Annotated in this window: 50 protein-coding genes (2 of these 50 cut by a window edge); 34 read left to right on the top strand and 16 right to left on the bottom strand. The window is 64.2% G+C overall.

Annotation, left to right across the window (positions count from 1 at the left end; all coding sequences use genetic code 11):
- A protein-coding gene (locus AC4D2Q_RS11520) for an SGNH/GDSL hydrolase family protein (RefSeq protein WP_490946580.1) crosses the window boundary here: on the bottom strand, window positions 1–114 show its beginning. 513 nt of this gene lie to the left of the window's left edge; 114 of the gene's 627 nt are visible here — the first part of the coding sequence; its start codon is at window positions 112–114; the stop codon falls past the left edge of the window.
- A gap of 265 nt (window positions 115–379) precedes the next feature.
- Here AC4D2Q_RS11520 and AC4D2Q_RS11515 point away from each other — a divergent pair, with 265 nt between their 5' ends.
- The 7 genes from AC4D2Q_RS11515 to AC4D2Q_RS11485 all read left to right on the top strand — a co-directional run bounded on the left by AC4D2Q_RS11515 (window position 380) and on the right by AC4D2Q_RS11485 (window position 9,697).
- Window positions 380–2,062, top strand: a complete 1,683-nt coding sequence (locus tag AC4D2Q_RS11515) for an ABC transporter substrate-binding protein (protein WP_490946579.1) — start codon at window positions 380–382, stop codon at window positions 2,060–2,062.
- A 51-nt stretch (window positions 2,063–2,113) separates the two neighbouring features.
- Window positions 2,114–3,103: an ABC transporter permease gene (locus AC4D2Q_RS11510; protein WP_490946578.1), complete on the top strand. Its 990-nt coding sequence runs from the start codon at window positions 2,114–2,116 to the stop codon at window positions 3,101–3,103.
- A 145-nt stretch (window positions 3,104–3,248) separates the two neighbouring features.
- Window positions 3,249–4,097 carry an ABC transporter permease gene (locus AC4D2Q_RS11505; RefSeq protein ID WP_490946577.1) on the top strand — a complete coding sequence of 283 codons (849 nt, stop codon included), beginning with the start codon at window positions 3,249–3,251 and terminating at the stop codon, window positions 4,095–4,097.
- Window positions 4,094–4,969 carry an ABC transporter ATP-binding protein gene (locus tag AC4D2Q_RS11500; RefSeq protein WP_490946576.1) on the top strand — a complete coding sequence of 292 codons (876 nt, stop codon included), beginning with the start codon at window positions 4,094–4,096 and terminating at the stop codon, window positions 4,967–4,969. Before AC4D2Q_RS11505 ends, AC4D2Q_RS11500 begins: the two co-directional genes overlap by 4 nt.
- Entirely contained in the window at window positions 4,966–5,856 is an 891-nt protein-coding gene (locus AC4D2Q_RS11495; protein ID WP_490946575.1) for an ABC transporter ATP-binding protein, read from the top strand. Before AC4D2Q_RS11500 ends, AC4D2Q_RS11495 begins: the two co-directional genes overlap by 4 nt.
- A gap of 182 nt (window positions 5,857–6,038) precedes the next feature.
- A complete protein-coding gene (locus AC4D2Q_RS11490; RefSeq protein WP_490946574.1) occupies window positions 6,039–8,783 on the top strand; it encodes a glycoside hydrolase family 2 protein in 2,745 nt (914 codons plus the stop codon).
- Window positions 8,780–9,697 carry an ROK family protein gene (locus AC4D2Q_RS11485; protein ID WP_490946573.1) on the top strand — a complete coding sequence of 306 codons (918 nt, stop codon included), beginning with the start codon at window positions 8,780–8,782 and terminating at the stop codon, window positions 9,695–9,697. Before AC4D2Q_RS11490 ends, AC4D2Q_RS11485 begins: the two co-directional genes overlap by 4 nt.
- A gap of 108 nt (window positions 9,698–9,805) precedes the next feature.
- On the opposite strand, the gene AC4D2Q_RS11480 is transcribed toward AC4D2Q_RS11485, so the two are convergent.
- Complete coding sequence (locus tag AC4D2Q_RS11480) at window positions 9,806–10,810, bottom strand: aldo/keto reductase family protein (RefSeq protein ID WP_490946572.1); 1,005 nt, start codon at window positions 10,808–10,810, stop codon at window positions 9,806–9,808.
- A 201-nt stretch (window positions 10,811–11,011) separates the two neighbouring features.
- Between AC4D2Q_RS11480 and AC4D2Q_RS11475 the strand changes: the two genes are divergently transcribed.
- A complete protein-coding gene (locus tag AC4D2Q_RS11475; RefSeq protein ID WP_490946571.1) occupies window positions 11,012–11,293 on the top strand; it encodes a hypothetical protein in 282 nt (93 codons plus the stop codon).
- A 2-nt stretch (window positions 11,294–11,295) separates the two neighbouring features.
- On the opposite strand, the gene AC4D2Q_RS11470 is transcribed toward AC4D2Q_RS11475, so the two are convergent.
- Window positions 11,296–12,906, bottom strand: a complete 1,611-nt coding sequence (locus tag AC4D2Q_RS11470; protein ID WP_490946570.1) for a fatty acyl-CoA synthetase — start codon at window positions 12,904–12,906, stop codon at window positions 11,296–11,298.
- A 164-nt stretch (window positions 12,907–13,070) separates the two neighbouring features.
- Here AC4D2Q_RS11470 and AC4D2Q_RS11465 point away from each other — a divergent pair, with 164 nt between their 5' ends.
- Entirely contained in the window at window positions 13,071–13,841 is a 771-nt protein-coding gene (locus tag AC4D2Q_RS11465; protein ID WP_490946569.1) for an enoyl-CoA hydratase/isomerase family protein, read from the top strand.
- 126 nt (window positions 13,842–13,967) lie between these two features.
- Here AC4D2Q_RS11465 and AC4D2Q_RS11460 read toward each other — a convergent pair whose 3' ends face one another.
- Together AC4D2Q_RS11460 and AC4D2Q_RS11455 are read right to left on the bottom strand one after the other, a co-directional pair.
- A complete protein-coding gene (locus tag AC4D2Q_RS11460; RefSeq protein ID WP_400928864.1) occupies window positions 13,968–14,195 on the bottom strand; it encodes a sulfurtransferase TusA family protein in 228 nt (75 codons plus the stop codon).
- Window positions 14,196–14,299: 104 nt separating this feature from the next.
- Complete coding sequence (locus tag AC4D2Q_RS11455) at window positions 14,300–15,388, bottom strand: YeeE/YedE family protein (RefSeq protein ID WP_490946568.1); 1,089 nt, start codon at window positions 15,386–15,388, stop codon at window positions 14,300–14,302.
- Window positions 15,389–15,710: 322 nt separating this feature from the next.
- Between AC4D2Q_RS11455 and AC4D2Q_RS11450 the strand changes: the two genes are divergently transcribed.
- The 9 genes from AC4D2Q_RS11450 to AC4D2Q_RS11410 all read left to right on the top strand — a co-directional run bounded on the left by AC4D2Q_RS11450 (window position 15,711) and on the right by AC4D2Q_RS11410 (window position 25,943).
- Window positions 15,711–16,847 carry an acyl-CoA dehydrogenase family protein gene (locus AC4D2Q_RS11450; protein WP_490946567.1) on the top strand — a complete coding sequence of 379 codons (1,137 nt, stop codon included), beginning with the start codon at window positions 15,711–15,713 and terminating at the stop codon, window positions 16,845–16,847.
- A gap of 1 nt (window position 16,848) precedes the next feature.
- Window positions 16,849–17,943: an enoyl-CoA hydratase/isomerase family protein gene (locus tag AC4D2Q_RS11445; RefSeq protein ID WP_490946566.1), complete on the top strand. Its 1,095-nt coding sequence runs from the start codon at window positions 16,849–16,851 to the stop codon at window positions 17,941–17,943.
- Window positions 17,940–18,947, top strand: a complete 1,008-nt coding sequence (mmsB, locus tag AC4D2Q_RS11440; RefSeq protein ID WP_490946565.1) for a 3-hydroxyisobutyrate dehydrogenase — start codon at window positions 17,940–17,942, stop codon at window positions 18,945–18,947. Before AC4D2Q_RS11445 ends, mmsB begins: the two co-directional genes overlap by 4 nt.
- Window positions 18,944–19,720 carry an enoyl-CoA hydratase gene (locus tag AC4D2Q_RS11435; protein WP_490925583.1) on the top strand — a complete coding sequence of 259 codons (777 nt, stop codon included), beginning with the start codon at window positions 18,944–18,946 and terminating at the stop codon, window positions 19,718–19,720. The genes mmsB and AC4D2Q_RS11435 overlap by 4 nt, the downstream gene beginning before the upstream one ends.
- Window positions 19,721–19,783: 63 nt before the next feature.
- Window positions 19,784–21,307 carry an aldehyde dehydrogenase family protein gene (locus AC4D2Q_RS11430; RefSeq protein WP_490946564.1) on the top strand — a complete coding sequence of 508 codons (1,524 nt, stop codon included), beginning with the start codon at window positions 19,784–19,786 and terminating at the stop codon, window positions 21,305–21,307.
- 25 nt (window positions 21,308–21,332) lie between these two features.
- Window positions 21,333–22,202, top strand: a complete 870-nt coding sequence (locus tag AC4D2Q_RS11425; protein WP_490946563.1) for an enoyl-CoA hydratase/isomerase family protein — start codon at window positions 21,333–21,335, stop codon at window positions 22,200–22,202.
- Entirely contained in the window at window positions 22,199–23,926 is a 1,728-nt protein-coding gene (locus AC4D2Q_RS11420) for an AMP-binding protein (RefSeq protein WP_490946562.1), read from the top strand. The genes AC4D2Q_RS11425 and AC4D2Q_RS11420 overlap by 4 nt, the downstream gene beginning before the upstream one ends.
- Entirely contained in the window at window positions 23,923–24,462 is a 540-nt protein-coding gene (locus tag AC4D2Q_RS11415) for a MarR family winged helix-turn-helix transcriptional regulator (RefSeq protein WP_490946561.1), read from the top strand. Before AC4D2Q_RS11420 ends, AC4D2Q_RS11415 begins: the two co-directional genes overlap by 4 nt.
- Window positions 24,463–24,524: 62 nt before the next feature.
- Window positions 24,525–25,943 carry a cryptochrome/photolyase family protein gene (locus tag AC4D2Q_RS11410; RefSeq protein WP_490946560.1) on the top strand — a complete coding sequence of 473 codons (1,419 nt, stop codon included), beginning with the start codon at window positions 24,525–24,527 and terminating at the stop codon, window positions 25,941–25,943.
- A 45-nt stretch (window positions 25,944–25,988) separates the two neighbouring features.
- On the opposite strand, the gene AC4D2Q_RS11405 is transcribed toward AC4D2Q_RS11410, so the two are convergent.
- A complete protein-coding gene (locus tag AC4D2Q_RS11405) occupies window positions 25,989–26,543 on the bottom strand; it encodes a hypothetical protein (RefSeq protein WP_490946559.1) in 555 nt (184 codons plus the stop codon).
- A 184-nt stretch (window positions 26,544–26,727) separates the two neighbouring features.
- On the opposite strand from AC4D2Q_RS11405, the gene AC4D2Q_RS11400 reads away from it, so the two are divergent.
- Window positions 26,728–27,459 (top strand): class I SAM-dependent methyltransferase, encoded by a 732-nt coding sequence (locus tag AC4D2Q_RS11400; RefSeq protein WP_490946558.1) that lies wholly within the window; start codon window positions 26,728–26,730, stop codon window positions 27,457–27,459.
- A 167-nt stretch (window positions 27,460–27,626) separates the two neighbouring features.
- Here AC4D2Q_RS11400 and AC4D2Q_RS11395 read toward each other — a convergent pair whose 3' ends face one another.
- From AC4D2Q_RS11395 to AC4D2Q_RS11385, 3 genes are all read right to left on the bottom strand, one after another.
- The gene (locus AC4D2Q_RS11395) at window positions 27,627–27,938 is read right to left on the bottom strand and encodes a putative quinol monooxygenase (protein WP_490946557.1); all 312 of its coding nucleotides are present in this window, start codon (window positions 27,936–27,938) and stop codon (window positions 27,627–27,629) included.
- Window positions 27,935–28,600 carry an SDR family oxidoreductase gene (locus tag AC4D2Q_RS11390; RefSeq protein ID WP_490946556.1) on the bottom strand — a complete coding sequence of 222 codons (666 nt, stop codon included), beginning with the start codon at window positions 28,598–28,600 and terminating at the stop codon, window positions 27,935–27,937. The genes AC4D2Q_RS11395 and AC4D2Q_RS11390 overlap by 4 nt, the downstream gene beginning before the upstream one ends.
- A 156-nt stretch (window positions 28,601–28,756) precedes the next feature.
- Window positions 28,757–29,650 carry an arginase family protein gene (locus AC4D2Q_RS11385; protein ID WP_490946555.1) on the bottom strand — a complete coding sequence of 298 codons (894 nt, stop codon included), beginning with the start codon at window positions 29,648–29,650 and terminating at the stop codon, window positions 28,757–28,759.
- Window positions 29,651–29,754: 104 nt separating this feature from the next.
- On the opposite strand from AC4D2Q_RS11385, the gene AC4D2Q_RS11380 reads away from it, so the two are divergent.
- From AC4D2Q_RS11380 to AC4D2Q_RS11360, 5 genes are all read left to right on the top strand, one after another.
- Window positions 29,755–31,392 (top strand): ABC-F family ATP-binding cassette domain-containing protein, encoded by a 1,638-nt coding sequence (locus AC4D2Q_RS11380; protein ID WP_490946554.1) that lies wholly within the window; start codon window positions 29,755–29,757, stop codon window positions 31,390–31,392.
- A 202-nt stretch (window positions 31,393–31,594) separates the two neighbouring features.
- On the top strand, window positions 31,595–31,816 hold the full coding sequence (locus AC4D2Q_RS11375; RefSeq protein WP_490946553.1) for a hypothetical protein: 222 nt from the start codon (window positions 31,595–31,597) through the stop codon (window positions 31,814–31,816).
- A 130-nt stretch (window positions 31,817–31,946) separates the two neighbouring features.
- Window positions 31,947–33,464 (top strand): carboxylesterase/lipase family protein, encoded by a 1,518-nt coding sequence (locus AC4D2Q_RS11370; RefSeq protein WP_490946552.1) that lies wholly within the window; start codon window positions 31,947–31,949, stop codon window positions 33,462–33,464.
- Between the two features lie 98 nt (window positions 33,465–33,562).
- Window positions 33,563–34,963, top strand: a complete 1,401-nt coding sequence (gene lpdA / locus AC4D2Q_RS11365; protein WP_490946551.1) for a dihydrolipoyl dehydrogenase — start codon at window positions 33,563–33,565, stop codon at window positions 34,961–34,963.
- Between the two features lie 88 nt (window positions 34,964–35,051).
- A complete protein-coding gene (locus AC4D2Q_RS11360; RefSeq protein WP_490946550.1) occupies window positions 35,052–36,821 on the top strand; it encodes a DUF4389 domain-containing protein in 1,770 nt (589 codons plus the stop codon).
- Here AC4D2Q_RS11360 and AC4D2Q_RS11355 read toward each other — a convergent pair.
- Window positions 36,818–37,177: a VOC family protein gene (locus AC4D2Q_RS11355; protein WP_490925566.1), complete on the bottom strand. Its 360-nt coding sequence runs from the start codon at window positions 37,175–37,177 to the stop codon at window positions 36,818–36,820. The two genes, AC4D2Q_RS11360 and AC4D2Q_RS11355, sit on opposite strands and share 4 nt — an antisense overlap.
- 284 nt (window positions 37,178–37,461) lie before the next feature.
- Between AC4D2Q_RS11355 and AC4D2Q_RS11350 the strand changes: the two genes are divergently transcribed.
- Both AC4D2Q_RS11350 and AC4D2Q_RS11345 read left to right on the top strand, forming a co-directional pair.
- The gene (locus AC4D2Q_RS11350; protein WP_490946549.1) at window positions 37,462–37,896 is read left to right on the top strand and encodes an acyl-CoA thioesterase; all 435 of its coding nucleotides are present in this window, start codon (window positions 37,462–37,464) and stop codon (window positions 37,894–37,896) included.
- A 214-nt stretch (window positions 37,897–38,110) separates the two neighbouring features.
- Complete coding sequence (locus AC4D2Q_RS11345) at window positions 38,111–39,160, top strand: SDR family NAD(P)-dependent oxidoreductase (protein ID WP_490925564.1); 1,050 nt, start codon at window positions 38,111–38,113, stop codon at window positions 39,158–39,160.
- A 21-nt stretch (window positions 39,161–39,181) separates the two neighbouring features.
- Here AC4D2Q_RS11345 and AC4D2Q_RS11340 read toward each other — a convergent pair whose 3' ends face one another.
- Window positions 39,182–41,545 (bottom strand): glycoside hydrolase family 3 C-terminal domain-containing protein, encoded by a 2,364-nt coding sequence (locus AC4D2Q_RS11340; RefSeq protein WP_490946548.1) that lies wholly within the window; start codon window positions 41,543–41,545, stop codon window positions 39,182–39,184.
- A gap of 150 nt (window positions 41,546–41,695) precedes the next feature.
- Here AC4D2Q_RS11340 and AC4D2Q_RS11335 point away from each other — a divergent pair, with 150 nt between their 5' ends.
- On the top strand, window positions 41,696–43,354 hold the full coding sequence (locus tag AC4D2Q_RS11335; protein ID WP_490946547.1) for an ABC1 kinase family protein: 1,659 nt from the start codon (window positions 41,696–41,698) through the stop codon (window positions 43,352–43,354).
- Between the two features lie 93 nt (window positions 43,355–43,447).
- Here AC4D2Q_RS11335 and glsA read toward each other — a convergent pair whose 3' ends face one another.
- From glsA to gad, 3 genes are read right to left on the bottom strand one after another with little or no spacing between them, the layout of a single operon-like run.
- A complete protein-coding gene (gene glsA, locus AC4D2Q_RS11330) occupies window positions 43,448–44,398 on the bottom strand; it encodes a glutaminase A (protein WP_490925561.1) in 951 nt (316 codons plus the stop codon).
- On the bottom strand, window positions 44,395–46,161 hold the full coding sequence (gene gadC, locus AC4D2Q_RS11325) for a glutamine/gamma-aminobutyrate antiporter GadC (RefSeq protein ID WP_490925560.1): 1,767 nt from the start codon (window positions 46,159–46,161) through the stop codon (window positions 44,395–44,397). Before gadC ends, glsA begins: the two co-directional genes overlap by 4 nt.
- Window positions 46,162–46,179: 18 nt before the next feature.
- Window positions 46,180–47,562, bottom strand: a complete 1,383-nt coding sequence (gad, locus tag AC4D2Q_RS11320; RefSeq protein WP_490925559.1) for a glutamate decarboxylase — start codon at window positions 47,560–47,562, stop codon at window positions 46,180–46,182.
- Window positions 47,563–47,871: 309 nt separating this feature from the next.
- On the opposite strand from gad, the gene AC4D2Q_RS11315 reads away from it, so the two are divergent.
- The 4 genes from AC4D2Q_RS11315 to AC4D2Q_RS11300 all read left to right on the top strand — a co-directional run bounded on the left by AC4D2Q_RS11315 (window position 47,872) and on the right by AC4D2Q_RS11300 (window position 52,061).
- Entirely contained in the window at window positions 47,872–48,282 is a 411-nt protein-coding gene (locus tag AC4D2Q_RS11315) for an Hsp20/alpha crystallin family protein (protein ID WP_490946546.1), read from the top strand.
- 51 nt (window positions 48,283–48,333) lie between these two features.
- On the top strand, window positions 48,334–50,349 hold the full coding sequence (locus AC4D2Q_RS11310; protein ID WP_490946545.1) for an MFS transporter: 2,016 nt from the start codon (window positions 48,334–48,336) through the stop codon (window positions 50,347–50,349).
- Between the two features lie 249 nt (window positions 50,350–50,598).
- A complete protein-coding gene (locus AC4D2Q_RS11305) occupies window positions 50,599–51,822 on the top strand; it encodes an inorganic phosphate transporter (RefSeq protein WP_490926017.1) in 1,224 nt (407 codons plus the stop codon).
- The gene (locus tag AC4D2Q_RS11300; RefSeq protein ID WP_490946544.1) at window positions 51,819–52,061 is read left to right on the top strand and encodes a hypothetical protein; all 243 of its coding nucleotides are present in this window, start codon (window positions 51,819–51,821) and stop codon (window positions 52,059–52,061) included. Before AC4D2Q_RS11305 ends, AC4D2Q_RS11300 begins: the two co-directional genes overlap by 4 nt.
- 94 nt (window positions 52,062–52,155) lie before the next feature.
- Here the strand turns inward: AC4D2Q_RS11300 and AC4D2Q_RS11295 are convergent, their stop codons facing one another.
- Window positions 52,156–53,244 carry an alkene reductase gene (locus AC4D2Q_RS11295; protein WP_490946543.1) on the bottom strand — a complete coding sequence of 363 codons (1,089 nt, stop codon included), beginning with the start codon at window positions 53,242–53,244 and terminating at the stop codon, window positions 52,156–52,158.
- A gap of 132 nt (window positions 53,245–53,376) precedes the next feature.
- On the opposite strand from AC4D2Q_RS11295, the gene AC4D2Q_RS11290 reads away from it, so the two are divergent.
- Both AC4D2Q_RS11290 and AC4D2Q_RS11285 read left to right on the top strand, forming a co-directional pair.
- Complete coding sequence (locus AC4D2Q_RS11290; RefSeq protein ID WP_490946541.1) at window positions 53,377–53,919, top strand: dihydrofolate reductase family protein; 543 nt, start codon at window positions 53,377–53,379, stop codon at window positions 53,917–53,919.
- Window positions 53,920–54,438: 519 nt separating this feature from the next.
- Complete coding sequence (locus tag AC4D2Q_RS11285; RefSeq protein WP_490946540.1) at window positions 54,439–55,776, top strand: HNH endonuclease; 1,338 nt, start codon at window positions 54,439–54,441, stop codon at window positions 55,774–55,776.
- A 109-nt stretch (window positions 55,777–55,885) separates the two neighbouring features.
- Here AC4D2Q_RS11285 and AC4D2Q_RS11280 read toward each other — a convergent pair whose 3' ends face one another.
- Entirely contained in the window at window positions 55,886–56,374 is a 489-nt protein-coding gene (locus AC4D2Q_RS11280) for a PaaI family thioesterase (protein ID WP_490925553.1), read from the bottom strand.
- A 178-nt stretch (window positions 56,375–56,552) separates the two neighbouring features.
- On the opposite strand from AC4D2Q_RS11280, the gene polA reads away from it, so the two are divergent.
- On the top strand, window positions 56,553–57,209 hold the 5' end (the start) of the coding sequence (gene polA / locus AC4D2Q_RS11275) for a DNA polymerase I (protein WP_490946596.1). 1,977 nt of this gene lie beyond the right edge of the window; only the first 657 of its 2,634 coding nucleotides appear in the window; it begins with the start codon at window positions 56,553–56,555; its stop codon lies beyond the right edge, outside the window.

The raw sequence follows: 57,209 nt of genomic DNA, 5'->3' as shown, positions 1-57,209 counted from the left end.
GACATACCCGTCGCCCAGGCCGCCGACGCCGTCAGTGCGCCACCCGCAGTCAGTGACGCTGTCGCCGGTGAAGACAATTCGCTGCTGGGAAGTTCGGGGCAAAGCGTGGTCCATGGTTTCTCCCGGGTTATGGATGTGGCTGGAAAATGACGCTGCACGCGGTTCAGATCCAGTCGCAGACGAGCTTTAAGACGAACACTTATCAAAGCCGTCAAAGTTACTCCGGATACTACTTCGATGGGCTGTCCGACAGGAAATATTTTTCTTGGGGGACTTACTTGACCAACTTACTTTAGTCGGTAACAATTCCAGTGTGAGCCCGACCACACTGGAGGGGCGGAGTATCGGCCACCAAGGACGGTGGGCCGGAGGGGAATCAATGATGATCCGTTACACCAAGAAGCAGCGCTTCCTTACCTTGGCCGCAGTGGGAACACTATCTCTTGCCGCCTGTTCGACTGGGGGCAGCGGAAACACGCAGGCAGCCGATGAGAAAACAACCCTGGTCGCTTACACGGGTCAGGCTGGCGACTACCAAAGTAACTACAACCCATATTCACCGTCACAAATCGGCGGGATCGGAACCATCTTCGAACCGCTGTTTTTTTACAACCAGCTCCGCGCCGGTGAGCCCGAGCCATTGCTCGGAACGGAATACTCCTGGAACGACGACGGCACTGTTCTGTCCGTCACCACTCGCGAGGGCGTGACGTGGAGCGACGGCGAACCTTTTACAGCCAAGGACGTCGCCTTCACCCTGAACATGCTGAAGGAACATCCGGCCGTCAACCAGATCGGATTCGACGCCGATGTTGAGCTTGTGGATGATACGCATCTGGTGCTGACATTCCCGGTCGTATCCTTCGTCGAAGGACCGGAGGTCTTGGGCGTACCGATTGTCCCGGAGCATCTCTGGGCCGATCTGGATCCGGCAACAGACACGCAGCCAAACCCGGTTGGCACCGGTCCCTTCATGTTGAAGGAATTCAAGCCACAGGCTTTCACCTTTTCGGCCAATCCGGATTATTGGGGTGGTGAAGCAGCAGTCAAGAACATCCGCTTCCTATCCCTCTCTGGTAACCAAGCTGGGGCGCAGGGTTTGAGCGCCGGCTCCATCGACTGGCAGACCGGCCCGGTACCGAACATGGACGACATCGAGGGAAAATACCCGGGCTATAAGGGCATCACTTACCACATGAATCAGATGGCTTTGTTTACTTGTTCCAACGCCGAACTCGGATGTGAAGGCCCGCAGACCGACCCCGCAGTACGCAAAGCCCTTTATTACGCAATGGACCGCGAGCAGCTCAATGCCCTCGCCTTTCAAAACACAGCTTCGGAGGTTTCACCAGGTTTCGCACTGACAGACCGAGATAAAGAGATCCTGTCGAAAGATCTAGAAGAGCCTGTCGCCCCCATGAAGCCGAACGTTGAAACGGCAAGCTCGCTGCTGGAGGGCGCGGGATACGTGAAGGGGAGCGATGGCATTTATGCCAAGGACGGGGTTCGCCTTGCGATGAGCGTGCGGGTACCGACCGGGTGGACCGACTACATTACGGCCCTGGATCTGATTGCTGAGCAGGCACGGGCCGCCGGCATTGAAATCACATCGCAGCAGTCGTCCTGGAATGAATGGAGCGAGGTGAGGGGCAACGGCAAGTTCCAGTTACTCATCGATGCGCTGAACCAGGGTGCCTCGCCTGACCCCTATTACATGTATGCAAACCACTTTGCAACCGCCAACACGGAACCAGTAGGAACACCGGCAACGCCCAACTATTCGCGGTTCAGCAATCCGGAGGTTGATGCGGCGCTGGAGTCACTTCGGTCACTTAACCCGGAGGATTCAGCGGCGCGCCAGCCTTACTACGATGCCATCCAGGGCGCCGTGGTCGAGGATATGCCCTACATCCCAATCCTGACCGGCGGCACGACCAGCGAATACAACGCCGAGAAGTTTGAAGGCTGGCCAACCGACGAAGATATGTACGCCATTCCGGCCGTGTGGGCCTCTCCGGACAATGCCCGCATTTTCTACAAGCTCAAGCCCGCAGGCGAGTGACGCGGAGATGAACGGGACCGAGGAGAACTTCGTTCCGATGGAGTCTAAAAAATGAATTATTTTGTTCGAAAACTAGGCTTCTATGCGGTGGCACTGTGGGCTGCGCTGACCCTGAATTTTCTCATTCCGCGCTTCATGCCAGGCAATCCGGTGGACACCTTGCTGGCCAAGCTTCAGCAGCGCGGCGGTTCGGTCACACCGGAAGTGCGCCGTTCCTACGAGCTTCTCCTCGGTGCCGATTCCGAAGAACCTATTTGGAACCAATATTTTAGCTATCTGGCGAATATGCTCAAAGGAGACATGGGAATCTCCGTCAGCTCTTTTCCGGCGAGTGTTTCAGATGTCATCGGGCAATCACTTCCATGGACCATAATGCTGGTGGGCCTGGCTACCCTGATTTCGTTTGTGGTCGGTGTGGGCATGGGCATTTTCGCCGGCTGGAAACCGGGCACCTGGGTGGACGCCCTCGTCCCGGCTACCACGCTGCTGGCCGCCGTCCCGTACTTCTGGCTGGCCCTGATCCTCGTGTTCCTTATTGCCTCAACGCTCCAGTGGCTGCCGCTGCAGGGAGGGTATGACGTCATCCTGACTCCAGGGTGGGACCCGGCCTTTATTTTTTCAGCCATTGAATACGGCATTCTTCCGGCCCTGACGATCGTCATTTCCTCCATTGGAGGTTGGCTCCTGGGCATGCGGAACATGATGGTATCCACACTCTCCGAGGATTACGTTCTTACCGCCGAAGCGAAGGGGCTGAAGAGCTCCCGGGTCATCATGCGCTATGCCGCCCGAAACGCAGTTCTTCCCTCGGTCGCCGGCTTCGCCATTTCTCTGGGGTTCGTCGTGTCCGGATCAATTCTGACTGAGTTGGTGTTCTCCTACCCGGGAATTGGTACCAGTCTGCTCAAGGCGGTCCAGAACAACGACTTCGCCTTGATGCAGGGCATCTTCCTCGTCATCACCCTCACTGTCCTGGGGGCAAACCTTCTTATCGACTTGTTGTACGGGGTCATCGATCCCCGTACGCGGGTACGCAGCTGAGATCCGGAGCCCACCAATGACAAATCTGAGCCAGGAAACAGTCCCATCTGTCGCAGCGTCGGACCCGGTCACGAACAGGCCCAAGCGGGCAGGTTTGCGCCTCATGCTGCCGACTCTTACCCCATCCCTTGCTATCGGCGGCGCTATGACTCTGGCGATTGTTCTCTTTGGAATAATCGCCCCGTTCTTCGGGCAGGACCCGCGGGCCGTGAGCAACATTGGTTTGACCGCACCGAGTTCCGATCACCTGCTCGGGACTACCCAGACGGGCCAGGACGTTCTTGCCCAGCTTGCCCATTCCACGTGGGGCTCCCTCCAGATCGGTCTCATCGTGGGAGTCCTGGCGACAGCACTTTCGGCTTTCTTCGGTATCCTCGGTGCCTACATCGGCGGCGCCACGGATGAAGCATTTTCCCTATTCTCCAACGTTGTCCTCGTCATTCCCGGGTTGCCACTCATTATCGTGATTGCCGCTTTTGTTCCGCCGGAAGCGCGGGGACTCTGGACGGTAGCCATTGTGCTGGCCGTTACGGGCTGGGCTGCATCCTCCCGCGTCTTACGGGCACAGACGCTGTCCATTCGTAATCGCGATTATGTTGCCGCGGCCCGAGTTGCCGGCGAGCGGTCCTGGCGGGTCATCGGCGTGGAGATCCTGCCGAATCTGCTCCCGGTCATGGCCTCACAATTCGTCTTCGCCGTGATCTTTGCGATTCTCAGCGAGGCGGGGCTTTCCTTCATTGGACTGGGAGCATCGGGGACTTCCACGCTCGGAACCATGCTGTTCTACGCCCAGAACGGCTTTGCCCTTCAGCTTGGTGCATGGTGGTGGTTTGCTCCGCCCGGGCTGATCATAGCCCTTTTCGGCTGCGGCCTTTCCCTGATCAATTTCAGCATCGATGAAGTAATTAATCCGAAGCTCCGCAACGTGCGCGTTCACCGCAAGCAACAGCGAAAAGCAGCTAAAAACGCAAGGAAAGCAGGTAAGCACGCATGAGCAGCGACATAGACGTCGCCAGGCCGGTCCTGACGATCATCGACCTAAGTGTTGTGTACGAAGTGGAAAACCCGGTTGTGGCGGTCAAAAATGTTTCTCTGACTCTAAACGCCGGAGAGATTCTGGGCCTGGCCGGTGAGTCTGGATGCGGCAAAACCACCCTTGCCTATGCAGTGAATCGGCTGCACCGTCCGCCGGCCCGGATTTCGGGCGGAAGCGTCACATTCCATGACGCGGACGGTACGGACATCAATGTTCTGGGTCTGAGCGACAAGGAGCTGCGCGTTTTTCGGTGGTCCAAGCTTTCGATGGTTTTCCAAGGTGCCATGAATGCACTTAACCCGGTGGTGGCAATCCGTCATCAGCTTGAGGATGTTTTCACGACACACCGCAAGGGTCTTTCACGGGAAGAGAAGCGCAGGCTCGCCAGTGAGGCCCTTGAACTGGTAGGGGTGGACCCCTCCCGGCTCAACAGTTATCCGCATGAGCTGTCCGGAGGCATGCGGCAGCGGGTGATGATCGCGATGGCACTGCTCCTGCAGCCGCAGCTGATGATCATGGATGAACCGACCACAGCCCTCGACGTCGTCGTGCAGCGGGACATCCTCCGCGAGATCGTGCGCCTGCGAGACAGCTTGAACTTCGCCGTCATCTTCATCACCCACGATCTGCCCCTGCTTTTCGAAATCAGCGACCGCATTGCGATCATGCGCGAAGGTGAGATTGTCGAACTCGGCACGGCGCAGCAGATCAAGGACAATCCCGTCCACCCTTATACCCAGAAGCTCCGTGAATCCTTCCCCAGCCTCACGGGCGACCGGGGAGACTTTATCCGCACAGGTGAGAGCGCAAACGCCCGGGAGGCGATGTGACACTGGTTCAGCTCAGGAACGTAACCAAGGAGTTCACGATCCGAAAAGGCCTGCAACGGTCTACTCTTACGGCGGTTGACGATGTTTCCTTCGACCTGCTTCCCGGTCGAACCGTTGCACTGGTGGGCGAATCCGGGTCCGGAAAGTCTACGATCGCAAGAATGCTGATGCGGCTGGAGACGCCCACATCCGGCTCCATCGATCTGGAGCTCGGCGACGGCACTCCTGTTCTGGGCTCCATGTACCGGCGCCACGTGCAGATGGTGTTTCAGGATCCATTTGCCTCGCTGAACCCGTTCCACACCATCGAACACCATATCGCCCGCCCGCTGCGGATCCATGGCCGGACCAAAAGCTCCCGGGACACCTATGAGAGGGTGCTGGAGATGCTTGAGCGGGTCAACCTTGTTCCCGCGGACAATTTCGCCAAACGGCGCCCACACGAGCTATCCGGAGGGCAGCGTCAACGCGTAGCCATAGCGCGGGCGCTTGCACCTGGAGCTCAGGTCCTGGTGGCTGATGAGCCGGTTTCCATGCTTGACGTTTCCATTCGGCTGGGGGTCCTGAACCTCCTGGCGCGGCTACAGCGCGAGGAAAATTTGGCCGTTCTCTACATCACGCATGACTTAGCCACGGCGCGCCACTTTTCAGACGAGATCATCGTGCTTCTCCACGGCCGGATTGTAGAGCGCGGCCCGGCAGATGAAGTCATTCTTAGCCCTAGGCATCCCTACACACAGTTGCTAAAAGCTTCGGCTCCTGACCCGGACGGTCTCGGAGTCTTGGCTGTCGGCGGAGTGGAGCGGAAGGACATCACCAATCAGCGGTCCTTTGACCACTACACAGGGGAATGGTCCAGCACACCTTTTCATGAATCCGTTCACTGACACCGGCAAGCTGACCAGGCGGCACAAGAAAAGCCTGGGAGACGTTCCCCTGTTGCGCTGACCCAACGAATACGGGCGGCAATATCTGAAATCCGGCGACGTGCTGGATGAGAAAGCGCTGTTCAACTTTGTTGGTTTCCAAATACCCCAAGACCCCACTTACTTTTGGAGCATACGAGACCATGACACCAGCAAGCACGCAGCAGCAACTGGACCTCACCGGCCAGTGGAGCCTCACCTGGCAGGGCGGCCCCGACGAGTCGCCGGATTACGCCCGTTCAGGGAAACCGCTGTCCGCCACTGTTCCGGGACAGGTTCACACGGACCTGATGGCGGCAGGACTGCTGCAGGATCCCGACGCCGGCTTCGGAGAACTCGAGCAATACTGGATCGGGCATTCCACATGGACCTATTCCCGGACCTTTATCTGGAACAGCACAGACCGGAGCGGCACACAACGGAACAGCACAGACCCGAAAACACCCGGCGTCCGCACCGAGCTCGTCGCCGACGGACTGGACACCATCGCCGTCGTCCGCCTGAACGGACAGGAAGTCGCCCGAACCGCTGACCAGCACGTGGCCTGGCGCTGGGATGTCGGCCACCTCCTAGTGGAGGGGGAGAACGTCCTGGACATTACCTTCGGGTCCGCCTGGGACGCGGCGCACGAGTGCGAGAGCGTTGTGGGCGAACTCCCGCGGCCCTATGCCGAACCGTATCCCTACCTCCGCAAGAGCGCCTGCAACTTTGGCTGGGATTGGGGACCGCACTACATCACCGCCGGAATCTGGCAGCCCATCCGCCTGGAAACCTGGTCTGCGGCACGGATCGATTCGATTCGCCCCAGCGTCACGTTGAAGGGGACTGAAACGGCCGCCGTTCACGTCACCGTCGGCGTCGAACTCGCCGAAGCGGCAGAGGGGCTGACCCTGGCTGCAGTGCTGACCGACCCGGAGGGCAACGAAGCCGCCCGCACCAGCGTGCCGCTGACGGCAACCGGTGACACCTCATTCGACCTCTCGGTTCCCGAGCCCCGGCTGTGGTGGCCCGCCGGGCTGGGCGGCCAGCCGCTGTATACGCTCACGGTTGAGGCGGCGCACGACGGCGAAGCGCTGGCTTCCAGCCGGCGCCGGCTGGGGCTGCGGACGGTCAGCATCGATGAAAGCCCTGATGAAGCGGGCACGGGCTGGGCCATCGTGGTCAATGGCCGCCGGATCAGGGTCCGCGGCTACAACTGGATTCCCGAGGATCCGTTTATTGCCGAAGTCACTGCGGACCGGCTCGGCCAGCGGCTGGACCAGGCGGTCGACGGCGGGGCCAACCTGCTGCGCGTCTGGGGCGGCGGATACTTCTCCACCGAAGCGTTCATGGACGGCTGCGACGAACGCGGCCTCATGGTGTGGCATGACTTTCTCTTTGCCTGCAGCGCCTATGACGAGTCACCTGACATGATCGACAGCGTCACCCGGGAAGCCGAGCAGGCCGTGGCCCGGCTGTCCGCCCATCCAAGCCTGGTCCTCTGGTGCGGAGGCAACGAATGCGTGTGGGGCGACTTCGACTGGGGCTGGCGTGAGGTCCTGCAGGGCCGCCCCTGGGGTGCGAAGTTCTACACCGAGATCCTTCCGGAGATCATCAACCGGGTGGATCCCGGCCTGCCCTATCTGCCCAACAGCCCGTGGTCCGGTTCCCTGGAGGTGCACCCCAACAATCCCGAAAGCGGTCCGGTGCATATCTGGACCGTCTGGAACGACGTCGACTACGTCCACTACCGGGACGTGAACCCGGCTTTTGTCTCCGAAATGGGCTGGTGCGCGCCGCCGGCCTGGAGCACCCTGCGCGCAGCCGTCACGGAGGGCGACCTGGTGCCCGATAACCCGCAGGTTGCCCATCACATGCGGGCGGACAGGGGAATGGAAAAGCTGGCCCGCGGTTTGGCGCCCTATTTCGGCACGCCGGAGACGGCGGAGGACTGGCACTACCTGACCCAGGTGGTCCAGGCCCGCAGCCAAAGCGCCGGCGCGGAATGGCTGCGCTCCCGCGAACGCTGTGCCGGTGTGGTGATCTGGCAGCTCAACGACTGCTGGCCGGTGCTCAGCTGGTCCGCAGTCGACAACGCCGGCATTGAAAAACCCGTCTGGTTTGGACTGCGCCGCTCCTTCGCCCCGCAGCTGCTGACCATCGTTCCGCGGATTCCCGGCGGCACGGAGGATCCCACCGGAACGGGCGGGCTGGAACTTGTTGCCGTCAACGACGGATGGGCCCCCTGGTCCACCGAGGTGCGGGTACGGCGGCTGCGCACGGACGGCACCGAGGTGTCGACCGTTTCTCTGCGGCTGGACACGCCGCCTGATGCGACGTCCCGCCTGGTGCTCGACGACGAACTCGCGTCAGCGGTCCACGGCACCGAAGAGTTCCTGGTCGCCGACTACACGGTGCCCGGCCACGGGCCGGATGACGGGCCAAGTGCCGGGCCCACTGCTGAGCGGCGGGCGTTGTGGAACTTTGTTCCCGATGCTGTGATTGATGCTGCTGCGCCCCGCTTCGAGTCGTCGGTGAAGCTGTCCGGCGGCAATCTCCTGGTGACCGTTTCCGCCCGGACCCTCCTGCGGGATGTCTGCCTCTTTGCCGACCGCCTGGCTGATGAGCTTGAGGTGCCGGCATCCCTGCTGCAGGTGGATGACATGATGCAAACCGTCCTGCCGGGTGAGAGCATCACCTTCACGGTTTCCCGCCGCGACGGTGCGGCACTGTCTGCGGCACCGGTGTCTGCCGGTTCCTGGCCTGTGCTGCGCTGCATCGGAGATTCTGCAGCCACTAATTCGGCCGGCGATGATGGTGCTCTCGCAGATGCGGGCGCAGATGCCGCCGCAGACACCGGCACAGCTGCCTTGGCTCAGCCTGCCGGTGCCGCAGGGGAGCACATGTGATTGCCGGAATCGAGACCGGAGGCACCAAGGTCATCTGTGCCGTTGCCGAAACATCGGCCCCGGGGGACATTATTGAGCGGATCCGCATCCCCACCACGTCTCCCGGGGAAACCCTGGGCGCCGTACGGTCCTTCCTGAACCGGCATGCCAACCGCAGCACCCTGGACGCCGTCGGCCTTGCTGCGTTCGGCCCGGTCATTGTGGACAGTTCCTCACCGTCCTACGGATGGATTACGTCCACACCAAAGCCGGGATGGCGCAACACCGACGTCCCCCGGGCGCTGGGACTGGGGGACTCGGTACCGCTGCAGGTGGTCACGGACGTAACGGGCGCAGCCATAGGGGAGCAGCGGGCCGGGGCGGGAATCGGATTTCGCAATGTTGCCTATGTGACGGTGGGGACGGGAATCGGTGCGGGCTTCGCCTCGGACGGTCTGCCGTTCCTCAAGCGCAGCCATCCGGAAATGGGACACCAGCTGCTCCGGCGCTACCCCGGAGATGACTTTCCCGGAACCTGTCCCTTTCACGGAGACTGTGCTGAAGGCCTGGCCTCCGGACCGGCTGTCCTGGGGAGGTGGGGCCGCCCCGGAGAGCTGCTGGATGCCGGTGCCAGAGCCGAAGCAGTGCCTGTGCTGGCGTATTACCTTGCCCAGCTGCTCGCTGCGGTGACCTATGCGGTGGCCCCGGACCGCATCATCCTGGGCGGGGGCGTCGTGCGGATCCCCGGACTGCTCGATGCCGTCCGGAGCCAGCTCTCCCAGCTTGTCGGCGGAGCGCTCGACGCGCATCCGCTGACCCGGCCGGACAGCGGATACGTCTGCTCCCCGGCTCTGGGTGACGGGGCCGGGGTGCAGGGCGCCCTCTATCTGGCCCGCGGCCTGGTGGAAACGAGATCCCCGCTCACAGCGGCCTGAACCCCTGAGGGGACCTCCCGCATGGATGCAGGGGGTCCCCTCAGTGGGAAAGCTCAGATCGAAGTGCTCAGATCGAAGTGTTCAGATGGAATTGTTCAGGTGGAACTCCTAGGAGGGACGGCTTTCGGGGGTCTGGGTCTTGGCCGGATCGCGTTCGGCGAGGGAACCGACTGCCTCGTCGATCCGGGCCAGGACATCGGATTTGAGTTCCACGCCGGCAGCCTGCACATTGGAGGTGACCTGCTCCGGACGGGACGCGCCGATGATGGCTCCGGCCACGTTCGGGTTCTGCAGCACCCAGGCAACAGCCAGCTGGCCCATGGTGAGCCCTGCCTCCTCGGCAATAGGCTGCAGCTTCTGCACTCCGCTGAGGACGTCGTCGTGCATCCAGCGGCTGATCATCTTTGCGCCGCCCTTCTCATCCGTGGCGCGGCTGCCTGCGGGCAGTTCAGCCCCGGGCTTGTACTTGCCGCTGAGGATGCCCTGTGCCATGGGAGAGAAAACAATCTGGGAAATGCCCAGCTCTTCCGATGCCGGAACCACCTCCGCTTCGATCACGCGCCACAGCATGTTGTACTGCGGCTGGTTGGAGATCAGTGAGAAGCCCATGTCCCGGGCCAGCGCCTGGCCTGCTTTGAGCTGCTCGGCCGTCCACTCGCTGACGCCGATGTACAGGGCCTTGCCCTGCCGCACCACGTCCGCGAAGGCCTGCATGGTTTCTTCCAGCGGAGTTTCGGTGTCATACCGGTGGGCCTGGTAGAGGTCCACGTAGTCGGTCTGCAGGCGCTGCAGGGAGCCGTTGATGGATTCCATGATGTGCTTGCGGGACAGGCCGGAGTCATTGTGCCCCGCGGGGCCGGTGGGCCAGTAGACCTTCGTGAAGATCTCCAGCGATTCCCGGCGCTCGCTCTTCAGGGCGGTCCCGAGGACTGTTTCCGCGGCGGTGTTGGCGTAGGCGTCGGCAGTGTCAAAGGTGCTGACGCCGGCGTCCAGGGCAGCCCGCACGCACTCGGCGGCGACGTCGTTCTCCACCTGGGACCCGTGGGTCAGCCAGTTGCCGTAAATAATTTCGGAGATCTTCAGTCCGCTGTTGCCGAGGTATCTGTGTTCCATAGCTGCGCTTCCTTTGCCCATTATTGTCAGTGACCTAAATCACGTTGGTACAGCTGTAAAGCTAAGCCAGCTTTCCTTTTCCGTCAAAGAGGCGGACGAAACAGGATCCGGCGCCCAGGAGCCGACGGCCCGGGAGCCGAGTTTCAGGCGGGCCGTCGTGCCAGTGCCGCAAGGGGTGGAAGCATGCCGCATACTTGCGGCATGAACAACGGGGACAACATGAACAACGGGGACAACGATTTTCGGACGACGGCCGGCAGCAGGGCAGTTGCGGCACTGCGGCGTGCTCCTGCGGCCGTCGTCGTGTTCCTTTCCGGAGTGCTGATGGCAGTGGTGGTCATCGCTGTGGAAGTAATCCCCGATGGGCAAATTCGCCCGGGCCACCTGGTGGGCGGCGCCTTCTCGGGACTGTGCGTTGCAGGAATGACGCTGTGGCAGATCCGCCGGCACCGGACAGGTGGCCGAAACACGTCCGGCGGGTGATCCTAGGGCGCAGCTTGTCCTGCGGCAGCCGGAGCCTCCTGCCCCAGCCCGGAATGTTCCCCGCGCAGCTGGCGCTTGACGATTTTTCCGCTGGGGTTCTTGGGCAGGGAGTCGGCGATGACCACGTATTTGGGTGTCTTGTAGCCCGCAAGCACGCTGCGGGTGTGGGTCATGACCGCCTCGGGCGTCAGCTCGGCTCCCGGACGCGGCACCACCACGGCGGCTACGGCCTCCACCCAATGCGGATGGGGTACCCCGAAGACAGCAGCCTCGGCCACGCCGTCGAGCAGGTAGATGGCCTCCTCCACCTCACGGCTGGCCACGTTTTCCCCGCCGGTCTTGATCATGTCCTTCTTGCGGTCCACAACGCTGAGGTAACCGGCGTCGTCGAAATAGCCCAGGTCTCCCGAATGGAACCAGCCGTTGGCGAAAGTCTCGGCGGTGCGCTCAGGATCGCGGTAGTAGCCCAGGGTCGCATGGGGACTGCGGTGGACAATCTCGCCCACGGTACCGGCAGGGACAGGGACGTCATTGCCGTCAACCACCGCCGTCTCCACATTCAGGGAGGGGCGGCCCGCTGATCCGGCGTGGGTCAGCTGGTCTTCCGGACCCAGGATGGTGGCCACCGGAGCCATCTCCGTTTGACCGTAGAAGTTCCAGAACCGGACGTTGGGAAGCCGGTCCCGCAGTTCCTTGAGCACCTGCACCGGCATGGCGGATGCACCGTAATAGCCCTTGCGCAGGGAGGACAGGTCCGCGGAATCGAAGTGCGGCGAGCGCAGCAGGGAGATCCAGACTGTGGGCGGGGCAAAGAACTTGGTGACCCGCTCACGTTCGATCGTCGCCAGGACGGCCGCCGGATCCGGAGCCGGAAGGAGAATGCTGGTGGCACCAAGGTAGATGTCCGGGCCCAGAAAGCAGTCCAGCTGGGCGCAGTGGTACAGCGGCAGCGTGTGCAGGTCGACGTCGTCGGAAGTCATGTTTCCGTCCACCACAGCCGAAACGTACTCCCACATCAGTGACCGGCTGGACATCAGCGCACCCTTGGGCCGGGACTCGGTTCCGGAGGTGTACATCAGCCGCACCGGGTCGTCGTCAGCCACGGCAACCGCCGGCGCCGCGCCGTCGTACTCGCACCAGTCCTGCACATTCCCCCACCCGGCCGGCGCGGCACCGGTACCGCTGCAGATGCAGGAACGCACGACGACGGCGTCTGTCGCCGCAGCGTCCATGGCCGCCTCGGCCACCGGCACCAGCGCATCCTGCGCCACAAAAGCAGTGGCGCCGCTGTGGTCCAGGACGTAGGCGATCTCATCGGCTCCGAGCATGAAGTTGATCGGCACCAGCACCACGCCGGCGCGCGCGGTGGCAAAAACCAGGACGGCGTACTGCCAGGTGTTCCGAGAGAGCAGGGCCAGCCGGTCGCCCGGTTCGATGCCCTGCGCGGACAGAGCCGCCGCCGTGTTGGCCACTGCCTGCTCAAATTCGCTGAAGGTCAGGCGGGTGGGGCCGTCCGCAACAGCGGTGCGGTCCGGAAAGCGCAGGGCGCTGCGCCGCGGCAGATCACCCAGGGACTGGCTGCGGGACAGTGCAAGAAGCGGTGCTGCGGACACGCGGAACCTCCGAAGTTGAATGCTTGCCGCTGCCCCACCTTCGGTGCGCCAGCGGACCTGTTGCCACATTCTGTCCCACCGGCGCCCGCAGGGGAAGAATCAAAATGCCCGGTTAGACTGGCCGCCAGTCCCGATCACGGCCCACGCACAAGGAGAAACACCCAATGACGTTCCGCCACCTCACCCTGGAGTACGACGGCGCACTGGCGCGGCTGACGCTGAACCGCCCCAACCAGGCCAACGCCCTGAACCTGGAGCTGGCGGGGGAACTCTGCGCCGCGCTCGCAGAGGCTGAAGCGCGCCCGGACTGCCATGTCCTGGTGCTGCAGGGTGCAGGACGCTTCTTCAGCGCCGGCGGCGACGTGGGTGCCATGGCTGTGGCCGCGAATCAGGGTGGTTTCCTCAAGGAACTTGCAGGCAAGCTGCATGAGGTGATGCTGGGCCTGGCGAAGTCGCGGCTGATCAGCATCGCAGCGGTGGACGGCCCTGCTGCGGGCGCGGGCCTGGGACTTGCGCTGAACGCCGACTTCATTCTGGCCTCGCCCAAGGCGCGGTTCCTGGCCGCCTATGCCGGAGTGGGACTAACCCCCGATTGCGGGGTCTCGTATCTGCTGCCCGAACTGGCCGGCCCGCGGCGGGCGGCAGAGATGTGCCTGGCCGGGCGGACCGCCAGCCACGCCGATGCCCTGGAATGGGGGCTCATCAACGAGCTGGTCCCGTCCGAAGACCTTGCCCTCAGGGCACAGCAGCTGGGGGAGCAGCTGGCAGCGGGATCAGTTGCGGTGCTGGGGCCCACCAAGCGGCTGCTGCGTGCCCGCAGCATCGCCGGTTATGAAGCGCACCTGCAGGAAGAAGCGGCCACCATTGCCTCCATGGCAGGTTCCGCGGATACCCGGGAGCGGATTGCCGCTTTCGCCGCCAAGGCGAGCCGCTAGAGGAGATCGCTGGCGAAGTTATCGGCGGCCGACCACCTGCCGGCAACAGATCAACAGGCGCCGGAGCTGCTTTCACAGCAACTCCGGCGCCTGTTCTGTCAGTGATTTATTGACGGTGCGTCCTGCCTAGGCCTTCTGTACCGTGATGGACCATTCAGCCGGACCGATCTTGGAGAAATCCGTTACCGGATAATTGTTCTCCGCGGCCCAGCGCGGAATGGCGTCGGTGGCCTGGGTGCAGTCGAAGTGAATGACCAGCTCGTCCCCGGCCGCCATGGTAGTCATGGCGTCCTTGGCTTCGACGAGGGGAAACGGGCAGACCTGACCGTTGGTTTCAAGGGTTACCTGTGCCATGGGAAAAGTGTCCTTTCGGGAGTAGTGCTTGGATCTGTTGGGGGAAGCTGTCGGCAGAGGGGTGGAGCTAGGTGCGGGGATGGGGCTAGCCCGCGGGGGTGGAGCTAGCTGCGCGTTGCCGCGGAGACGGAAGCGTTGCGGACTGCGCCCGATCCGGCAGCACCGGATCCGCGTGCGGGCCGGCGGTTCATGATCGTCAGCCGGGCTCCAAGGCCGGTGCCCAGAATCATGAACACCATGGCCGTCCAGCCCTGGAAGCTGAACTGAGCGGTTTCCACCATGGCGTTGCCGATGGTGCAGCCGCCGGCCAGGGCCGCACCAATTCCCATCAGGGCGCCGCCGCTGAGGCTTTTGACCACCGTTGCGGCATCCGGAACGCGGATACGGAATTCACCGCTGCCCTTGGCGGCAATGTAGGAGCCGAGCAGGATCCCGGCCACCAGGAGCACTCCCCAGTCCACGAGTTCGGGATCACCGGTGACCAGGAAGTTCACGGCGTTGGAGGACGGGGTGGTGATGCCCAGCCCGGCTTCGCGTCCCGTGGCCCAGCTCAGCGGCCAGGCGGCGATGGCAATCAAACCAATGACCACTGCGGTGGCAAAGGCATGCCAGGGCTTTTCGAAGAGAAGATGCGCCAGGCCGGTTTTGGAAGCTGGGGGTGCTGCCATCTTGAACCGGGGCTTGTTCAGGTGATGGCGTACGGCCAGTCCAACGCCAACCACCAGCAGGGCCACGAAGATCCAGGGTGAGACGTTCAGGACAGAATAAAAGTTGCTCTGCTCCACCGTCACGGACCTCATGGAGGTGTTGAAACCGGAAAGCGGGCCGGTCTTCATGATTGCGGCAAACAAGGCGTAGGTGATCAGCGCAAGCCAGCTGCCCACCAGGCCCTCACCGGCACGGTAGTAGGTGCCCGTGGCACAGCCGCCCGCCAGGATAATGGCGAAGCCGAAAATAAAGCCGCCAACGATGGTGGCCAGCCACGGAAAGGCGCTGGACTGAAGGGTGATGACACCGGCGGCGTCCAGGGCAAACACGCCCACGCTTTGGACGGCAACAACCACCAGAAAAGCGGTCAGCCAGCGCGTATTGCGTGTCACCCAGATGTCGCGGAAGGCACCGGTGACGCAAAAGCGGCCGCGCTGCATCACAAAGCCCAGGGCCATGCCCACAAAAAGGCCGGAGATAAGCATGGGTGCTCCTTTGAGGCGGATTTGGATACGGGCAAAAATGACCCGCAGCTTCGAAACGCTAAACCCGGGTATCCGGACAGGCCAAAGAAAATAACCCGCTGTGAACGCAGATGAAGCCCCGTGACCAAACAGGAATATCGGGAATGGAAAGGATGTTTAACGCCTCTGCCTAATGCGCCCCCTTTTCCGCCGGCGGGCAAAGCGCAGGGTCCGCCAACCGCCCCGCCGGCATTAGCCCCGCAGCAGGGCCACAGACCTGCCCCTAGTAATTAGTAGGGAGTCCAAGTATGTTTGGCGTCACAGCACCAACGAAGGGCAGGGCATGTTCGAACTCACCGAGGACCAGCGGGCTATCAGGGATATGGTTTCGGAGTTCGCTTCCGATGCTTTGGCGCCCAACGCCGCAAAATGGGATGAAACAAAGCATTTTCCCGTGGATGTCCTGGCCCAGGCCGGAGAACTTGGCATGGGGGCAATCTACGCGTCCGAAGAATACGGCGGATCGGGTCTTTCCCGTTCCGATGCTGTGCTGATCTTTGAAGAACTCTCCAAGGCGGATCCGTCCATTGCCGCCTACATTTCCATTCACAACATGGTGGTGTGGATGATTGACACCTTCGGCAACGCGGACCAGCGTGCCCGCTGGGTGCCGGAGCTGGCCACCATGCAGTCACTGGGAAGTTACTGCCTGACGGAACCCGGTTCGGGTTCGGACGCGGCGGCCCTGGTCACCAAGGCTGAACGCGACGGCGACGACTATGTGCTCAACGGCGTCAAGCAGTTCATCTCCGGCGCGGGGTCCTCCAGTTACTACATCGTCATGGCCCGCACCAGCGGCGCCGGTCCGCGCGGCATCAGCGCCATCGTGGTGCCCGGCGACACCCCCGGGCTCTCCTTCGGCCCGGCCGAGCGCAAGATGGGCTGGAATGCCCAGCCCACCGGCCAGGTAATTTTCACCGACCTGCGGGTTCCGGTGGCCAACCGCCTGGGCGAGGAAGGCGCCGGCTTCGGCATGGCGATGAAAGGCCTGAACGGCGGACGGCTCAACATGGGGGCCTGCTCCCTCGGCGGAGCCCAGGCGGCCCTGGACAAGACCGTGGCATACCTCAAGGAGCGCTCCGCTTTCGGCAAGCCGCTCATCGAACAGTCCTCGCTGCTGTTCCGGCTCGCGGACATGGAAATGGACCTGCAGACTGCCCGCACCATGCTGTGGCGCGGCGCCGATGCGCTGGACCGCGGCGCCCCTGACGTCGTGAAGCTCTGCGCCATCGCCAAGCGCGTGGCCACGGACAACGCGTTCAAGGTGGCCAATGAAGCCCTGCAGCTGCACGGCGGTTACGGCTACCTTTCCGAATACGGGCTGGAAAAAATCGTCCGGGACCTGCGGGTCCACCAAATACTGGAAGGTTCCAACGAAATCATGCAGCTCATTGTGGGCCGGACGCTGGCGGAGGCCTGACATGACCGAGACACCTGTTACGCCCGAGGCTACCGAGCCTGAGGTCCGCCTCGAACGCACCGGCCACCTGGGCCGCATCATCCTGAACCGGCCCCGGGCGATCAATGCGTTGACCGCCAACATGGTCTCCCTCATCAGTGCTGCCCTGGACGAGTGGGAGCACGACGACGGCGTCGCCACCGTTCTGCTCTCCGGTGCCGGAGAGCGGGGGCTGTGCGCGGGCGGTGACATCGTGGCCATCTACCGCGATGCGGGCAACGGCGGTGCCGAATCGGCCCGGTTCTGGGCCGAGGAATACGCGCTGAACGCCCGGATCAGCAGCTATCCCAAACCGTATGTGGCGCTGATGGACGGCATTGTCCTGGGCGGCGGCGTCGGCGTTTCCGCTCACGCCCGGCACCGCGTCGTCACTGAACGCACCAAAGTCGGCATGCCGGAAACCGGCATCGGGTTCGTGCCCGACGTGGGCGGCACCTATCTGCTGTCCCGGGCACCCGGGGAGCTGGGCACCCATGCGGCCCTGACAGCGGGAACCATGACCGGTGCCGATGCCCTGCTCCTGGGCCTGGCGGATATTTACGTGGACAGCTCCCGGCTGGAAGAACTCGCCGCAGCACTGGCACAGAAACCCGTGGAAGAAGTGCTGCAGGACTTCGGCTCGGAGGCTCCCGAGGCCCCTCTCGCCGCAGCCCGCGGCTGGATCGACGCGTGCTACGCACACGAGGACGTGGAGTGCATTGTTGACGCGCTGCTCGCGTCGGAGTCCGCGGATGCGAACGCGGCAGCCGCCGCCGTCCAGGCCAAGTCCCCGTCTGCGCTCAAGGTGACGCTGGCGTCACTGCGCCGGGCACGGGAACTGCCGGACCTGGCAAGCGTCCTGGAACAGGAGTACCGCGTTTCGCTCCGCGCCCTGGCCGCACCCGACTTCGCGGAAGGTGTCCGTGCCCGGGTCATCGACAAGGACCGCAACCCGCAGTGGGAGCCGGCGACGCTGGACGAGGTGCGGCAGGCCGATGTTCAGGCCTACTTTGCGCCGCTGGAGGGCGCCGAACTGCAACTTACCCCCAACCGATCAACCAGCCAGGAGCTTTCATGACATCCGAACAAGGCACCCGGGTCGGTTTTATCGGGCTGGGCAACATGGGCGGCCCCATGGCCGCCAATCTCGTGGCCGCAGGCCACCGCGTCACCGGGTACGACCCCGTCCCGGCTGCGGCCGAGCGGGCAGCAGCCGCCGGCGTGCGCATGGTGGAGACCGCCGATCAGGCAGTCACCGGCACCGACATCGTCATCACCATGCTGCCCACGGGAACGCATGTGCTGAACGTCCTCTCCGGCGACGGCGACACCCTGGGGCTGCTCGCGGCCGCCGGCCCCGACACCCTCTTCATCGAGTGCTCCACCATCTCCGTGGATGACGCCAACACCGCGCACGCCCTCATGCTGGAAACCGGACACCGCGGCCTGGACGCGCCGGTGTCCGGCGGCGTGGTGGGAGCCGAAGCGGGAACCCTGACGTTCATGGTGGGCGGAGCGGAGGAAGACTTTGCCTCGGCCCTGCCCGTGCTTGAAGTGATGGGCGGACGCGTGGTGCACTGCGGCGGGCCCGGAGCCGGGCAGGCAGCAAAAATCTGCAACAACATGATCCTGGGCGTGTCCATGATCGCCGTCAGCGAGGCCTTTGTCCTGGGCGAGGAGCTCGGCCTGACGCATGAGGCGCTGTTCAATGTCGCTTCGGCGGCCTCCGGACAGTGCTGGGCACTGACCACCAACTGTCCGGTCCCCGGTCCGGTCCCCGCGAGCCCGGCGAACCGGGACTACCGGCCGGGATTCGCGGCGGCCCTCATGGCCAAGGACCTGGGCCTGGCCGCCGACGCCCTGGACTCCACCGGTGTGCAGGCAGACCTCGGCCGCCGGGCCGGGGAAATCTTCCGGAACCTGACGGATTCCGGCAGCGGCGGGGAAGACTTTTCAGCCGTCATCAAGACCATCCGCGCCGCCACCGGCGGCGCAGCGGACAGCAGCACTGACAGCAGCAGTGTCAGAAACAACAGTGACACTGCCGGGCAGCAGCCGGCAGGAAAGAGCGGAGCAGCATGAGCGAGTACGAGAACATCCTCCTGGAGCGCAGCGGCCGGGTGGGCATCATCACCCTGAACCGGCCCAAGGCGCTGAACGCGCTGAACTTCGGGATGATGCAGGACGTGGTGGCCGCAGCCACCGACCTGGACAACGATCCGGACATCGGCGCCATCGTGATCACCGGATCCGAACGGGCCTTTGCCGCCGGCGCGGACATCAAGGAAATGTCCGAGAAGACCTACATGGACATGTATCTGGGGAACTGGTTCCGCGGCTGGGACACCCTGGCGGCCGTGCGCACCCCCGTGATCGCCGCCGTCGCCGGCCACGCCCTGGGCGGCGGCTGCGAACTGGCCCTGCTGTGCGACTTCATCATCGCCGCCGACACCGCCAAGTTCGGCCAGCCGGAAATCAAGCTCGGAGTCATTCCCGGAATCGGCGGCTCGCAGCGCCTGACCCGTGCGGTGGGCAAGGCCAAAGCCATGGAAATGATCCTCACCGGCCGGACCATCGGTGCCGAGGAGGCCGAGCGCTCGGGGATGGTTTCCCGCGTGGTGCCGGCCGCGGATCTGCTCGACGACGCCCGTTCCACCGCAGAGACCATCGCCTCCATGTCCGCTCCCGTGGCCATGCTCGGCAAGGAACTCGTGAACGCCGCCTTTGAAACAACGCTGGACTCCGGCATCCGTCTGGAGCGGCGGGTGTTCCACTCCGTATTTGCCCTCGAAGACCAGAAGGAAGGAATGGCTGCGTTCATCGAAAAACGCAAGCCGGACTTCAAGCACCGCTAAGCACCGTTCCCCTCTCCACACATCCCACCCATCCCACCCATTCCACCCAGAGAACGAGGCATCATGACCCAGCTCAACATTCCGGCGGAACCCGCGGCCGGAGCTTCCGAAACGCCCGATTACAGCTCGTTTCTGTCCGGCACGGACCAGCCCATGTGGATCGGCGGGGAACCGGTGGAAGCTGCCTCGGGCTCCTGGCGGGACGTCATGAACCCTGCCAAGCGGGAAACCGTGATTGCCCGGGTTCCGGCCGCAGGCCCCGAGGACGTGGACCGGGCGGTGGCCGCTGCGCGGGAAGCATTCCCGGGCTGGCGCAACGTCCACTTCACGGTCCGGGCACGGGCCCTGTCCCTGATCGCGGATGAGATTGAGTCGCGGGCGGAGGACTTTGCCCGGCTCACGGCGCTGGACACCGGCAACGCCCTGCGCACGCAGGCCCGCCCGGAAGTCACCACGCTGGTGGCGCTGTTCCGTTACTTTGCCGGAATTGCCGGCGAGGTCAAGGGCGTGACGCTGCCGGCCGGCGACGGCCAGCTGCAGTACACCCGGCTGGAACCGCTGGGCGTGGTGGCCTGCATCCTGCCCTGGAACTCGCCGCTGATGATCGCCGGCTTCAAGCTGCCGGCCGCCCTGGCCGCCGGCAATACGGTGATCCTCAAGGCCGCCGACGACGCCCCGCTCACCATCCTGCTGCTGGCCGAGATCTGCTCGCGCCATCTTCCGGCCGGAACCGTCAATGCCCTCACCGGACGCGGAAGCGTCATCGGCGCTGCGCTGGCCGAGCACCCCGGCGTGGATAAGGTTTCCTTCACCGGCTCCACCGAGGTGGGCCGCGGCGTCGCCCGCACCGCCGGGGAACGGCTCGCCCATGTGTCCCTGGAACTCGGCGGAAAGAACCCGTCCATCGTCTTCCCGGATGCCGTGGATGATGACCTGATTGACGGCCTGCTGCTCGCCTCCCGCTTCACCCGCCAGGGACAGAGCTGCACGGCAGGATCCCGGCTGTTCCTGCACGAGGACATCTACGACGAGGTGCTGGAACGGCTCGCTGCCAAGCTCGGCGCCCTGAAGGTGGGCAACCCGCTGGACGAGGCCACCGACATGGGCGCAATCATCAACAACAGCCAGTTCTCCTCCATCAGCGGCTACCTTGAAGACGGCCGCGGATCCATGGACACCATCCTGGGCGGCAGCGTTCCCGCAGAAGGCCCGCTGACCGACGGCTACTTCCACCTGCCCACGATCTTTGGCGGCGGCCGCAACGATTTCCGCCTGGCGCAGGAGGAAATCTTCGGCCCCGTGCTCGTCGCCATTCCGTGGCGCGACACCGAAGACGTCATCCGCATGGCCAATGACTCGCATTACGGACTGGCCGCCTACGTCTGGTCGCACAACTTGGACAACGCGCTGAACACCGCCCACCGGGTCGATGCCGGCTGGGTGCAGGTCAACCAGGGCGGCGGTCAGGTGGTGGGCCAGTCCTACGGCGGCTACAAGCAGAGCGGGATCGGCCGTGAGGTGTCGCTCGAAGGCATGCTGGCCGGATTCACTCAAACCAAGCAGATCAACGTTAAGCTGCGCGGCTGAACCCTGCCGGGCAACTGAGGAATCCATGAGCAAAGGCACCCTGCGCCTTACCCTGGACGGGCCGGTGGCAACGCTGACGCTGTCCAATCCCGGCCGCCGCAATACGCTGACCGCGCACATGTGGCGGGAGTTCGCCGTCGTGCTCGCTCCGCTTGCGGAGGATCCCGGCGTCAAGGCGGTGGTCATCCGCGGAGACGGCGAAGATTTCTCCGCCGGTGCGGACATCTCCGATTTGAAGGCGATCCTGCACAATCCGGACAACGGCCTGCACGACGGCGGCGACGTCACAGCGGGGGAGGAGGCCATTGCGGCGTTCCCCAAACCGGTCATTGCCGCCGTGGACGGGTACTGCCTGGGCGGGGCGTGGCAGGTGGCGGGAGCATGCGACATCCGGCTGGCCTCGGACCGGGCCGTTTTTGGCATCACGCCGGCCAAGATCGGGATTGTGTATCCGCTCTCCGGCATTGAGCGGCTGGTCCGGCTGGCAGGTCCCGGCGCAGCCAAGTACCTGCTGTTCAGCGGCGACTTTGTTCCCGCCGAACAGGCGCTGCGCCTGGGCCTGGTGGAACGGGTGATTGCGCAGGCGGACTTCTGGACCGACGTCGCTGCCTTTGCGCACCGGCTCGCCGGCAGGTCCCAGCTCTCGCTGCAGGCCACGAAAGAGCTGGTGGACATTATTGCGGCCGGCGGGACTCCGGTGGAACTGCCCGGCCTCGAGGCGGCCAGCCGCCGCTGGCAGCACGAGATGGCGGCGGCACCGGATCCGGGGATCGGTGTCCGTGCCTTCCTTGCCAAGGAGGATCCCCGCTTCACCTGGACCGGACCGGTTTTTCCGGACGGAACGGCACCCGCCACCACCGCTGACGACACCAAGCACGAGGAAGAGGCACGATGAACCAGACCAGCGCCACCACTTTGTTCCGGGCAGCCCGGGACGAGCTGCTCGCCCTGTCGGGCAGCTATGAAAAGGCAGTGGAAACCTTCGCCTGGCCGCGGCTGGAGGGATCATTCAACTGGGCGGTGGACTGGTTTGATGCCATGGCCCGCGGCAACTCAGCCTGCGCCCTGTGGATCGTGGAAGAGGACGGATCGGAGCAGAAATACAGCTTCGATGACATGGTCCGCCGGTCCGACCAGGTGGCTGCGTGGCTTTCGGCGTCCGGGGTGCAGCGCGGGGATCCCGTGATGCTGATGCTCGGCAACCAGGTGGAACTGTGGGAGAGCATGCTGGCGGCCATGAAGCTTGGCGCCGTCATCATGCCCACCGCCTCCGCCGCCGGCAGCGCCGACCTCGCGGACCGGATTCTCCGCGGGGGAGCGCGCTGGGTTATCGCCAACGCCGGGGACGCTGCAAAGTTCGACGGCGTCCCCGGGGACTACGGAAAGGTCCTGGTGGGAGGGGGAGCCTTCGACGGAGGTGTGGAGCGCCTGCGGGAGCAGGGCTGGCTGGACTACCGCCAGGCCTATGCTGCCGAACCGGTCCCGCTGCAGACCGTGACGGCTGCCGCTGATCCCCTGCTGTTCTATTTCACGTCGGGAACCACCAGCCGGCCCAAACTGGTGGAACACACGCAGGTGTCCTACCCCGTGGGCCACCTGTCCACGATGTACTTCCTGGGACTGCAGCCCGGAGACATCCACCTGAATATCAGCTCACCGGGCTGGGCCAAGCATGCCTGGAGCAGCTTCTTTGCGCCGTGGAACGCCGAGGCCACGGTCTTCATTTACAACTACGCCCGCTTCCGGCCCGAGGCGCTGCTGGAGCAGATGCACCGGGCCGGAGTCACGAGCCTGTGTGCACCGCCGACTGTCTGGCGGATGATGATCCAGTCCAGCCTGGGGGAGCGCCCGGAACACCTGCGCGAATTGATCGGCGCCGGTGAGCCGCTGAACCCCGAGGTGATTTCCAAAGTCCAAGATGCGTGGGGGCTGTCCATCCGTGACGGGTTTGGGCAAACCGAAACCACGGCGCTGGTGGGGAACACCCCCGGGGCCGACCTGCATCCGGGATCCATGGGCCGTCCGCTGCCGGGCGTTCCGGTGGTTCTGATCGACCCGGCCACCGGACTTCCGGGAGAGGAAGGGGAAATCTGCCTGGACCTCTCCGCGGTGCCGCTGAACCTGATGACCGGATACCGGGGAGATCCGGAACGCACCGAAGCGGCCATGAAGGACGGCTACTTCCACACCGGGGACATGGCTGCCCGGAATGCCGGGGGATACATCACCTATATCGGCCGCACCGATGACGTGTTCAAAGCCTCCGACTACAAGATCAGCCCCTTTGAGCTGGAGAGCGTCCTGATCGAACATCCTGCGGTGGCGGAGGCCGCCGTCGTTCCTGCTCCCGATGAACTGCGGCTGGCAGTGCCCAAAGCCTATGTGGCACTGGCTGACGGGTGGGAGCCCAACCGGAAGACAGCCCTGTCGATCCTGGCGTATGCCCGTGAACATTTGGCCCCCTATCTGCGGGTGCGCCGGCTGGAGTTCCACGAGCTGCCCAAGACGATGTCCGGGAAGATCCGCCGGGTCCAGCTGCGGGCACTGGAGAACGACGGCGGTGCCGTCCGGTCCGGCGTCGAATTCCGGGACGACGAGTTTCCGGAGCTGCGGGGGTGACCGCGACGGCCAAGCCCCTGGCGCAGGATCCGATCGGGCAGGCCCGGCGGCACTGGGAGGAACACGGATGGGGGGACGCAGCGGACGGGATGGCTGCGGTGACTGCCGTGATGCGGACCTCGCAGATCCTGTTCACCCGGGTAGAAACCGTGCTCAAGCCGTTTGGGCTGACCTTTTCCCGGTTCGAACTGCTGGCCCTGCTGAGCTTTACCGCCAGCGGAGCCCTGCCCATGGCCAAGGCGGGGGCCCGGCTCCAGGTGCATCCGACGTCGGTCACCAACACCGTGGACCGGCTGGAACAGGCTGGACTGGCCGAGCGGCGCCCGCATCCTTCCGACGGGCGGACGGTCCTGGTGGAAATCACGCCTGCCGGCAGGGAACTGGTGCCCCTGGCCGCGTCCGCCCTGAACGCGGAAGTGTTTTCCCGGCCGGGGTTCGGACAGCAGGACCTCACAGAGTTGACGGACATCCTGACCCGCTTCCGGCGCCGGGCCGGAGATTTCGATGAATCTGCAGGCGAAGGCGTCCGGATCTGAGGGCGCAGCAATCCGGCCAGGGCTGCGGGTAGGGTCGTGGTACCCAAGGAAAGGACCTGCCCGTGGTCTCCATCGTCTGGCTCCGCGACGACCTGCGCACAGCTGACAATCCCGCCCTCCTGGCCGCGGCCTCCGAAGGCGGCGCGGTGGCCCTGTATGTTCTGGATGAGCAATCACCTGGCATCCGGCCGCTTGGGTCCGCCGCAAAGTGGTGGCTGCACCACGCGCTGAAGACCCTGCGGCACGACCTTGAGGCCCTGGGCATTCCGCTGGTACTGCAGCGGGGGCCGGCGGGCGACGTCGTTCCCGCGTTCGTGCAGGAAGCGGGCGCCGAGCGGATCTTCTGGAACCGGCGCTACGGCGGGCCGGAGCGGGAGGTGGACACCGCGGTCAAGGCAAGGGCCGCGGCCGCGGATGTGCACGCGGAGAGCTTCCAGGCTTCGCTGCTGCACGAACCCTGGACTGTGCGTACCGGCGGCGGCGGACCGTACCGCGTCTTCACCCCGTTCTGGCGCACGGTCTCCGCAATGGACTTCCGGGCGCCCCTTTCGGCTCCGGACAAGGCCGCCGCCCCGCCGGCCGGTATCCCCGCCGGAGAGGACCTGGCGGACTGGAACCTGCTGCCGCTGCATCCGGACTGGTCCGCAGGGTTGGCCGAAGCCTGGACCCCGGGCGAGGAGGCCGGCCTGTCCGCCCTTGGCGACTTCCTGGCCGGCCCGGTGCAGAATTACGACGACGGCCGCGACCGCCCGGCGAAGCCCGGAACCAGCCGGCTCTCCCCGTACCTGCGATGGGGGCACGTGAGTCCGTTCCAGGTCTGGCACGCGCTGTCCCGCGTCCGCGGGAACGGGCCGGGGCCGGATGTGTTCGGCACCGAAATCGGCTGGCGTGAGTTCTGCTGGCACCAGCTCTTTCACAACCCGGATCTGGCCACGAAGAACCTGCGGCCTGCCTTCGACGGGTTCCCCTGGGAACATCCGGAAGGCGCCGGACCGCAGACCCCGGCGATCCTGCGCGGGAAGGGTGCGCAGCCGCCGTCGGCATCCCGGCCGGAGGACCTGGCCGCCCTGGATGCGTGGAAGGCCGGAAGAACAGGGATTCCACTGGTCGACGCCGGCCAGCGACAGCTGTGGAGCATGGGCTGGATGCATAACCGGGTGCGGATGGTGGCTGCCAGCTTCCTGATCAAGAACCTGGGCATCCACTGGCGGGTGGGCGAGGAATGGTTCTGGGAGACCCTCGTGGACGCAGACCCCGCGAGCAATCCCGCCAACTGGCAGTGGGTCGCCGGCTCAGGCGCGGACGCAGCACCCTTCTTCCGGATCTTCAATCCCCAGACGCAGGCGAAGCGCTTTGATCCCAACGGTGAGTACGTCTCCCGCTGGGTGCCGGACGCCTTGACTCCCGCCTATCCCGAGCCGCTCGTGGATTTGAAGGAGTCCCGCCGGAACGCTCTGGAGGCATACGAGAGCATTCGCTGACTGGCTGCGCAGGATGCTCAGCCAGGGGAGCTGCTGCAGCGGAACTCAGCTGTCAGCGCGCGGACCTTCGGCGGCGTAGCAGGCCCACTCGGCGAGGGCGGCTTGAATCACTATGTACCGGTCATCAAAGGTATCCGCGCGGTAGTCGTCGGAAAGGTTGTGATTGACGGCCGCGCGGAAGGCTTCGGCGTAATCGGCGGTGGGGCCAAGCACGAAGCGGCGGTCGGGGCCGCCGCGGACGACTGCCCAGCGGGTGTCCGGCGCGGCAGCGGCAGCGGCGGCAGTGTCGTAGTAGTCCGCGGCCAGGCCGAAATGCCCGTCCCACTCCACCCCGTGCAGCGAGACTTCGCTCGGCGGCTGCTCCACTTCAGCGGCAGGCCGCCAGTCGACCACGCTCTGTTCATCGTTGAGGACCAATGTGAGGCGGGGCCGGGCGGGAAGATTGGAACTGACAGGCACTGCGAGGGCGAGGGAGCGGGGCCGGATATTGTCCGGCTGGGTGCGGAAGACTCCTGCGGCCGTGTGCAGGATGTAGGTTGCTGCGCCGTTCTCTGAAGGCTCGCCGTAGTCGATGCGGCGCAGTGTGGTGGTGAGGTCCAATGGCTCCTAACTTTCATATCGAATCAGGGCTGTACGGTGCTTCTTCCATTTTAGGTATCCGGGCGTGCACTGACAGGAGGCGTTAATCACAGCCATGCCGGCGGGCGGCCGGTGCTCGGCGCAGCGGGTGATCTGCGGCATAATGACATGCAATTCTGTTTGTGCCTCTCAGGGAGCAACACACATGGCCGGTACGTCAGCTGCATCCTTCTACACCGGGCTCGTCGCCGATCTCTACAAACCGCTCAAGTCCGCCAGCTTCGATCCCCTGCAATACCGGGACCTCATTGCGCAGTACGGTGAACCGGCCCTCGAGTTGGGCTGCGGCGACGGTGACCCCCTGCTGGATCTGAGGGAGAGCGGAATCGACGTTGACGGCCTGGACTCATCCCCGGACATGATCGCCAGGCTTCACCAGCGGGCGGAAACCCGGAACCTCGACGTGAGCGCATGGGTGGCGTCGATGGAGTCAATGAATCCGTCACGTCAGTATGCGACGGTCTTTCTGGCGGGGCCCACCTTTAATCTCCTGCCCACCGACGACGCGATGCGCCAGACCCTGCACAGCATAAAACGTGCCCTCGTCCCCAACGGCACTGCCGTCGTTCCGCTTTTTGTTCCGGAGCCCGCCACGGCCGACGACACCGGCAGTGTGACGCGGCAGGAAACGGCCAACGGGTGGATCGCCTGCCGCGTAGTCAACGTGGAACGCGACGAAAGTGCCCGCACGCAGATCACCGCCCTTCGCTACGAACGCGAAAGCAACGGCATGCTTCAGCAGCTCAAAAGGAACTGGCTGCTTCACTGGATTGATGTGGACGGTTTCACCGCTCTGGCGGAGGAGGCCGGCTTCCGGATCATCGACGCGCCGGCTGCCCTGGACCATGAGCCCAGGAATGTTGTCCTGCGAAGCTGACGGTTTAGCCCGGCGTCGGCATCCGCTTAACGGACAAGGTCCGTGCCGGTTGCATCCCCTGCGGGAGAACAACGGGCACGGACCTTGTCCGGCGTCCGGCGAAAACTGCAGGCCTAAGCCTGTGCTGCTGGATTTGTCCTGCTGGACCAGCTGCTAGACCTGTGCTGCTAGACCTGTCCCTGGCCGGGGGTGCCGGCGGGGTGGGGCTGGAGCACCTGAACGTCCATCTCGCCGGAGAGCTTGCCGTCGAGGGCAGCGGTCAGGGCCTTGAACGCGGGGCTCGCCGAGTGGGCCTGCAGATCTTCGGGGCTGGCCCACTTTTCGATCATGACCAGGCGGTCGCGTCCCTCGTTGAGGCTGTACACCTCGCAGCCGGCATCCTCGGCGTGCACGCGGGCGATCGACTCTTCCAGCACGGAAATGACGTCGTCCCGGAACTCAGGCTTGGGCACCATGGTGGCTACTACGACAAGACTCATGAGTTCTGCTCCTTCAAAGCATCAAGGGCGGCGTCAACGGGAACCGATCCGTTATTGAATTCGATAGTCTGCCCGATTGTGGCGGGACGGTCCAGCACGGCGGCGGCAACAAGGGCCACGTCTTCGCGGGACACCTGGGTGCCTTCGATGCCGGGGCCGGTTTCGATCTTCCCGGTGCCCGGATCCATGGTCAGCGCGCTGGGAGCGAGAATGGTCCAGTCCAGTCCGCTGCTGCGCAGATATTCATCGGCTGCGGCCTTGGCCTCGGCATATGCGAAGAAGCCGTCGTCCTCGGGGACACCGTGGTTGGGGCCCGCGCCAAAGTAGGACACCATCACATACCGGGGGACACCGGCCGCCTTGGCCGCGTCCATGGAGCGGATGGCGGCGTCGCGGTCCACCGCGTAGGTGCGTTCGGCGGTTCCCCCGCCGGCACCGGCGGACCAGACAACAGCGTCCTGGCCGGCAAGCTTCTGCGCGATTTCTTCGGTGGAGAGGTTTTCGACGTCGGCGACGACGGCGGCGGCACCCGTGGCTTCGACGTCGGAGGTGTGGTCCGGGTTGCGGAACAGTGACGTGACCTGGTGGCCGTTGGCCGTGAGGTCCTTGGCCAGGTGGAGGGCGACTTTGCCGTGGCCTCCGATGATGGCAATGCGTGACATGGTGAGTCCTTTCGTGGGGATCAGTGTCCCAGCCACCATAAGCACGCTTACGGTTTAAGCACCTACCCGTTCCGCTAATGGCTAAGCAGCCGAATTTTACGGGCGCATCGGGAATAAAGTGCCGCGGGACGTTGGGTTCGATGTGGCCGGGCCTGTTTAGATCGGCAGATCCCGCAGCAGGCCGCCCAGCCGCATCAGCTCCACCGGGATATGTTCGGTCAGGGTGAGTCCGGCGATGTTGGCCACGGTGGACACATCGGCCACCAACCGCACCAGGTCGGCAATCCGCATGCCGTCAGGGTTGCTGCCGGGGGAATTGGTGAAGTCGCGCCGGTCCAGGACATCCAGATCAATGTGGACCGCCAGCTGCGTCGCACCGGTGCCGGCAATCCAGTCCATAACCCTGCGGCTGTCCTCGGAAGTCTCCGTGATGCCCACGCTCTTGATGCCGAGCCGTTCCTTGACGGCTATGCCTTCGGCGTCCCACTGCCGCAGCCCCACCTGCAGGATTTTCGCCGGCGTAATCAGTGCCGGCAGCGCGGCGATGATTCCGGCGTCGCCCTCTCCCGCGAGGGTGGCCAGGGCCATGGAATGGAACCCGGTGTAGGAATCCCCGGGGACACCGGTGTCGGGGTGGGGATCGATCCAGAGCACCGCAAGGTCCTCGCCGTAGACGGAGGCGAGATGGCTGAAGGGTGCCACGCTCACCGAACATTCACCGCCGAAGGTGACTATGGACTCGGGTGCGGCCTCCCGCAGGATGTCCAGCGCGTCGGTCAGCTGGCGCATCACGGCGTCCCGGGCGTAAATGCCGTCCACCGTGGCCAGTGCTTCGTCGCTGGTGTCGGTGCTCACGGGCACGTACGCGGTGGGGCCGTCATGGTCCGGGGACATCAGTTCCAGCAGGGCCGGGCCAAGATTGAACGAAAGCTGGGTGTCGTGCGCGTCCACCCCCGGATGCAGCTGGTGGGTCGAGGGCCCGGAAGCACCCTGCCATTGTGGAAAGATCAGGCGCAAGGCGCCGGGACCGGTGGGGGAGCTCTGGGTCATGGCCCCAATTTACGCCGCAGGGCCGGCCCGGATAAGGGCAGGGGAACCCGGCGGCATGCCGGGAGCCGAAAAACCCGCAGGCGCAAACAAAATAGGATGGAAGCATGACTGCAACACTCGTAGCCCGGGACCTCTCCGGCGGCTACGCCCACCGCACCCTGTTCTCCCATCTCAACCTGACGGTCGCGCCGGGCGACGTCGTGGGCGTTGTGGGCTCCAACGGCGCCGGAAAATCGACTCTCCTCCGCCTGCTCGCCGGTGCTGCCGAACCGCTCGCCGGCACCGTGTCCACCGCTCCCGCCGATGCGTTCATCGGGTGGCTGCCGCAGGAACACGAACGCCTCGAGGGCGAAACCGTGGCCGGATACATTGCACGGCGCACCGGTGCGGCTGCAGCCACCGAAGCCATGGAGGCTACGGCGGAGGGACTCGGGTCCGGAGCCAAGGGGGCCGACGACGCCTACGCCGTCGCGCTGGACCATTGGCTGGCCAGCGGCGCCGCTGACCTGGAGGACCGGATCCCGGCGGTCCTTGCCGAGCTGGGACTGGATGTAGGCGCTCAGGCGCTGATGACGTCGCTCTCCGGCGGGCAGGCTGCCCGCGTGGCCCTGGCGGCCCTGCTGCTGAGCCGGTTCGACATTGTGCTCCTGGACGAGCCCACCAATGACCTGGACCTGGCCGGCCTGGCCCGGCTGGAGGAATTTGTGCAGGGCCTGCGCGGCGGCGTCGTCCTCGTATCCCATGACCGCGAATTCCTCGCCCGTTGCGTGACCACCGTGGTGGAGCTTGATCTGGCACAAAACAAGGTGGCCGTGTACGACGGCGGCTATGACGCTTTCCTGGAGGAGCGCGACGTTTCGCGCCGGCACGCCCGTGAAGCCTACGAGGAATTTGCCGACAAGAAGGCGGACCTGGTCTCGCGTGCCCGCACCACGCGTGAATGGAGCTCGCAGGGCGTCCGCAATGCCATGAAGAAATCCCCGGACAATGACAAGATCCGGCGCCGGGCATCAATGGAATCCTCCGAAAAGCAGGCGCAGAAAGTGCGGCAGATGGAATCCCGGATTGCCCGCCTGGATGAAGTGGAAGAACCGCGCAAGGAATGGCAGCTGCAGTTCACCATCGGATCCGCACCCCGCTCCAGTTCCGTCGTCGCCACCCTGAATTCCGCTGTGGCGCAGCGCGGGTCGTTCACGCTTGGTCCGGTCTCGGTGCAGGTCAATGCCGGCGAGCGGATTGGCATCACCGGGCCCAACGGTGCCGGCAAATCCACGCTGCTGGCGCTCCTGCTCGGACGCCTGGACCCCAGCGAAGGCAGCGCGTCCCTGGGATCCTCGGTGGCCGTGGGCGAAATCGACCAGGCCCGCGGACAGCTGGATCACGCCCTGGCGCTGGGAGACGCTTTTGAGGCGGCTGTTCCGGAAATGAACAGTGCCGAGGTGCGTACCCTGCTGGCCAAATTCGGGCTCAAGGCCGATCAGGTGACCAGCCGCGTGGAGTCCCTGTCTCCGGGCGAGCGCACCCGGGCATCACTGGCGCTGCTGCAGGCCCGGGGAGTGAACCTGCTGGTGCTGGATGAGCCCACCAACCACCTTGACCTGCCGGCCATCGAGCAGTTGGAGGAGGCGCTGGAAAGCTATGAGGGCGCCCTGCTGCTCGTCTCGCATGACCGGCGGATGCTGGAAAACGTCCGCCTGGATGCCCGCTGGAATGTGGACGGGGGATCCGTCACTATTCAGTGAGGATGTCCTGAGTACCGTCGGCTGCCGGGATGTGGTAAAAATTACACACGCTTTATGTCTCAAAGGCCCCCATTAAATGCGACGCATTAGATGTGGCGCAATTGCATAGTTTCGGTTTTTAGTCTCGGTCTTTAGTCTCAGTCTTTATGGGGGGAATAGTTATCATGGCTTCACTGCAGCAACTGCTTGGAAGGACTGACCGGTGAAGGGCCTGCGCGTCATGGACGTGCCCGTCCTGCTGAGTGTCTGGGTCCTGTGCGTGACAACTGACTGGTCAACCGGCACCAAGGCCGCCCTCAACGTGGCTGCCGTGGCCCTGCTGTGCCTGAAGGAGATCCTGGTGCACCGCCGGCTGCAGCGTCTTGCCGCCGGCGGGCGGCAGCCGGCCGGGGTCCGTGTGCGTGAGCTGGCCTTCGCTGCTTAGCGCGCAGTTGTCGCTGATCGCCTTTTAGGGGCGGGCAGCGGCCGGGGTGGCGCCCGCCCCTAGGAGGCGGGCAGGAGGCAGGTCTAACGTAAAAGGTCGCACCTGACTCCTTCCAGGAATGGAGCAGCTCATGACCACAAACGTGACATCCCTGCTGATTCCCACTGCAAACGGGCTGGTCCGGGGAACCGTGGCAGACGGCGTGCGCACGTGGCGGGGCATTCCCTTTGCTGCGCCGCCGGTGGGGGAGCTGAGGTTGCGTTCGCCGCAGCCGCCGGACCGCTGGAGCGGGGTGCTGGACGGATCCGCCTTTGGCGCCGCACCGCCGCAGTCCCGCAACCCGTCCCTGACCGGGTCCAGGCGGCGGGCTCCCATGGACGAGGATTGCCTCACGCTGAATGTCTCCGCGCCCCTCGAACCCGGGTTTGACCGGCTCCCCGTCCTGGTGTACTTCTACGGCGGCGCGTTCAGTTCCGGGTCTTCCACTGTGAAGACCTACCGCGGCTCCAATCTGGTCCGGGCCGGGGAAGCGGTTTACGTTTCCCTGAATTACCGGATCGGAGCCCTGGGGTTCATGGATTTCAGTTCCTTTTCCGGCCCGGGCCGGACCTTCGACTCCAATCTGGGACTCCGCGATCAGGTGGCTGCCCTGGAATGGGTCCGGGACAACATCGAAGCGTTCGGCGGGGATCCGGAGAATGTGACCATTTTCGGAGAGTCCGCCGGCGGGATCTCCGTGACATCGCTGATGTGCATCCCGGCCGCCCGGGGGCTCTTCCATCAGGCCTATGCCCAGAGTGCCGCCCCGTCCAGTGCCTACTCCCGCGAGCTCCATGCGTCCTGGGCGCGGGATCTGCTGGCGATCCTCAAGGTGCCGCTGTCCGATGCCGCTGACGCCCTGTCCACCCTTCCGGCCTCCGCACTGGTGCGCGCCACCAGCGAGCTGACGTCCAAGATTGGACCGGCCGCGAAGCCGGGTTCGCTGAGTGTCTCGCCGGTGATCGACGGCGACTTCCTGCCCGAGCACCCCTTCGACACGTTCATGAAGGGGAACTCGGCTCCGGTGCCGCTGGTTTTGGGCACCATGGCCCGGGAGGGGGCGCTGTTTGCCCGGATTGTGGACATCCTCCCTTCCACCCCGGACCGGATTGAAAAGATGTTTGCCGGCACCGACCCCCAGGCCCAGTCCCGGGTGCTTGCCGCTTATCCCGGGTATCCGTCCCGGGAACAGTCGGTGGAAATCAGCGGCGACCTCGTGTTCTGGTACCCCTCCACCGTGGTGGCCGAATCCCATTCTCTGGTGGCACCCACCTGGTCCTACCGATATGACTTCGCCACTCCGATGATGAACCTGCTCGGCTTCGGAGCGACCCACGCCATGGATGTTCCCGTGATGTTCGGTGAGACCCGCGAGCCCATTACGCGTGCCCTGTCCCTGCTCGGCGGGGCAGCGGCCCTGAAGGAACTCTCGGCGCGTTTCCAGGGGACCCTGCTGAGCCTGGCGAAAACCGGTTGCCCGGGTCCTGACTGGCCGCGCTACGAACCGGTGGAGCGCCGGACCCGGATTTTCGACGTCGAGGACCGGATCGAGCTGGACCCGTTCCCGGAGCGGCGACGCGCCTGGGCGGGATACCGGGGCTATTTGTGATGGAGTCCACAGACAGGCTGTGGGAGTGTTAACCCAGCTATGGAAGTCTTGCCCCTACGCGGTGCATAAAGCAGCGTGCAAAAGGAGAGTTGGCCAGCATGAGTGAACATTACGACGTCGTGATTCTGGGAGCCGGACCGGGCGGCTACGTGGCGGCTATCCGGGCGGCCCAGCTCGGTTTGAGCGTGGCAGTGGTGGAGGAGAAGTACTGGGGCGGTGTGTGCCTGAACGTGGGCTGCATTCCTTCCAAGGCGTTGCTGCGCAACGCCGAGCTCGCCCAGATTTTCACCAACCAGGCGAAAACCTTCGGCATGAGCGGAGACGTTTCGTTTGATTTCGGCGCCGCATTCGACCGCAGCCGGCAGGTCGCGGAGGGCAGGGTCAAGGGCGTCCACTTCCTGATGAAGAAAAACAAAATCACCGAGTATGACGGCCACGGGGTGTTCACTGATGACCACACCCTTGACGTCTCGCTCTCGAAGGGCGGCACTGAAAGCATCACCTTCGACAACGCCATCATTGCCACGGGGACGTACGTGCGCCTGCTGCCGGGTGTCGAACTCTCCGAGAACGTCGTGACGTACGAGGCCCAGATCATGGACCGGGACCTGCCGAAGAAGATCGTGATTGTGGGTGCCGGTGCCATCGGCATGGAATTCGCGTATGTGCACCGCAGCTACGGCGTGGACGTGACCATTATCGAATTCCTGGACCGGGCCCTGCCCAATGAGGACGCGGACGTCTCCAAGGAGATCGCCAAACAGTACAAGAAACTGGGCATCCCCATCATGACCTCCACGAAGGTGGAGACGGTGACGGACAACGGCTCCTCGGTGACCGTGACCTATAAGGACAAGAACGGCAAAGACGGTTCCATCGAAGCGGACCGCGTGATGATGTCCATCGGCTTTGCGCCGCGCACCGAAGGATACGGCCTGGAAAAGACCGGCGTTCAGCTCACTGACCGCGGGGCGATTGCCATTGACGAGTTCATGCGCACCAATGTCCCGCACATCTACGCTATCGGCGACGTAACTGCCAAGCTGCAGCTGGCCCACGTGGCCGAAGCCATGGGCGTAGTGGCCGCCGAGACCATCGGCAAGGCCGAAACCATGCCCCTGGGGGACTACCGGATGATGCCCCGGGCCACGTTCTGCCAGCCGCAGGTGGCCAGCTTTGGGCTGACCGAGCAGCAGGCGCGCGACGCTGGCCATGACGTGGTGGTGAGCACGTTCCCGTTCACGGCCAACGGCAAGGCCCACGGACTGGGTGAACCGGTGGGGTTCGTCAAGCTGGTGGCGGACAAGGAACACCTGGAACTTCTTGGCGGCCACCTGATCGGGCCGGATGTTTCCGAGCTGCTGCCCGAACTGACCCTGGCCCAGAAATGGGACCTGACCGCCTATGAGCTGGCACGGAACGTACATACGCACCCCACGCTCAGCGAGGCACTGCAGGAGGCGTTCCACGGCCTCACCGGACACATGATCAACTTCTAGCCGGGCCGGGCGGGAGCCGGAATCTTGACACGGCTCCCGGGCCCGGAGAACCCTTTTCAGTAGGGGGCGGTCCGGGGAGGTCTGCATTGTGCAAACCGGCAAGACGCTGAGAACCGGCAAAGTAGTTCTGATCGTCATCGGAAGCCTGCTGATCCTGATGGGTTTGGGATTGGCGGCGGGCGCGGCTGTTGCGGGGGTGTTCAACGCCGGGCAAAGCGATGACCGCTTCCTGTCGCTTCCTGAAGAGACCTATGAGGTTGATTCGTATGCGCTGACCCTGCCTGATGTGAGCGTGGACGGCGGGGCGCGGGCGGAAGACGCCGTTGCAACGCTGCAGCTGGAAGGCGAGTCGGTGCAGGGCCGGGACCTGTTCATCGGTATCGGCCCAAGCGGCGAGGTGGACCGCTACCTCCGGGACGTGCCGCGCAGCGAGCTGCAGGACGTTTCCTTCGCTCCTTTCCGTGTCGATTACCTGGAGGTCCAGGGCACCAGGGCTCCCGCGCCTCCGGGCAGCCAGGACTTCTGGGCAGAGAGCTCCAGCGGGAGCGGTGAACAGTCTCTGGAATGGAACCTGGACGGCGGGGACTGGTCTGTTGTGATCATGAACGCGGACGGGAGCCGGTCGGTTGCCGCGGACCTGCAGGCGGGGGTGCGGGCTGATTTCCTCGGCCCGCTGACGTGGATCCTGCTGATCTCCAGCATCGTCTTCCTCATTGCCGGGATTGCCCTGGTGGTTGCCGGGGCTTCCGGGCTTCGGCACCGCGGCGCCGACGGCGTCCGTCCTGCGGACACTGGTGATCCGGGGCAACCAGAGCAACCGGGGCAACCGGGGCAGCCCGCCGGGGTGCCCGCAGCGCCTCAGACCTACGGCCAGATGCAGGACCGGTATGGACGTCCCGGACCGTACGGATCAGCTGCGGAGCCCGCCGGATCCGCCGGATCCGCTGCAGGGTCCGCCGGTGCGCACGCCGCCGGAGCCGGCCCGGCGTCCGGGGCAGCTGCGGCCGCGGGTGCCGCGGGAGTTTACGGAGGAGGCCCCGCCGTCGGCCTGCGGGACCCGAAACTGGCCGGCCCGCGCTATCCCGCGCGGCTCTACGGCGAAATAGACCCCAACCTTTCCCGCTGGATGTGGCTGGTCAAATGGTTCCTGGCAATCCCGCACTACATTGTGCTGTTCTTCCTGTGGATCGCCTTCTTCGTCACCACAGTGATTGCAGGGATCGTCATCCTCTTCACCGGGCGGTATCCGCGGGGGCTTTTTGAATTCAATGTGGGAGTGGTGCGCTGGAGCTGGCGGGTGACGTTCTATGCCACCCATGCGCTGGGGACGGACCGGTATCCGCCGTTCACCTTGGAGCGCACCGATTACCCGGCGGATTTCAGTGTTGATTATCCCCGGGAGCTCTCCCGCTGGCTGGTGCTGGTGAAGTGGTGGCTGCTGGTCCTTCCGCAGGCACTGGTGGTCACAGCCTTCACCCAGGCCTCCGTGGTCGTCAACCGGTTCTATCCCGTGGGCAGCCAGGACGACACCGGCGGATGGTCCCGGATGGTCCCGGGCGGGATGTTCAGTGATGCGTGGGATGAGGGTTGGGAAGGGGCGCCGGCCGTGGTCAGCCGGCAGGGCCTGTCCCTGCTGGTGCTGCTGGTCCTCATTGCCGCTGTCATCCTGTTGTTCCGCGGCCGGTATCCGCGCCATCTCTTTGACCTGATCATGGGTCTGAACCGGTGGTCCTACCGCGTGCTGGCCTACGGCGCGCTGATGCGGGACGAGTATCCGCCCTTCCGCCTGGACCAGGGCCCGGCGGACCGCAGGGACGAGGCCGCAGGACTCGGCCGCCCGGGACCAGGATCCGGCTAGGCGGAGGTCCCGAGGATGCAGAACTCGTTGCCTTCGGGATCCGCCAGCACGGTCCACGTGACATCGGGTTCCTGGCCCACGTCAGCCCGGACGGCGCCCAGAGCCAGCAGCCGCTGCACTTCCTCCTCGCCTGTGCAGCCGTCCGCGCGCAGGTCCAGGTGCAGCCGGTTCTTCACCGATTTGTGCTCCGGTACGGGCACAATGTCGATGGGCGGGCCGTAACCGTCAACGGGGGCAAGACTGATGATGCCGTCGCCCTCCTCCTCGATGCGGTAATCCAGCGCCCGGGTCCAAAAATCCGCCAGCCGGCGGACATCAACGGCGTCAAGGGCAAGCGAAGCAAATTTGCTGGTCAAGATGGCTCCTGGCTGAAGGAAAACTGCCTGTGGTGTCCGTCCGGTGAGAGTGGCTCACACGGCACGCTGAACCTAACACACCCTGCCGGGCAGAGCGTCCGGCCAATACCCCGGAGCTGCCGCCGCCGCCCGGAAACCCGCAGGTGTTTTCCCTCACCGCGGGCCGGGCCCGGACGCGCGGGGCCGGGGCGCTCCTTCAGTGCCCGGACGGCAGATGTGACGGAGGTCCGTCAGGTGCGTCACAGCCGTCATTCAGGGCCCCTGTGCCTCGGTAATCTTGAAATATGGACCTCGAAAACATTAATTTCCACACCCGGAAGTGGGTCCGTCCCGAAGACCTCAACGCTAACGGAACCCTGTTCGGCGGCAGCCTTCTGCGATGGATCGATGAAGAAGCAACAATTTATGCCATTCTGCAGATGGGCAACGGCCGAGTGGTCACCAAGCTGATGTCGGAGATCAACTTCGTCAGCTCCGCCCAGCAGGGCGACATGATCGAAATGGGACTGCGCGCCACAAAGTTTGGCCGGACCTCCCTGACGATGCGCGCCGAAGTGCGCAACATGGTCACCCGCCGCAGCATCCTGACGATTGACCGGATCGTTTTCGTCAGCCTCGACTCCCACGGGCACCCGATGCCGCACGGTTATACCGAGATCACCTATGACCGGGACCGGCTTCCCGCCGAGCACATTGCTCCCATTGAACTCGATGCCTAAAAGCTGGTAGCAGGGCCTGAAAAGGCTTGACCGGCGCCGCAGCGGATTTTTGGCACAGCGGGCCTTCTGGCCGGCCCTCCAAGCAGTCAGGGTCCGGTTCGCCGTGCCATACTCGACAGAGCAGCAAAGCCCTTGGATATAAGGTGCGGCTGCGCTGGCGCACCCGCAGGAACTGTTCCGGGCAGCTGACGCAGTTGCCTGGAACGGAGCCTGCATGCCGGATCCCGTACAGCCCCTGACCACTGACTCCCTGATAGGGGACTGGCTGGACCATCCCGCCGGACATACGGTCATGATCGATCTGCTGGCCCGCCGAAGCCCTGACGCCCGGGCACTGTATGCCGTCCGCAAGCTGCCGCTCTCCTCGCTGGTAACGCTGAGCAACGGTGTGGTGACCACGGATTATCTGGACCTGATGGTGGAGGCAGCCAACCGTCTTATGGATGAATCAGTCCAACCGGCCACTGCCCACCTATTCCCTTCAGCTCCGCCCCCGGCTCCGAACGACTGGGTGGAGCCGCTGGTGGAGGGCCGTTTTGACGGTAAGACGGTGGTGGTGTCCGGTGCAGCGTCGGGCATTGGCCGGGCCACCGCTCTGCGCGTCGCGCGCGAGGGCGGCCACGTGATTGCCGTGGATCTCAGCACGCTGCGGATGGAAGCGCTTCTCGAAACCGCCCCGGATCTGGACATCGCCGGAGTGGTTGCCGATATTTCCAACCAGTCCGACGTCAACAGGATTGCCGTCATGGCTCAGGGCCGCGTGGACGGGCTGGCAGTCGTGGCGGGAATCGCGGACAACATGGTGGCCCTGCATGAAGTGGAGGACGAACTCTGGGAGAGCGTCTTCCGCATCAACGTGGACGGACCCTTTCGGCTCTCACGCGCCCTGATTCCGCTGATGCTCTCCCGCGGCACCGGATCCATTGTGAATGTTTCCTCCCAGGCCGGCCTGCGCGGCTCCATTGCCGGAGCCGCGTACACGGCGTCCAAGCATGCGGTGATCGGCCTGACGCGCAGTGCAGCGTTCATCTACAGTCCGCGCGGCATCCGCGTGAACGCCGTCATCCCCCGGCCCACCCGCTCCGCCCTGGAGTCCAACTACGGTTCCCTCGGCGGCGCCGGGCCGCTGCCCTCACCCACGCTGACTTCTCCCGAAATTGAGTCGGCTCAGATTGCCTCTCCCATGACCTACCTGCTCAGTGACGACGCCGCCAACGTCACCGGGGCGATCATGCCGGCGGACGAAGGCTGGGGTGTGGCCTAGCGGCCGCTGCGCATATCAGTGTCACCCGCGGCTGGCCCGCAGCCACTCCTGAAGCTGATGCAGGAGTTCGGGGGTCACCGGAGAGCCGGGAAACCGTGCCATGCGCCGCAGCGGCATATTGCCCACCAGGGCAAGTGAGGCGGCCAGTCCGGCTGAAGCAGCTCCTCCTGCTCCGCCGGACAGTGCGGCCACCAGTTGGGCCGCCGCTTCCGGGTCCGCCAGCCATTCCTGGATGGAGGACTCGGTGGTCAGCGCCGGGGCGGGCACTGTGCCGTCCACCGCCGCAACGCCTGCGAGGCGAATGTCGCGGGAGGATGAGCCCACTTCAACGCGGTACTCGCCGGCGTCCGCCACCCACGACTGGGCTTCGGGATCCCACCTGGACAGGTCCCGGATCCCCAGGCGGAACTCAACCCGCCGGGATTCGCCAGGCTCCAGCAGAAGCTTTTCGAACCCGCGCAGTTCACGGCGCGGATGCAGCGGCCGCTGCTGGGCGCCGTCGTCGTCCGGCGCGCCGACGTAAAGCTGCACCACCTCGGCGCCGCTGCGGCTGCCGGTGTTGGCGAGGGTCATTTCCACAGTGATGAACTGCCCGGATCCGGTTCCGCTGCTGCGGATCAGTAGATCCGAGTAAGTGAAACGGGTGTAGGACAGACCATGGCCAAAGGGGAAAGCGACGTCGATGCCGCGGGTGTCATACCAGCGGTACCCCACCAGCAGGGCCTCGCCGTAGCGGACGGTGCCGCCCTCGCCGGGATAGTTGCCGAAGGCTGCGGTGTCCTGCAGCCGGTGGGGAATGGTCTCAGCCAGCCTTCCGCCGGGATCCGCGCGGCCCAGCAGCACATCAGCCACGGCGCTGCCGCCCGCCTCGCCCGGCAGCCACGCTTCGAGGACGGCGGGCACCGCACCCGCCCAGGACGTGGTCACCACCCCGCCGTTAAAGAGCACCACGACGGTCCGCGGGTTCGCCTCGAGGATGGCGGCCAGCAGTTCCAGCTGGGCGTCGGGCAAGTCCAGCGTGGTGCGGTCGAATCCTTCGGACTCCGCATCGTCCGGCAACCCGAGGAAGACGACGGCGGTGTCCGCGGCTGCAGCAGCCGCCGCCGCGGTTTCCACGAGGTCCACGGGTACCGCCTCGGGTCGGGAAGCTGAGGCCTCCCCGGCCGGCGTGTCGGGTACGGCCAGCGAGTAGCCCGGCTCGAAGAGCAGTTCGGGCAGCTCTTCCTGCAGCGCGTCGAGGGGACTGACCAGATGCACGGGATTCACCCGGGAGGAACCGCTGCCCTGATAGCGGGGCGTGCGCGCCAGCTCACCGATCACGGCAACCGTGCCGCCGGCAGCCAGCGGAAGCAGCCCGCCGTCGTTCTTGAGCAGCACCATGGAAGCGGCCGCTGCCCGCCGGGCCAGGTCATGGCTGGCTGCGTAGAGGGCCCCGCCGTCGTCGCCCTGCGCAAGAGGTTCCTCACTCCCGCCGTCCGGCAGCTGCTCACGTTCCAGCGGCTGCCCGCTTTCCTCCAACTGCTCGGAGGCACGGTGCACCAGACCGAGCAGGCGGGAGACCGAGGCATCAATCTGCGCCTCCGTGATGGTCCCGGCATCCAGTCCTGCTGCCAATTCATCGGCACCGATGCCGCCGCTGGCAGGCATTTCCAGATCCAGGCCGGCGGCGAGCGCGGCAACCCGGTTGGTGACCGCTCCCCAGTCGGATATCACCGCTCCCTCATAGCCCCAGGCAACACGCAGGACGGACCTGAGCAGATAGGGGTTCTCTGCGGCGTGCATCCCGTTGACCTTGTTGTAGGCGGCCATCACGGTCCACGGTTTGGCAGTGCGGACCACAATCTCGAAGGCACGCAGATAGATCTCATGCAGGGTGCGCTCATCGACCACCGCGTCTACGCGCATCCGGTCCGCTTCCTGGTTGTTGGCGGCGAAGTGCTTGGGGCTTGTGCCAACTCCGGCGGCCTGGACCGCAGCCGTCCAGGCCGCCCCCAGCTCACCGGCAAGCAGCGGATCTTCGGAAAAGTATTCAAAGTTCCGCCCGCACAGGGGAGTGCGCTTGATGTTCAGGCCAGGTCCCAGCAGGATGTCCACGCCCTGGGCGCGGGCCTCGCGGGCGACGGCGGTGCCCAGCTCCGCAAGCAGGCTGCGGTCCCAGGAGCAGGCCGTGGCGCATTCGGCGGGAAAGCAGGTGGCGGGAACCGAGTCGCCGAGCCCCAGGGTGGAGCTCCCGGAGGGACGCCGGACGCCGTGCGGGCCGTCGGACAGGACCAGGGGCCGAATCCCGTGTTGGGGCAGGGCAGCGGTTTCCCAAAATCCTGCCCCGGAGAGCAGCATGATCTTTTCCTGCAGCGTCAGGTCCTGGGGTACGGCTGGAATAGCCACGGGTGTCTCCCTTGTCGGTGGGCTCCGAGTCTATGGCGCGGTCCGGGCCCGTGAAAGGGTGTCCACCCCTGTTCCAGCGTCCGTGGTCAACCGTAGGGTTCAGGTACGGCTGCAGCGTGCCAAAGGACTGCCGCCGGAACGGAGCACTCTGTGAAAACCCACCTTGACCGCTACCGGCAGATGGCGGAAATCCTGTACCGCAACGGACTCGGCTATCTGGTGGCTGCCACGGGCCTCGAAAACCGGATTCCTTTCCGGCGCAAGCCGCAGTCCGGAGACCGCCCCCAGCAGCGGGCCGCAACCCCGGAATACCTGCGCCGGGCACTTGAAGAGCTGGGGCCCACGTTCATCAAGCTGGGCCAGCTGCTGTCCACGCGTCAGGATTTGCTGCCGCCCAAGTACCAGCAGGAGCTCGCCAAGCTCCAGGACAACGCGGAGCCGGTGCCGTGGGAGCAGATCCTTCCCATCCTGGAGGCAGAGCTGGGCTCCGATGCGCTGACCCGGTTTGCTGCTTTTGACACGAATCCGCTTGCCACCGCTTCCATCGGCCAGGTTTATGCGGCGCGGTTGCCGAACGGCACCGACGTCGTGGTGAAGATCCGCCGCCCCGGCGTCGAGGATGACGTGAACGAAGATCTGGACATCCTGCAGAGTCTCGCCGGCTATGCCGCGAAGCACTGGGAAGCGGCCCGGGACTATGACCTGAAGGCCCTCATGGACGAGTTTGCGCAGACTCTCCGGAGCGAGTTGGACTACACGCAGGAAGCCGGCAATACCCTCCGCTTTGCGGCCAATTTCGAAGACGACCCGGTTGTCCAGATACCCGTGCTGTACACAAAGTTCAGCACCTCGAAGATCCTGACCCAGCAACGGCTGTACGGGCTGAAAGTGACGGACACTGCGGCCATAGATGCAGCTGGAATCGACCGCAGCGCGCTCGCAGCCGCAGCGGCCGATGCTGAGATGAAAATGGTCTTCGAGGACGGCTTTTTCCACGCGGACCCGCATCCGGGCAACATCTTCGTTGAACCCGGCGGGCGGATCGGGCTCATCGATTTCGGCATGGTGGGGGAGGTGGATGACAAGCTCCGGTCCCAGCTGGCGGCACTCTTTGTGGCGATCCTCCGCAACGACCCGGAAAGAATGGCGTCCGCCCTGCTCCGGATGTGCCTGACGGCCCGACGGGTGGACCGGTTCCGTCTGCGCATGGATCTGCAGCAGCTGATCCGCCTCTACCAGGGCCGGACGCTGGGGGACGCTCCCGTGGGCCGCATCATCAGCGGAGCCCTGGGCATTATCCGCATCCACCACCTGCAGCTGCCGCGGGAGATGGCCCTGCTCCTGCGCATGCTGATCATGACGGAGGGCATGGGCGAGGTCCTGGACCCGGATTTCAGCATGGGTAAAACGCTGGCACCCTATGCCAAGCGAATGACCATGGAGCAGCTGAACCCGGTGGCCTTTGTCCGGCGGCTGGGCCAGGCCGGTGTGGAAACGCTGGAGCTTGGCGCGGAGCTTCCGGATCAGGTGCGCAGGGTGCTGAATACGCTGGACTTCGAGGGTTTCGAAGTGCACTTGCGGGCTGAAGAACTCGCTCCGCTGGTCGTACGGCTGGAGAAGGTGGGCAACCGCATGGTCGCTGCCATTTTCGCGGCGGCCTTCATCCGCGGAGTGGGGGAACTGGCACTGGGGGACACTGAGCGCTGGAAGTCCTGGCAGGCTCCGCTGATGACTGCCGGCCTGGCCTCCACCGGTGCCTTGGGCGGTTATCTGGCCTGGACCGCGCGTAAGCAGCGCACGCGCGGCTAAGCCCGGAACTATTTGCTCAAAAACCTATAAACGCTCAGCGAAAGCCGGGGCCGGCGGCGAAAGGCTTGCCGGCCCCGACTTTCCGGCATGGAGTTACTGTGCGTAGTCCGTTGAGTTGTAAATGTTCAGGTTCAGCGCTGCAGCAACTTGTGCCGTCGCCCTCTGACCCCGCACGCTGTTGCCCACCGGGTCCAGCGGCGGCGAGAATGCAGCGATGGCAAGTGTTCCCGGCATGATCGCCAGGATGCCGCCGCCCACTCCGCTCTTGCCCGGCAGGCCGACTCTGTAGGCCCAGTCTCCGGAAGCGGTATACATGCCTTCCATGGTCATTTCCGCCAGAATCGGCGGCACCAGGGAGGAATCGAACACCTGCTTTCCCGTGATTGGATTCCGGCCTCTGGCGGCTATGGTAGCTCCCATGGTCGCCAGATCCCGGGTAGTCACAAGAGTGGAACACTGCCGGGTGTACACCTCACACGCTTCCATCGGATCCGAGTACATTGTTCCGCCCGAATACATCAGCCAGGCAATGGCACGGTTGTGGAAGTTGGTGGACTGCTCGGAATCGTTGACGGCATCGCTGAGACGGATATTCCTTCCGGCAAAGGCGCTCTGCATAGCCAGGATTTTTTCCCACCGCTCATCCGGGGAATTCGCCGGGATGAGTGACACTGTGGACATGGCTCCGGCGTTGACCAGCGGTGACAGCGGTTTGTCATCATGCAGAGTCAGCGCAATGACTGAGTTGAACGGTTCACCGGTTGGATCCGCGCCCACCTTGTCATGGAATTCCGGCAGCCCCACATCCTGCATCGCCAAGGTCATGGAGAACACCTTGGAAATAGATTCCAGGGCAAACTCAAACCCGGTGTCGCCGGCCTCAAAAACGTCGCCGTCGGCCGTTACCACGCAGACTCCAAACAGGGCCGGATCCACCGACGCCAAGAACGGAATGTAGCTGGCATTGGCTCCGCCGGTGTCCTTGGCATGGTCCCTGTACGCCGTTTGGACGGCTTGGTCAATTGCTGATTTGTCCGGCATCATAAGGCTGCGCTCCCGCCTGCCGCATGCCCGGGTCGGGGCCTGGGGGCTGGTTTGCCGGTGTCAGTGGTCCTGCCCGGCTGCGCAGACGCGTCGCCCTCTGCTGCTGCGTCCGATCCGGATGCGGCTTCTTCCGTGCCGGACGCGGAGGACGTGCCGGCCAGGGCCTGCTCGACGAGGACCGCGGTTGGAACGGAGGATGTGGACACCGTTCCCGGATGGGTGTGCTCTATTTGCCAGGTGAATGGTTCAAACCGGCTTGCGGGATCCCGCCAGTGCGGCTTGCGCAGGGCGTAAATTACCAGCGGCAGGATGACGAAGATTGCCGCCCCGCCAATCAGGATGCCCACGTAGACCGTGGGAGAACCGACGGCAATCTGGTCGGGAGGTATGAAACTGAAGGCGAAGGCCACCAGCGAACCCAGGAATCCGACGCCGCCAATGAGCCACATCCCGACGTTTCCGCCCGGCACCCGGTAGGGCCGTGGGCGGTTCGGCTGGCTGAACCTCAGGTAAATGGCGCCGGCGAACATCAGCATGTACATGATCAGGTAGAGAATCACAGTCAGCTGGCTCAGGATTTGATAGGCGGCCTGCACCGACGGCAGCACCACGTAGATAATCCCCAGACCGGTCACGGCAAAGGCCTGGAAGAAAAGGATGTGGGTACCCATTCCATGCTTGTTCGTGTGCTGCCAGAAGCGGGGCAGGTAACCTGCCCTTGCGACCGTGAGCAGTCCGGTTGAGGGGCCTGCCACCCACGTGACGACGCCGGCCAAGACACCGATCAGGAGCATGAAGGCGACAATCGGTCCGGCCCATCCGATACCGGCCCATTCGAACATGTCGTTGTAGGAGGTCAGAAGACTCTGGGTCAGGTTGATATCGGCCTGGGGGACCACAAACGCAATGGCGAGCGTGCCCAGGACAAAGATAATGACCGTTCCGGCCGCCGCAATCAGGACTGCAATCGGATAATCGCGCGTAGGATTCTTGACCTCCTTGACGTGAATGGCGTTCATCTCCATGCCGGCATAGAACAGGAAGATGCTCGCTGCCAGCACGACGTTGGAGAAGTTGGAGAAATCAGGAAGGAGCTCACCCCAACCCATCTGGATCTGCGGGGTATTTCCGGCGAAGTAATAGGAGAACCCGAGAATGATGAGAACGATCGCCGGAATAATGGTGCCGATGATCCCGCCCCACTGGCTCACCTTGGAGAAGGCTGCTGCTCCGCGGAAAGCAATGAAGGTGGCGAGCCAGTACACCACCAGCACCACGGCCAGGACAAAGATTTTATTGCCTGCCAGTTGCGCATCCAGATTCTGGTTGTCGCCGGTATAAGCCAGTGAAACCGCGCCAAAGGTCAGGACGGTGGGGAACCAGATGGTGACTTCAATGAAGAGCATAAACATGGCCAAGAAGGCCCAGCGCGGCCCGAAGGCCTCACCAACCCAGCGGAAGACGCCGCCGGTCTCCGGCCATCCGGTGGCCAACTCTGCGGCCACCAGGGAGACCGGCACCAGGAACACAAGGGCGGCGAACACGTAGTAGAAGATGGAACTCAATCCGTATTCGGCCTCTGAAGGCAAACCTCGAAGGCTGACCACGGCCACGATGTTCATGACCGCCAGGGCTCCAATGGTGATGGTGGCGGTCTGCTTGGATTTCGCTCTTGATGCCTGACCCGGCGCAGGTACCTTTGGGCCGGGTGCGCCCGGACTGCCCGCGGCTGCGGAACCGCTCGATGCAGTGGAATCGGTCATTCCACTCACCTCCTCAGGTTAGTGGTGGAAGCCGGGCTGTGCCGACTCCTGCGGCATCGGCGACTCAAGATGATCGAGGTACTCGGTCTGCTTCCGGATATCCTCCAGAAGGTTGTCTGCCAGATCCATGCTCAGACCGTTGCGGACCACGATTCGCTCCACCGTGAGGTTTTCCAAGTTGCTCGGCATGGGATAAGCGGGTACCAGCCACCCCTTTGTGCGCAGCCGTTCGGCCAGGTCGTACAGTGTCCATTTGTCCGTATGGCCTTCTTTAAGCCGCCAGGCGAACACCGGAATGTCGGTGCCGTCGTTCCACAGCTCAAACGGGCCGATTTCCGCGATTCCTGAGGAGAGATAAACGGCCACGTCCTGGCAGGCCTGCTGGACCTTGGCATACCCCTCGCGGCCCAGCCGCAGGAACAGGTAAAACTGCAGGACAACCTGGGCGCCGGGCCGGGAGAAGTTCAGTGCAAAGGTGGGCATATCGCCGCCGAGGTAGCTCACGTAGAAGATGAGGTCTTCCGGCAGCCACTGGCGTTCGCGCCAGACCACCCAGCCGAGCCCCGGGTACACGAGCCCGTACTTGTGGCCGGATGTGCTGATGGAGTGCACCCGCTCAATCTTGAAGTCCCATTCCAGGTCCGGCTGGATGAACGGGGCGATCATGCCGCCTGAGGCGCCGTCCACATGGATGTTGATATCAAGTCCGGTGGAAGCATGGATCTCATCCAGCTTCGCTGCGATCTGCTTCACCGGCTCGTACATGCCCGTATAGGTGACCCCCATGATGGCCACCACGCCGATGGTGTTTTCATCGACGTATTTCTCCAGCTCAAAGCCGTCCAGACACTTGTGTTCTTCGCTGATGGGAACCAGCCGTGCTTCGACGTCGAAATAGTTGCAGAACTTTTCCCAGCAGACCTGGACGGCCGAACTCATGATCAGGTTCGGTTTGTCCGTGGGTTTTCCGTCTGCCCTGCGAGCGTTCTGCCACAGGCGTTTCAGTGCCAGGCCGCCGAGCATGCAGGCCTCCGAGGAACCCACCGTCGACGTCCCGATAGCCCCTTCCGGATCAGGGGAGTGCCACAGATCCGCGAGGATCTTCCAGCAGTTCTGCTCGATCTGGGCAGTCTGCGGGTACTCGTCCTTATCGATCATGTTCTTGTCATACGTTTCGGCGTACAGCTTGTTGGCGTGCTCATCCATCCATGTGCTGACAAATGTCGCCAGATTCAAGCGGGCGTTTCCGTCCAGCATGGCTTCGTCATGGACAATCTGATAAGCCGTTTCCGGCATCATTTGCCCGTCGGCAAGCTTGGTTTTGAGTGCCACTGTCTCTTCGCCCGGCCGGGCGAAGAGGGGATTGACGGTGAGGGTATTTTTGTCCCGTTGCTGCGGCATATTTGCGACCTTTCATCGGCGGTGTCGCGCTGACACCGGGCCGTAGTGAACGGCGGTCATGAGATCCTCAAGCGGGCGCGCATCCAAAACTATACGCGCGGCAAAAATGGGTGACTAGGCTGGACCGCCGCCGCACAGTTGCGGAGTGGAAAAGCACCTTTGGCTGCCCTTTTTCGGTGTCCGAAAGGGGCCGAACCGTTGAGGCTCGAGGAGTGGCCCGCGTACTGTGTGAACCACCAAACCGAGCCCCAGAGCCCGGCTTCCCGGTTCAGCCGGGAGACCGCCGGGACCTTCTTCGAGGAGACATTCATGGCTGGACTTGCACGGCGTGACCGGTTCGAACTGCCAGAACCCGTCCGCAAATTCTTTGAAGGCGACTGGGAAGTGCCGGCCTTCCCCGTGGAGGAATACCGCGACGGCGCCACCATGGTGGTGAAGGCCGAGCTGCCGAACATTGATCCGGACAAGGACCTGGACGTGTCCGTCAGTGACGGCGTGCTTCGCATCAAGGGCGAGCGCCGCGAAGGCACCGAGCACAAGGACAAGAACGGTTACCGCAGCGAATTCCGGTACGGCTCCTTTACCCGCGACATCCCGCTGCCTGCCGGCTCCAGCCAGGACAACGTCACTGCTTCCTACAATGACGGAGTCCTGGAAATCCGGGTTCCCGTACCGGAGGCAGGGTCCTCCTCCACGAAGGTGCCCATTTCGCGGGGTTAGCCGGCAGCCAGGCGAAACCGCACTGGTCACCGCTCCGGCCGGAAGGACCCAATGAGCAGCCCAGCACCGGAGACCCGCACAGCCCAACGCCGCAGATTTCCGGACTGGGTGGTCATTGCCACCTTGGGATGCGGCGGCATCGTGGTGTCCCTGGAAAAAACGGCGGTGGTTCCGCTCCTGCCGGAGTATCCCCGGATTTTCGGCGTCACGAGTGACGATGTCTCCTGGATGGTCACGGTTACCCTGCTCACCGCGGCCGTCGCTACTCCCATCGTCTCCCGGCTGGCGGACATGTTCGGCAAAAAGCGGATGCTGCTGATCGCGATGTCCATGATGGTGGTTGGCGCCTTTACGGCCTCCATCGGCGGAACGTTTGTCTGGGCCCTTGTGGGACGCGGTCTCCAGGGATTCTCCGGGGCGGTGATTCCGGTGGGCATCAGCATCCTGCGGGACGCGCTGCCGCAGCGCAAAATCGCCGGCGCCGTGTCACTGATGAGCGCCAGTTTCGGCATCGGCAGCGCGCTTGGGCTGCCCCTTTCCGGGTTGATTTATCAACAGCTGGGCTGGGAGGCAACCTTCTGGGTTGTCGGCGTCATTGCCCTGGTCCTGGTTGTCGCCGTCATGATTTTTGTTCCCGAGTCCCAGGTGCGCACGCCGGGAAAATTCGACTACGCGGGGGCTGTCGTGCTCTCCGCGGCCATGACGGCGCTGCTGCTGGCAATCAGCAAAGGCGGCGTGTGGGGGTGGACCAGCGATTCGATCCTGGGACTCTTTGCCGCCGCGGCGGTGCTCCTGGCGCTGTGGTTTCCCCTGGAGCTGCGGCAGGGCGAGCCGCTGGTGGACCTGCGCACGTCTGCGCGCCGCCCGGTGCTGCTGACCAACGCTGCCACCGTCCTGGTGGGGTTCTCCATGTACGCCAACATGCTGGTGACCACGCAGCAGCTGCAGCTGTCCAAGGAAACCGGCTACGGCTTCGGCCTCAGCGTCCTGGTGGCCGGGCTGACCATGATTCCCGCGGGTCTGGCGATGGTCGCAGCTGCACCCCTGTCCGCCCGCGTAACGAATACGTTCGGCGCGAAGGTCACCATGGTGGTTGGCTGCTCCATCATGGCATTGGGTTACATGTCGCGCGTGATGCTGGTGCACACGGTCACCGGCATCATTATTGGTGCGGTGATCGTTTCCATTGGAACTGCCGTGGCAATGTCAGCCATGCCGACGCTGATCATGAGCAACGTCCCCCTGACCGACACGGCCGCGGCCAACGGCGTGAACACCCTCCTGCGGTCTGTGGGAACCTCAACCTGCAGCGCCGCCGTCGCAACACTTCTGGCATCCATCACCATTCGCGTGGGCGGAGAAGTCTTTCCCAGTGTGGACGCTTTCCGTGGCATCTTTGCGATGGCGTGCGCTGCCGCCCTGATAGCAACCGGCATTTCCTGCTTCATTCCCAAGTCCCCGCGCCGGGAGGCCACCCACCCGCAACTGCACGCGGAACCTGGACAGCAGCAGCCGGATTCGGTGGATGCCAGGCAGGAGATCATGGTCAAGGGAACTATGCTGGCCGACGACGGCAGCACCCCGGTCCCGGGAGGCGTGGTGACCGTCATGGACCGGCACGGTAACCCGGTGGACTGGGACCGAGCCGACGACGGCGGCCGCTACGCCGTCGTACTTCCGGGGGACGGACGCTACGTTCTGGTGGCCACGCAGCACCAGTGGCGGCCGGTGGCCGAAACCCTCGCGTTTCCCGGTGTGCCCCGCAGCCACGACGTCCGCTTTGCCGCCCGTCTGGTCCTGACTGGCACGGTCACGCACGGCCGCCGTCCGGTTTCCGGGGCGCTGGTGATCCTTGTCCAGGTATCCAGCCAAAAGACGGTGTCCGCCGTGTCGGACGCCAGCGGCAACTATGAGCTCCCGCTGCCCCTGTCCGGCACGTATGTACTCACCGTCGTGGAGCCCGACGGCGTGACGACCCACACACGGCGCGTCACCCTCCCGGCACCCAACACCGTTATTGACGTCGAGCTCGGCGGCGGCGCCCCCACCACGGGCCTGCGCATATAGGAAAAGGTTTCGGCGGTTATCAGCCGGGCACCTGCGCTTAGCGGTATTACTGCAGGCGCAGGAGGAGAGAAAGCCCACACTCCTGTCTTTGCTCAGGGCTTGAGTCAAGGCATAAGATCGACCAGGCGTAAAGTGTCTATGGTCCCGGTTGGGCCCGGCGTGAGGGCTTGTTCCCCGCCGCAGCACCGATGTTTTACATTGCCGGTTAGACAGACTCCTTTTCCTTCAGTCTTTTAGTTAGGGTACGTGGTGGATTTCACCCTCATGGTGGCGCTGGTGATCGCGCTCGCATTATTCTTCGACTTCACCAACGGCTTTCACGACACAGCCAATGCAATGGCAACTCCTATTGCAACAGGTGCAATCAAGCCGAAGACCGCCGTAGCCCTGGCTGCGGTACTTAACCTGGTGGGAGCTTTCCTCTCCACTGAGGTTGCAAAGACCATTTCCGGCGGAATCATCAGGGAAGGGGACGGAGGCATCCAGATCACGCCGGTGATGATTTTCGCCGGCCTGCTGGGCGCCGTGATCTGGAACCTTATTACCTGGCTGCTGGGACTTCCGTCCAGCTCCTCGCACGCACTCTTCGGCGGACTGATCGGCGCCGCCATTGTTGGCGCCGGCTTCGGCTCCGTTGACTACTCAGTGCTGATGTCCAAGGTGATCCTGCCGGCGTTCATCGCCCCGGCAATCGCGCTGTCCGTGGCCTATCTGGCCACGAAACTTGCCTATTCCATTACCCGCAGGCATGATCCGGATTCCGGGGACAAGCTGCCCCGCAAGCGCGGCGGCTTCCGTTACGCGCAGATCTTCTCTTCTTCCCTGGTGGCTCTTGCACACGGAACCAACGACGCGCAGAAGACCATGGGTGTCATCACTCTGGTGTTGATTTCCGGCAGCTTCCAGGAAGCCGGCACCGGCCCCGCCTTCTGGGTGGTTGCTTCCTGTGCCGTTGCTATTGCGGCCGGCACCTACGCCGGCGGATGGCGCATCATCCGCACCATGGGCACCGGCCTGACTGACGTCAAGCCGGCCCAGGGTTTTGCTGCTGAAACCAGCACGGCTGCTGCCATCCTGGCCTCGACGCACCTGGGCATGGCCCTTTCCACGACGCAGGTGGCTTCGGGCTCCGTGATCGGTTCCGGCCTCGGCCGCAAGGGTGCCGAAGTCCGCTGGGGCACCGCGCGCCGGATCGCCGGCGGCTGGCTGCTGACCCTGCCCGCCGCCGCCGTGATGGGTGCTGCGGCTGCGGCATTGGCCAGCACGGGAATGGTCGGAGTCACCATTGACGCGATCCTTGGCGTGGCCATCATTGCCTTCATCTTCCTCTGGTCCCGCCGCAACAAGGTGGGCCATGACAACGCCGTCAGCAACATCGACAACGCCGGCGCTGCCGTACGCATCAAGAAGCGCAAGTCCCGTTCCAAGAGCTCCGCATCAGCTCGCACCAAGGTCAAGGAATCAGCAAAATGAGCATCAACTGGCTCGCCTACCTCGTGGTGGCTTTGGTCACCCTGGTCTCCGCGCTCGTCGTCGTCGGCCTGTATTCAACCGGTGTGCGACTTTACGCCGTGGCCTGTGATCCCCAGCCGGGGCCCGCGGCCCGCGGCCGGCTCGGTCTCGTGAAGTTCGGCGCCTACGCCTGCTTCACTGTCTGCACCGCGTGCGTGCTCTTTGGCATCTACCTGATTGTTCCCGCCCTGCACGGCTAGCCTCGGGACATGCAAAAGCCCGGCGCCGGCAGCCACTTTCGTGGTTGCCGGCGCCGGGCTTTTGCATGGGGACTGGAGCCCCCGCGCGGGATCCCTAGGAGGCCTCAGCGTATGCCGGGTAGTCCGTGTAGCCGGCAGCGGAATTGGAGCCGTCGGAGTAGAACGTAGCGGGGTCCGGAGTGTTCAGCGGCAGGTCTTCCTGCCAGCGGCGCACCAAATCCGGATTGGCGATGGCAGGGCGGCCAACAACGACGCCGTCGCAGAGTTCGTCTGCCATCATGCCCATGGCTTCTTCACGGGTCGTGATGACACCGAAGCCCGAGTTCAGCAGAACCGGGCCGCCAAAGCTGCGGCGCAGTTCCTGGACAAGGATGTCCGAGGGGTCCTTGTGCAGGATGCTGAGGAACGCGGGCTTCAGCGGGGCGATTCCGTTTACCAGAGCGGTGTACGTAGCCAGGGTTTCTGCCGGGTTGGTTTCCAGTGCGCCCTGGACGTTGTGCTCCGGGGAGATGCGGATGCCCGTGCGGTCCGCACCGATGGCTTCAGCCACTGCACGGTAAACCTCAATGACAAACCGTGCTCGGTTCTCGGGTGAACCGCCGTAAGTGTCGGTCCGCTGGTTGGCTCCGGCAGCCAGGAACTCGTGCAGCAGGTAACCGTTGGCGCTGTGGAGTTCCACGCCGTCGAAACCGGCCTTCATAGCCGCGCGGGAACCGGCAACGAACTCTTCAATGATGCCGGGCAACTCGGCCGTGGTGAGGGCATGGGGAACCGGGAAGGGCTGCTTGCCCTCATAGGTGCGGGTCACACCGTCGATCGCGATGGCGCTGGGTGCCACCACCTCGCGGCCGCCGTTGGTTCCGGGATGGGTGACCCGGCCGGCGTGCATCACCTGGGCGACAATCCGCCCGCCGGCTGCGTGTACGGCGTCAGTGACGTTCTTCCAGCCGGCAATCTGCTCGTCAGTGACCAGTCCGGGCTGGCCGGTGAAACCCTGACCGGCGAAGGACGGGTATGTTCCCTCACTCACAATGAGGCCCAGCGAGGCCCGCTGGCTGTAATGCTCCGCCATCAGCGCCGTGGGCACGCCGTCGCGGCCGCTGCGGGTGCGGGTCAACGGTGCCATGATCAGGCGGTTGGGCAGTTCAATGCTGCCGAGGGTCAACGGAGAAAAGAGATTCACAGGAGTCTTTCTGTAGAGCGCGCCGCGGACCGGTTCCGGTACGGCGCTGATGTCTGTCTATTGGGGCCAACCGGCAGACCGGCCGAGGTATTCCGTGGGGCGCAACACATATCTCGGGCTAGCATGGGCGGCATGGCCGGGACTGTCTATTTCGTTGCTGCGTCGTTGGACGGGTTTATTGCCGACGCGCAGCATTCGGGGGAGCTGTTGAGGGAGCTCAGCGGGGCGGGTGCTGAGGCGGGTGCCGAGGCTGCTGGTGTCGCCGCTGGTTTTGGGGCGGTGGCGATGGGGGCTGAAACCTACCGCTCCTTTGTAAGGTCGCCGCATTCGTGGCCTTACGGAACTCTTCCCGCGTGGGTATTTACCCATCAGGAGTTTGAGGGACTTCCGGGAGCGGATATCACTTTTGTCCGGGGCGAGGTTGCTGAGTTCCATGACGACATTCAATTGGACGCTGGAGAGCAGGGCATCCTGCTGTGCGGCGGCGGGAATCTTGCCGCCCAGTTCATGGATGCCGGGCTCGTGGATGAAATGGTGCTGATGGTTCTTCCGGTTGCCCTGGGCAGCGGGCGGCCCGTGCTGCCTGTTCGCAAAGCGACGGGCCCTGCCTCCCTGGTTGAGGGGAGGTCCCTGGGTCAGGGAGTGGTACGGCTGCACTATCGCTTTCAAGGCTGACTCTCTCTAAATCGACGCCCTCTGTGCTGATGCTTCTGCACCGACGCTTTCGACACTCTGCGCTGACGCCTCTGCACTGAAGTTTTCGACACTCTTTGGATCGACGCTTTGTGCGGTGATGCTTGGAACAGGGGGAAGCGACCCCGGACCATTCAGAAACATGCGTAAGTCTCCAGTAACTGCGCCAGGGGAGTTGCGGCCATTTATAAGCCTCTGCGGCCTAAAATAGTAAATATGTTCGAACGTCAGCGGATCGGTGACAGCGGGAAGCGAGCCGGAGGAATGCCCGCCTCGCTTCCTCCGCTTGCACCGCTTCCCCCGCCTGCTGCCAACCTTGCTCCGCTTTCCGTCGAGCAGGGTTGCTTGCCCATCCGAGCATGGTTGGAGGAACTGGCCCTTGTGGCTCCCCTCCCGGAGGACTCAAGTGATGAAGCCGGTCGAACTGGAGAGGCCGGAGAATTCGTTTCTGCAAGTGCGATTGCCCCCGCGGCACTGGAAACTGCTGTTGCCTCCGCGGCAATGGGCGCCAAAACTGCCCTGGCGGCACTGGAAACTGCTGTTGCCCCCGTGGCAACGGGCGCCAGAACTGCCCCGGCGGCACTGATTGATCAGATTCGAGCCTTGGAGGAGCTCAAGGCTGCCGCATCTGCTGCTCAGGCTCGAGCTGCCGCGGCATTCGACAGTGCCATGCGACAGCATCAAGCGGCGGCCGGAGTGGAAAGAGATCAACTGGGAAAGGGCGTCGGAGCGCAGATCGGGTTCGCACGGCGCGAATCCCCGCACCGGGGGACCCGGCTGCTTGGCCTGGCGCGGATCCTCACCCAGGAAATGCCGCATACGCTGCGTGCTCTGACTGCAGGCATCATCAGTGAATGGCGGGCCACAATTCTGGTGCGGGAAACCGCCTGTCTGGCATTGGAGGACCGGTTGCGGATCGACCAGTTGGCGGCCGGCAATCCGGCAGAGCTGCAAACCCTGGGGGACAGGCAGCTGATCGCACGGGTGAAAGCCCTGGCCTACGGGATGGACCCGGCTTCCGTGGTAAACCGTGCGGCGAAAGCTGTTTCAGAACGGTTCGTGTCCTGCCGTCCGGCACCGGACACCATGACGTACCTCACCGGCCTGCTTCCAGTGGCCCAGGGAGTGGAGGTCTACGCAACCCTTGCCCGGGAGGCGGACCGTCTCCGCGCCGCAGGCGATGCGCGGGGGCGCGGGCAGATCATGGCTGACACGCTGGTGGAGCGCATTACGGGACGCTCCGAGGCTGGGGCCGTGCGTGTTGAAGTTCAGCTGATCATGACCGAGGGCTCGCTGCTGGCAGCATCGTCGGAGCCGGCCGCGCTCGCCGGTTACGGGGTTGTTCCGGCACAGTTTGCACGGGATCTGGTCCGCCGGAGCGCAGGGCCTTTTGGGAAGAATGTTGACGGTAAGCAGGAGAAGGCAGCAGAAGTCTGGCTGCGGCGGCTCTACACAGCGCCCTCAACCGGGCAGCTGGTGGCCATGGATTCGAAGGCACGGCTGGTGCCTGCAGGTATGGCGAGGTTTATCGCAGCGAGGGACCAAACCTGCCGGATGCCGTGGTGCGGGGCACCGCTGAGGCACTTTGACCATATACAGCCCCACAGCAGGGGCGGACCAACCAACGCCGATAACGTGCAGGGACTGTGCGAAGCCTGCAACCAGGCCAAAGAAGCACCCGGGTGGAGTAGCTCAACAGTGGTGGCACAGGACGGGATAGCCGGAGCTGACGGCATTCCGTCGGATGGACGCCATACCGTAGAAACAGTCACACCCACGGGCCACCGCTACAGGTCGGAGGCGCCTGCTCCTCCGGGCGCTCGCCCGCGTGCTGCCTGATCTGTATCCCTCGGGCCTACGCATGTCACGACTCCACGCGTCAGGACCGCGTGCCTCTGGACCGCGTGCCTCAGGACTGCGTGCCTCGAGACCGCGCCCGAACCGGGGCCTAGCGCTCGTCGCGGATCATGTTGGTGATGCGGGCGGTGCTGAGCCGTCGGCCCTGTTCGTCGGTCATGACCACCTCGTGCGTCACCAGGGTGCCGCCCAAGTGGATGGCCGTTGCGGTGCCGGTGACAATTCCCGATGGTGCGGCGCGGTGATGGGTGGCTCCGATCTCAATGCCCAGTGCCTGCCGGCCCGGCCCCGCGTGAATAGCCGCACCAAACGAACCCAGGGTTTCCGCGAGCACCAGATGTGCGCCGCCGTGCAGAATGCCTGCCACCTGCTCATTTCCGGCCACGGGCATCGTGGCCACCAGCCGTTCCGCACTCATTTCCGAGAAACGAATGCCCATCTTCACCACCAGCGGGCCAACCCCGTGTGCACTGAGCCAGCCGTGCATCTCCGGCGGGATTCCGGCTTCGTTCAATTCGTCGGTGTAGTCGCGGGCTGCCTCGGAGGAGGCGCCGGTGCCCGGCGTGAAAATGTCGCTCATGCCAACTAGGCTTACATCTGTGAGTGAATCTACCAAACTGGCCGATATTCAAGCAGAAACCCCTGCCGGAACCGTTGTTGACGAGACCGCTGAGCCTGTCTCCGCAGCCGCCCCCGAGGCGCTGGGAACCGTTTCAGCAGGAGGACACAGCCGGCTGCTGGTGATCGACGGCCACTCAATGGCCTTCCGTGCCTTCTATGCCCTGCCGGCGGAAAACTTCTCCACGGACACCGGGCAGCACACCAATGCCGTTTACGGGTTCACCTCCATGCTCATCAACCTCATCAAGGAGGAGAAGCCCACCCACGTCGCGGTGGCCTTTGACCTTGACACCCCCACCTTCCGGTCGGAGGAGTACTCGGAGTACAAGGGCGGACGCAACAAGACGCCCGAGGAGTTCCACGGCCAGATAGACCTCATCATCAAGGTGATGGAAGCCATGCGCATCCCCACCATCTCCATGGACGGCTTTGAGGCGGATGACATTCTGGCCACGCTGGCCGAAAAAGCCTCGGCCCGGAACTGGGACGTCATGGTCGTATCCGGCGACCGCGATGCCTTCCAGCTCGTGGATGACCGGGTCACCGTCTTCTATCCCAAGAAGGGCGTGTCCGACCTGCCGCGCATGGACGCCGCAGCGGTTGAGGCGAAGTATCTGGTTCCGCCGGACAAGTATTCGGACCTCGCCGCCCTGGTGGGCGAATCCGCGGACAACCTGCCGGGTGTACCCGGCGTGGGCCCCAAAACCGCTGCCAAATGGATCAAGCAGTACGGCGGACTTGAGGGCATCCTCGAGAACCTGGACAACATCAAGGGCAAGGTGGGGGACTCCCTC

Source organism: Arthrobacter sp. TJ-178, assembly GCF_058269275.1.
This window is presented reverse-complemented; position numbering and strand designations above follow the sequence as displayed.

Coding starts and splice junctions, on each gene's coding strand:
- AC4D2Q_RS11315 (WP_490946546.1), top strand. CDS start 47,872: ATGGCTGGACTTGCACGGCGTGACCGGTTCGAACTGCCAGAACCCGTC.
- AC4D2Q_RS11460 (WP_400928864.1), bottom strand. CDS start 14,195: ATGGCACAGGTAACCCTTGAAACCAACGGTCAGGTCTGCCCGTTTCCC.
- lpdA (WP_490946551.1), top strand. CDS start 33,563: ATGAGTGAACATTACGACGTCGTGATTCTGGGAGCCGGACCGGGCGGC.
- AC4D2Q_RS11380 (WP_490946554.1), top strand. CDS start 29,755: ATGACTGCAACACTCGTAGCCCGGGACCTCTCCGGCGGCTACGCCCAC.
- AC4D2Q_RS11350 (WP_490946549.1), top strand. CDS start 37,462: ATGGACCTCGAAAACATTAATTTCCACACCCGGAAGTGGGTCCGTCCC.
- AC4D2Q_RS11500 (WP_490946576.1), top strand. CDS start 4,094: ATGAGCAGCGACATAGACGTCGCCAGGCCGGTCCTGACGATCATCGAC.
- gad (WP_490925559.1), bottom strand. CDS start 47,562: ATGCCGCAGCAACGGGACAAAAATACCCTCACCGTCAATCCCCTCTTC.
- AC4D2Q_RS11280 (WP_490925553.1), bottom strand. CDS start 56,374: ATGAGCGACATTTTCACGCCGGGCACCGGCGCCTCCTCCGAGGCAGCC.
- AC4D2Q_RS11395 (WP_490946557.1), bottom strand. CDS start 27,938: ATGAGTCTTGTCGTAGTAGCCACCATGGTGCCCAAGCCTGAGTTCCGG.
- AC4D2Q_RS11510 (WP_490946578.1), top strand. CDS start 2,114: ATGAATTATTTTGTTCGAAAACTAGGCTTCTATGCGGTGGCACTGTGG.
- AC4D2Q_RS11290 (WP_490946541.1), top strand. CDS start 53,377: ATGGCCGGGACTGTCTATTTCGTTGCTGCGTCGTTGGACGGGTTTATT.
- gadC (WP_490925560.1), bottom strand. CDS start 46,161: ATGACCGATTCCACTGCATCGAGCGGTTCCGCAGCCGCGGGCAGTCCG.
- AC4D2Q_RS11300 (WP_490946544.1), top strand. CDS start 51,819: ATGAGCATCAACTGGCTCGCCTACCTCGTGGTGGCTTTGGTCACCCTG.
- mmsB (WP_490946565.1), top strand. CDS start 17,940: ATGACATCCGAACAAGGCACCCGGGTCGGTTTTATCGGGCTGGGCAAC.
- AC4D2Q_RS11475 (WP_490946571.1), top strand. CDS start 11,012: ATGAACAACGGGGACAACATGAACAACGGGGACAACGATTTTCGGACG.
- AC4D2Q_RS11285 (WP_490946540.1), top strand. CDS start 54,439: ATGGGCGCCAAAACTGCCCTGGCGGCACTGGAAACTGCTGTTGCCCCC.
- AC4D2Q_RS11345 (WP_490925564.1), top strand. CDS start 38,111: ATGCCGGATCCCGTACAGCCCCTGACCACTGACTCCCTGATAGGGGAC.
- AC4D2Q_RS11445 (WP_490946566.1), top strand. CDS start 16,849: ATGACCGAGACACCTGTTACGCCCGAGGCTACCGAGCCTGAGGTCCGC.
- AC4D2Q_RS11385 (WP_490946555.1), bottom strand. CDS start 29,650: ATGACCCAGAGCTCCCCCACCGGTCCCGGCGCCTTGCGCCTGATCTTT.
- AC4D2Q_RS11435 (WP_490925583.1), top strand. CDS start 18,944: ATGAGCGAGTACGAGAACATCCTCCTGGAGCGCAGCGGCCGGGTGGGC.
- AC4D2Q_RS11400 (WP_490946558.1), top strand. CDS start 26,728: ATGGCCGGTACGTCAGCTGCATCCTTCTACACCGGGCTCGTCGCCGAT.
- AC4D2Q_RS11430 (WP_490946564.1), top strand. CDS start 19,784: ATGACCCAGCTCAACATTCCGGCGGAACCCGCGGCCGGAGCTTCCGAA.
- AC4D2Q_RS11450 (WP_490946567.1), top strand. CDS start 15,711: ATGTTCGAACTCACCGAGGACCAGCGGGCTATCAGGGATATGGTTTCG.
- AC4D2Q_RS11420 (WP_490946562.1), top strand. CDS start 22,199: ATGAACCAGACCAGCGCCACCACTTTGTTCCGGGCAGCCCGGGACGAG.
- AC4D2Q_RS11490 (WP_490946574.1), top strand. CDS start 6,039: ATGACACCAGCAAGCACGCAGCAGCAACTGGACCTCACCGGCCAGTGG.
- AC4D2Q_RS11505 (WP_490946577.1), top strand. CDS start 3,249: ATGACTCTGGCGATTGTTCTCTTTGGAATAATCGCCCCGTTCTTCGGG.
- AC4D2Q_RS11455 (WP_490946568.1), bottom strand. CDS start 15,388: ATGCTTATCTCCGGCCTTTTTGTGGGCATGGCCCTGGGCTTTGTGATG.
- AC4D2Q_RS11480 (WP_490946572.1), bottom strand. CDS start 10,810: ATGGAACACAGATACCTCGGCAACAGCGGACTGAAGATCTCCGAAATT.
- AC4D2Q_RS11515 (WP_490946579.1), top strand. CDS start 380: ATGATGATCCGTTACACCAAGAAGCAGCGCTTCCTTACCTTGGCCGCA.
- AC4D2Q_RS11390 (WP_490946556.1), bottom strand. CDS start 28,600: ATGTCACGCATTGCCATCATCGGAGGCCACGGCAAAGTCGCCCTCCAC.
- glsA (WP_490925561.1), bottom strand. CDS start 44,398: ATGATGCCGGACAAATCAGCAATTGACCAAGCCGTCCAAACGGCGTAC.
- AC4D2Q_RS11425 (WP_490946563.1), top strand. CDS start 21,333: ATGAGCAAAGGCACCCTGCGCCTTACCCTGGACGGGCCGGTGGCAACG.
- AC4D2Q_RS11370 (WP_490946552.1), top strand. CDS start 31,947: ATGACCACAAACGTGACATCCCTGCTGATTCCCACTGCAAACGGGCTG.
- AC4D2Q_RS11310 (WP_490946545.1), top strand. CDS start 48,334: ATGAGCAGCCCAGCACCGGAGACCCGCACAGCCCAACGCCGCAGATTT.
- AC4D2Q_RS11465 (WP_490946569.1), top strand. CDS start 13,071: ATGACGTTCCGCCACCTCACCCTGGAGTACGACGGCGCACTGGCGCGG.